Origin of the sequence: Streptomyces blastmyceticus, from assembly GCF_039521185.1 — a bacterium.
GTDB classification, from domain to species: Bacteria; Actinomycetota; Actinomycetes; order Streptomycetales; family Streptomycetaceae; genus Streptomyces; species Streptomyces blastmyceticus.
The window spans coordinates 1-56,343 of record NZ_BAAABW010000008.1 but is presented as its reverse complement, the minus strand read 5'-3'; the positions used below and the strand labels follow the sequence as shown (position 1 = coordinate 56,343).

Annotated in this window: 46 protein-coding genes; 22 read left to right on the top strand and 24 right to left on the bottom strand. The window is 72.0% G+C overall.

Going from position 1 to position 56,343, the window contains the following annotated elements; translation table 11 throughout:
• Nucleotides 1-128: 128 nt before the first annotated feature.
• On the bottom strand, nucleotides 129-1,469 hold the full coding sequence (locus ABD269_RS06520) for a UDP-glucose dehydrogenase family protein (protein WP_344116910.1): 1,341 nt from the start codon (nucleotides 1,467-1,469) through the stop codon (nucleotides 129-131).
• 207 nt (nucleotides 1,470-1,676) lie between these two features.
• Between ABD269_RS06520 and ABD269_RS06515 the strand changes: the two genes are divergently transcribed.
• Nucleotides 1,677-2,837: an acyl-CoA dehydrogenase gene (locus tag ABD269_RS06515; protein ID WP_344116909.1), complete on the top strand. Its 1,161-nt coding sequence runs from the start codon at nucleotides 1,677-1,679 to the stop codon at nucleotides 2,835-2,837.
• Nucleotides 2,838-2,908: 71 nt separating this feature from the next.
• On the opposite strand, the gene asnB is transcribed toward ABD269_RS06515, so the two are convergent.
• Both asnB and ABD269_RS06505 read right to left on the bottom strand, forming a co-directional pair.
• A complete protein-coding gene (asnB, locus tag ABD269_RS06510; protein WP_344116908.1) occupies nucleotides 2,909-4,735 on the bottom strand; it encodes an asparagine synthase (glutamine-hydrolyzing) in 1,827 nt (608 codons plus the stop codon).
• Nucleotides 4,736-4,837: 102 nt separating this feature from the next.
• A complete protein-coding gene (locus tag ABD269_RS06505) occupies nucleotides 4,838-6,040 on the bottom strand; it encodes an MFS transporter (protein ID WP_344116907.1) in 1,203 nt (400 codons plus the stop codon).
• 146 nt (nucleotides 6,041-6,186) lie between these two features.
• Here ABD269_RS06505 and ABD269_RS06500 point away from each other — a divergent pair, with 146 nt between their 5' ends.
• Nucleotides 6,187-6,507 (top strand): ArsR/SmtB family transcription factor, encoded by a 321-nt coding sequence (locus ABD269_RS06500; RefSeq protein WP_301887019.1) that lies wholly within the window; start codon nucleotides 6,187-6,189, stop codon nucleotides 6,505-6,507.
• Between the two features lie 4 nt (nucleotides 6,508-6,511).
• Here the strand turns inward: ABD269_RS06500 and hemL are convergent, their stop codons facing one another.
• The 7 genes from hemL to ABD269_RS06465 all read right to left on the bottom strand — a co-directional run bounded on the left by hemL (nucleotide 6,512) and on the right by ABD269_RS06465 (nucleotide 13,547).
• Nucleotides 6,512-7,819, bottom strand: coding sequence for a glutamate-1-semialdehyde 2,1-aminomutase (hemL, locus tag ABD269_RS06495; RefSeq protein ID WP_344116905.1), 1,308 nt, complete (start codon nucleotides 7,817-7,819; stop codon nucleotides 6,512-6,514).
• A 91-nt stretch (nucleotides 7,820-7,910) separates the two neighbouring features.
• Complete coding sequence (locus ABD269_RS06490) at nucleotides 7,911-9,248, bottom strand: glutamyl-tRNA reductase (RefSeq protein WP_344116904.1); 1,338 nt, start codon at nucleotides 9,246-9,248, stop codon at nucleotides 7,911-7,913.
• Between the two features lie 50 nt (nucleotides 9,249-9,298).
• Complete coding sequence (gene hemB, locus ABD269_RS06485) at nucleotides 9,299-10,315, bottom strand: porphobilinogen synthase (RefSeq protein WP_344116903.1); 1,017 nt, start codon at nucleotides 10,313-10,315, stop codon at nucleotides 9,299-9,301.
• Nucleotides 10,312-11,133, bottom strand: coding sequence for an aspartate/glutamate racemase family protein (locus ABD269_RS06480; RefSeq protein WP_344116902.1), 822 nt, complete (start codon nucleotides 11,131-11,133; stop codon nucleotides 10,312-10,314). Before ABD269_RS06480 ends, hemB begins: the two co-directional genes overlap by 4 nt.
• Before the next feature lie 47 nt (nucleotides 11,134-11,180).
• Nucleotides 11,181-12,404, bottom strand: a complete 1,224-nt coding sequence (locus tag ABD269_RS06475) for an FAD-dependent oxidoreductase (RefSeq protein ID WP_344116901.1) — start codon at nucleotides 12,402-12,404, stop codon at nucleotides 11,181-11,183.
• Nucleotides 12,401-13,183 (bottom strand): maleate cis-trans isomerase family protein, encoded by a 783-nt coding sequence (locus ABD269_RS06470; protein ID WP_344116900.1) that lies wholly within the window; start codon nucleotides 13,181-13,183, stop codon nucleotides 12,401-12,403. The genes ABD269_RS06475 and ABD269_RS06470 overlap by 4 nt, the downstream gene beginning before the upstream one ends.
• Before the next feature lie 166 nt (nucleotides 13,184-13,349).
• Nucleotides 13,350-13,547, bottom strand: coding sequence for a response regulator transcription factor (locus ABD269_RS06465; RefSeq protein WP_344116899.1), 198 nt, complete (start codon nucleotides 13,545-13,547; stop codon nucleotides 13,350-13,352).
• A 269-nt stretch (nucleotides 13,548-13,816) separates the two neighbouring features.
• On the opposite strand from ABD269_RS06465, the gene ABD269_RS06460 reads away from it, so the two are divergent.
• The 4 genes from ABD269_RS06460 to ABD269_RS06445 all read left to right on the top strand — a co-directional run bounded on the left by ABD269_RS06460 (nucleotide 13,817) and on the right by ABD269_RS06445 (nucleotide 18,561).
• On the top strand, nucleotides 13,817-15,145 hold the full coding sequence (locus ABD269_RS06460) for an MFS transporter (protein WP_344116898.1): 1,329 nt from the start codon (nucleotides 13,817-13,819) through the stop codon (nucleotides 15,143-15,145).
• 157 nt (nucleotides 15,146-15,302) lie between these two features.
• On the top strand, nucleotides 15,303-16,598 hold the full coding sequence (locus ABD269_RS06455; RefSeq protein ID WP_344116897.1) for an NsdA family TPR-like regulatory protein: 1,296 nt from the start codon (nucleotides 15,303-15,305) through the stop codon (nucleotides 16,596-16,598).
• 33 nt (nucleotides 16,599-16,631) lie between these two features.
• Complete coding sequence (locus ABD269_RS06450) at nucleotides 16,632-17,663, top strand: UDP-N-acetylmuramate dehydrogenase (RefSeq protein ID WP_344116896.1); 1,032 nt, start codon at nucleotides 16,632-16,634, stop codon at nucleotides 17,661-17,663.
• 109 nt (nucleotides 17,664-17,772) lie between these two features.
• Nucleotides 17,773-18,561, top strand: a complete 789-nt coding sequence (locus tag ABD269_RS06445; protein ID WP_344116894.1) for a VOC family protein — start codon at nucleotides 17,773-17,775, stop codon at nucleotides 18,559-18,561.
• Between the two features lie 18 nt (nucleotides 18,562-18,579).
• Here ABD269_RS06445 and ABD269_RS06440 read toward each other — a convergent pair whose 3' ends face one another.
• Nucleotides 18,580-19,878: an LCP family protein gene (locus tag ABD269_RS06440; RefSeq protein ID WP_344116893.1), complete on the bottom strand. Its 1,299-nt coding sequence runs from the start codon at nucleotides 19,876-19,878 to the stop codon at nucleotides 18,580-18,582.
• A 119-nt stretch (nucleotides 19,879-19,997) separates the two neighbouring features.
• Here ABD269_RS06440 and ABD269_RS06435 point away from each other — a divergent pair, with 119 nt between their 5' ends.
• Nucleotides 19,998-20,546 (top strand): acyl-CoA thioesterase, encoded by a 549-nt coding sequence (locus ABD269_RS06435; protein WP_301887022.1) that lies wholly within the window; start codon nucleotides 19,998-20,000, stop codon nucleotides 20,544-20,546.
• A gap of 213 nt (nucleotides 20,547-20,759) precedes the next feature.
• On the opposite strand, the gene ABD269_RS06430 is transcribed toward ABD269_RS06435, so the two are convergent.
• Nucleotides 20,760-22,226, bottom strand: a complete 1,467-nt coding sequence (locus ABD269_RS06430) for an LCP family protein (protein ID WP_344116892.1) — start codon at nucleotides 22,224-22,226, stop codon at nucleotides 20,760-20,762.
• A 221-nt stretch (nucleotides 22,227-22,447) separates the two neighbouring features.
• Between ABD269_RS06430 and ABD269_RS06425 the strand changes: the two genes are divergently transcribed.
• Nucleotides 22,448-23,464 (top strand): glycosyltransferase family 2 protein, encoded by a 1,017-nt coding sequence (locus ABD269_RS06425; protein ID WP_301887024.1) that lies wholly within the window; start codon nucleotides 22,448-22,450, stop codon nucleotides 23,462-23,464.
• A 54-nt stretch (nucleotides 23,465-23,518) separates the two neighbouring features.
• On the opposite strand, the gene ABD269_RS06420 is transcribed toward ABD269_RS06425, so the two are convergent.
• From ABD269_RS06420 to ABD269_RS06390, 7 genes are all read right to left on the bottom strand, one after another.
• Nucleotides 23,519-23,845, bottom strand: coding sequence for a DUF4288 domain-containing protein (locus ABD269_RS06420; protein ID WP_344116891.1), 327 nt, complete (start codon nucleotides 23,843-23,845; stop codon nucleotides 23,519-23,521).
• A gap of 9 nt (nucleotides 23,846-23,854) precedes the next feature.
• Nucleotides 23,855-24,199: a hypothetical protein gene (locus ABD269_RS06415; protein WP_344116890.1), complete on the bottom strand. Its 345-nt coding sequence runs from the start codon at nucleotides 24,197-24,199 to the stop codon at nucleotides 23,855-23,857.
• Between the two features lie 4 nt (nucleotides 24,200-24,203).
• Nucleotides 24,204-24,665, bottom strand: a complete 462-nt coding sequence (locus ABD269_RS06410; protein WP_344116889.1) for a hypothetical protein — start codon at nucleotides 24,663-24,665, stop codon at nucleotides 24,204-24,206.
• A 105-nt stretch (nucleotides 24,666-24,770) separates the two neighbouring features.
• Complete coding sequence (locus ABD269_RS06405) at nucleotides 24,771-26,498, bottom strand: LCP family protein (RefSeq protein WP_344116888.1); 1,728 nt, start codon at nucleotides 26,496-26,498, stop codon at nucleotides 24,771-24,773.
• Between the two features lie 153 nt (nucleotides 26,499-26,651).
• Nucleotides 26,652-28,472 (bottom strand): LCP family protein, encoded by a 1,821-nt coding sequence (locus ABD269_RS06400; RefSeq protein ID WP_344116887.1) that lies wholly within the window; start codon nucleotides 28,470-28,472, stop codon nucleotides 26,652-26,654.
• A 227-nt stretch (nucleotides 28,473-28,699) separates the two neighbouring features.
• Nucleotides 28,700-29,986 carry an LCP family protein gene (locus tag ABD269_RS06395; RefSeq protein WP_344116886.1) on the bottom strand — a complete coding sequence of 429 codons (1,287 nt, stop codon included), beginning with the start codon at nucleotides 29,984-29,986 and terminating at the stop codon, nucleotides 28,700-28,702.
• 122 nt (nucleotides 29,987-30,108) lie between these two features.
• Nucleotides 30,109-30,861 (bottom strand): TIGR03089 family protein, encoded by a 753-nt coding sequence (locus ABD269_RS06390; protein WP_344116885.1) that lies wholly within the window; start codon nucleotides 30,859-30,861, stop codon nucleotides 30,109-30,111.
• A gap of 138 nt (nucleotides 30,862-30,999) precedes the next feature.
• Here ABD269_RS06390 and ABD269_RS06385 point away from each other — a divergent pair, with 138 nt between their 5' ends.
• The 3 genes from ABD269_RS06385 (at nucleotide 31,000) to ABD269_RS06375 (ending at nucleotide 34,672) form a co-directional block, all read left to right on the top strand.
• Nucleotides 31,000-32,505, top strand: coding sequence for a peptidoglycan recognition protein family protein (locus tag ABD269_RS06385; protein WP_301887033.1), 1,506 nt, complete (start codon nucleotides 31,000-31,002; stop codon nucleotides 32,503-32,505).
• An 83-nt stretch (nucleotides 32,506-32,588) separates the two neighbouring features.
• A complete protein-coding gene (gene manB / locus ABD269_RS06380) occupies nucleotides 32,589-33,671 on the top strand; it encodes a mannose-1-phosphate guanylyltransferase (protein WP_301887034.1) in 1,083 nt (360 codons plus the stop codon).
• A 98-nt stretch (nucleotides 33,672-33,769) separates the two neighbouring features.
• Nucleotides 33,770-34,672 carry a DNA-3-methyladenine glycosylase family protein gene (locus tag ABD269_RS06375; RefSeq protein ID WP_344116884.1) on the top strand — a complete coding sequence of 301 codons (903 nt, stop codon included), beginning with the start codon at nucleotides 33,770-33,772 and terminating at the stop codon, nucleotides 34,670-34,672.
• A 115-nt stretch (nucleotides 34,673-34,787) separates the two neighbouring features.
• Here ABD269_RS06375 and ABD269_RS06370 read toward each other — a convergent pair whose 3' ends face one another.
• The 3 genes from ABD269_RS06370 to ABD269_RS06360 all read right to left on the bottom strand — a co-directional run bounded on the left by ABD269_RS06370 (nucleotide 34,788) and on the right by ABD269_RS06360 (nucleotide 37,778).
• On the bottom strand, nucleotides 34,788-36,146 hold the full coding sequence (locus ABD269_RS06370) for a coenzyme F420-0:L-glutamate ligase (protein WP_425572855.1): 1,359 nt from the start codon (nucleotides 36,144-36,146) through the stop codon (nucleotides 34,788-34,790).
• Nucleotides 36,147-36,151: 5 nt separating this feature from the next.
• Nucleotides 36,152-37,120 carry a 2-phospho-L-lactate transferase gene (cofD, locus tag ABD269_RS06365; RefSeq protein WP_344116882.1) on the bottom strand — a complete coding sequence of 323 codons (969 nt, stop codon included), beginning with the start codon at nucleotides 37,118-37,120 and terminating at the stop codon, nucleotides 36,152-36,154.
• A gap of 130 nt (nucleotides 37,121-37,250) precedes the next feature.
• Nucleotides 37,251-37,778, bottom strand: coding sequence for a cysteine dioxygenase (locus ABD269_RS06360; protein ID WP_344116881.1), 528 nt, complete (start codon nucleotides 37,776-37,778; stop codon nucleotides 37,251-37,253).
• 684 nt (nucleotides 37,779-38,462) lie between these two features.
• Between ABD269_RS06360 and ABD269_RS06355 the strand changes: the two genes are divergently transcribed.
• The 3 genes from ABD269_RS06355 to ABD269_RS06345 all read left to right on the top strand — a co-directional run bounded on the left by ABD269_RS06355 (nucleotide 38,463) and on the right by ABD269_RS06345 (nucleotide 44,400).
• Nucleotides 38,463-38,726, top strand: coding sequence for a WhiB family transcriptional regulator (locus ABD269_RS06355; protein ID WP_004952403.1), 264 nt, complete (start codon nucleotides 38,463-38,465; stop codon nucleotides 38,724-38,726).
• Nucleotides 38,727-39,118: 392 nt separating this feature from the next.
• Entirely contained in the window at nucleotides 39,119-42,835 is a 3,717-nt protein-coding gene (locus ABD269_RS06350; protein WP_344116880.1) for a glycosyltransferase, read from the top strand.
• Nucleotides 42,832-44,400: a DUF5719 family protein gene (locus ABD269_RS06345; RefSeq protein ID WP_344116879.1), complete on the top strand. Its 1,569-nt coding sequence runs from the start codon at nucleotides 42,832-42,834 to the stop codon at nucleotides 44,398-44,400. The genes ABD269_RS06350 and ABD269_RS06345 overlap by 4 nt, the downstream gene beginning before the upstream one ends.
• Before the next feature lie 119 nt (nucleotides 44,401-44,519).
• On the opposite strand, the gene ABD269_RS06340 is transcribed toward ABD269_RS06345, so the two are convergent.
• Nucleotides 44,520-45,029: a metallopeptidase family protein gene (locus tag ABD269_RS06340; protein WP_344116878.1), complete on the bottom strand. Its 510-nt coding sequence runs from the start codon at nucleotides 45,027-45,029 to the stop codon at nucleotides 44,520-44,522.
• Between the two features lie 272 nt (nucleotides 45,030-45,301).
• Between ABD269_RS06340 and ABD269_RS06335 the strand changes: the two genes are divergently transcribed.
• The 6 genes from ABD269_RS06335 to ABD269_RS06310 all read left to right on the top strand — a co-directional run bounded on the left by ABD269_RS06335 (nucleotide 45,302) and on the right by ABD269_RS06310 (nucleotide 51,141).
• Nucleotides 45,302-45,742: a DUF3499 domain-containing protein gene (locus tag ABD269_RS06335; RefSeq protein WP_301887049.1), complete on the top strand. Its 441-nt coding sequence runs from the start codon at nucleotides 45,302-45,304 to the stop codon at nucleotides 45,740-45,742.
• Nucleotides 45,743-45,880: 138 nt separating this feature from the next.
• Nucleotides 45,881-47,239 (top strand): phosphomannomutase/phosphoglucomutase, encoded by a 1,359-nt coding sequence (locus tag ABD269_RS06330; protein ID WP_344116877.1) that lies wholly within the window; start codon nucleotides 45,881-45,883, stop codon nucleotides 47,237-47,239.
• Nucleotides 47,240-47,383: 144 nt separating this feature from the next.
• Complete coding sequence (locus ABD269_RS06325) at nucleotides 47,384-47,560, top strand: Trm112 family protein (protein WP_116212094.1); 177 nt, start codon at nucleotides 47,384-47,386, stop codon at nucleotides 47,558-47,560.
• A 65-nt stretch (nucleotides 47,561-47,625) separates the two neighbouring features.
• Nucleotides 47,626-48,783 (top strand): SIS domain-containing protein, encoded by a 1,158-nt coding sequence (locus tag ABD269_RS06320; RefSeq protein ID WP_344116876.1) that lies wholly within the window; start codon nucleotides 47,626-47,628, stop codon nucleotides 48,781-48,783.
• Between the two features lie 97 nt (nucleotides 48,784-48,880).
• On the top strand, nucleotides 48,881-50,086 hold the full coding sequence (gene manA / locus ABD269_RS06315; protein ID WP_344116875.1) for a mannose-6-phosphate isomerase, class I: 1,206 nt from the start codon (nucleotides 48,881-48,883) through the stop codon (nucleotides 50,084-50,086).
• Between the two features lie 86 nt (nucleotides 50,087-50,172).
• On the top strand, nucleotides 50,173-51,141 hold the full coding sequence (locus ABD269_RS06310; protein WP_301887055.1) for a cation diffusion facilitator family transporter: 969 nt from the start codon (nucleotides 50,173-50,175) through the stop codon (nucleotides 51,139-51,141).
• 43 nt (nucleotides 51,142-51,184) lie between these two features.
• Here the strand turns inward: ABD269_RS06310 and ABD269_RS06305 are convergent, their stop codons facing one another.
• The gene (locus ABD269_RS06305) at nucleotides 51,185-53,182 is read right to left on the bottom strand and encodes a fructose-specific PTS transporter subunit EIIC (protein WP_344116873.1); all 1,998 of its coding nucleotides are present in this window, start codon (nucleotides 53,180-53,182) and stop codon (nucleotides 51,185-51,187) included.
• A gap of 383 nt (nucleotides 53,183-53,565) precedes the next feature.
• Between ABD269_RS06305 and ahcY the strand changes: the two genes are divergently transcribed.
• Both ahcY and ABD269_RS06295 read left to right on the top strand, forming a co-directional pair.
• Entirely contained in the window at nucleotides 53,566-55,023 is a 1,458-nt protein-coding gene (gene ahcY, locus ABD269_RS06300; RefSeq protein ID WP_301887058.1) for an adenosylhomocysteinase, read from the top strand.
• 102 nt (nucleotides 55,024-55,125) lie between these two features.
• Nucleotides 55,126-55,740 carry a hypothetical protein gene (locus ABD269_RS06295; RefSeq protein WP_344116870.1) on the top strand — a complete coding sequence of 205 codons (615 nt, stop codon included), beginning with the start codon at nucleotides 55,126-55,128 and terminating at the stop codon, nucleotides 55,738-55,740.
• Nucleotides 55,741-56,343 lie beyond the last annotated feature (603 nt).

Here is a 56,343-nt window from a genome sequence, read left to right as displayed (position 1 = left end):
GGCGTTTGAGGACAAGCGGCGCAGCCGCTTCGGGGGGTCCGGGGTCTCCCCGGTTTCGGGAAGGGGCGGGGCTGGGGAACAAAGCTCGCCGCAGGTGCCCGGGTGCGGGGCGGAGCCCCGGGAACCCGCTACGCCCGGGGGCGGCCCATCGCGCGGAACGTCCACCCAGCCGAACGCCAAGCGCCGGCGTCAAGCGCATTGCGCCCGTCCAGCACATGCCGAGACGCCGCCACAGCCCCCAGCACCGCCGGATCCAGCTCGCGGAACTCGCGCCACTCCGTCAGGTGGAGCACGACGTGCGCGCCCCGCACCGCGTCCAGCGCCGTCGGCGCGTAGGCCAGGGTCGGGAAGAGGCGGCGCGCGTTGTCCATGCCCTTGGGGTCGTAGACCGTGACCTGCCCGCCCTGAAGGTGGATCTGCCCGGCGACGTTGAGCGCCGGGGAGTCCCGTACGTCGTCGGAGTCCGGCTTGAACGTCGCGCCGAGCACCGCGACGCGCTGCCCGAGGAAGCTGCCGCCGACCGCCTCGCGCGCGAGCTCGACCATGTGGCCGCGGCGGCGCATGTTGATGGAGTCGACCTCGCGGAGGAAGGTCAGCGCCTGGTCGACGCCCAGCTCGCCCGCGCGGGCCATGAAGGCGCGGATGTCCTTCGGCAGGCAGCCGCCGCCGAAGCCGATGCCGGCCCGCAGGAACTTCTTGCCGATGCGCTCGTCGTGGCCGATGGCCTCCGCCAGCTTCACCACGTCGCCGTCGGCGGCCTCGCAGACCTCGGCCATGGCGTTGATGAAGGAGATCTTCGTGGCGAGGAAGGAGTTCGCGGCGGTCTTCACCAGCTCGGCCGTGGGGTAGTCGGCGACGACGAACGGCGTGCCCTCGCCGATCGGGGTCGCGTACACCTCGCGCAGCAGCTTCTCGCCGCGCTCACCGGCGACGCCGACGACGATCCGGTCGGGGTGCAGGGTGTCCTGGACGGCGAAGCCCTCGCGCAGGAACTCCGGGTTCCAGGCGAGCTCCACGTCCGCGCCCGCCGGGGCCAGCCCGGCGAGCAGCTCCGCGAGCCGGGCAGCGCTGCCCACCGGGACGGTGGACTTGCCGACGACCAGCGCGGGCCGGTGCAGCACGGGGGCGAGGGAGGAGACGGCGGCCTCGACGTAGGACATGTCGCAGGCGTACTCGCCGTGCTTCTGCGGGGTGTTCACGCAGATGAAGTGGACGTCGCCGAATGCGCCGACCTCCTCCCAGGAGGTGGTGAAGCGCAGCCGCCCGGTCGAGCCCTCGATCCCGGCGACGTGCTTGCGGAGGAGCTCCTCCAGACCGGGCTCGTACATCGGGACCTTGCCCCGGCCGAGCGTCTCGATCTTCTCCGGCACCACGTCGAGGCCCAGCACCTCGAAGCCGAGCTCCGCCATGGCCGCGGCGTGGGTGGCGCCGAGGTAGCCGGTGCCGATCACGGTGATCTTGAGGGCCATGCGGTGCTCCATGTGCTGACGGGCCGGACTGCGCTGCCCGAGCATAGTCGGGGCGGGGGCCGGGAAGGATCTCGGGAGAGGCCATGAAGGCCGGGCGCAGCGCGGACCGCCGTGCGGTCGCTGTCGGCAAGCTCACGTATACCCGTCCGGAAGCCGCCCCTAGAATCGGGGTTACTAAACGGTAGTTAACTCTCAGGGGAGTACGCCTTGGCGGGATCAAAGGACTTCGACCTGTACCGGCCTTCCGAGGAGCACGACGAGCTCCGCAAGGTCGTGCGCTCGCTCGCCGAGGCGAAGATCGCGCCGTTCGCCGCCGAGGTGGACGAGGAGGGCCGCTTCCCCCAGGAGGCGCTCGACTCCCTGGTGGCCGCCGATCTGCACGCCGTGCACGTCCCCGAGGAGTTCGGCGGCGCCGGTGCCGACGCGCTGGCCACGGTGATCGTCATCGAGGAGGTCGCGCGCGTCTGTGCCTCCTCCTCCCTGATCCCGGCGGTCAACAAGCTCGGCTCGCTGCCCGTCGTGCTCTCCGGCTCGGACGACCTCAAGAAGCGCTACCTGAGCCCGCTCGCCAAGGGCGAGGCGATGTTCTCGTACGCCCTCTCGGAGCCCGACGCGGGCTCGGACGCGGCCGGCATGAAGACCAAGGCCGTGCGCGACGGCGACCACTACGTCCTCAACGGCGTGAAGCGCTGGATCACCAACGCGGGCGTCAGCGAGTACTACACGGTCATGGCCGTCACCGACCCCGAGAAGCGCTCCAAGGGCATCTCCGCCTTCGTGGTGGAGAAGTCCGACGAGGGCGTCTCCTTCGGCGCGCCGGAGAGGAAGCTCGGCATCAAGGGCTCCCCGACCCGCGAGGTCTACCTCGACAACGTCCGGATCCCCGCCGACCGCATGATCGGCGAGGAGGGCACCGGCTTCGCGACCGCGATGAAGACCCTCGACCACACCCGCATCACCATCGCGGCGCAGGCGCTGGGCATCGCGCAGGGCGCGCTGGACTACGCCAAGGGCTATGTCCTGGAGCGCAAGCAGTTCGGCAAGCCGATCGCCGACTTCCAGGGCATCCAGTTCATGCTCGCCGACATGGCGATGAAGCTGGAGGCCGCCCGCCAGCTGACGTACTCGGCCGCGGCCAAGTCCGAGCGCGTCGACGGCGACCTCACCTTCTTCGGCGCCGCGGCCAAGTGCTTCGCCTCCGACGTCGCCATGGAGGTCACCACGGACGCCGTCCAGCTGCTCGGCGGCTACGGCTACACCCGTGACTACCCGGTGGAGCGCATGATGCGCGACGCCAAGATCACCCAGATCTACGAGGGCACGAACCAGGTTCAGCGCATCGTCATGGCGCGCAACCTGCCGAAGTAGCCGGCCCCGCACCGACACCACGGCCCCCGACGCGATCGCGCCGGGGGCCGTGGTGCTGCCGGTGGGGCGGCTCAGAATTCCAGGGTGACGTTGTAGCGCTTCAGCCACGCGTTCCACTGGATGACGGACTCGACCGGGTAGCGGCCCCACTCGCCGGTGGGGCTGTCCGTGCGGGCGGCCGCGGCCGTCGCCGCCTCGCGGTCGAGCAAGGGGGCGACCGGGGCGTCGGGGTCGGCCAGCAGGGCCCTGAGCTCCTCGCGCACGGCCTGCATATAGGTGGGGTCCTGGGTCACGGGGTACGGGCTCTTCTTGCGCTCCACGACCGAGCGCGGCAGGAGGTGGGAGGTCGCCGCCCGCAGCAGGCTCTTCTCCCGGCCGTCGAAGGTCTTCATCGCCCACGGGGTGTTGAAGACGTACTCGACCAGGCGGTGGTCGCAGAACGGGACGCGCACCTCCAGGCCACTGGCCATGCTCATCCGGTCCTTGCGGTCCAGCAGCCACTGCACGAGCCGGGTCAGGTGCAGGTGGTTGATCTCGCGCATCCGCCGTTCGAGGCCCGTCTCGCCCGCCAGCACCGGCACCTCGGCCAGGGCCTCGCTGTAGCGCTGCCGGATGTAGCCGGGAATATCGAGCTTGTCCAGGAACGCCTGGTCCATGATCCCGCCGCCGCCCTGGGCGTTGGGGCCCATCACGACCAGCCAGGGGAAGGTGTCCCCGTGCACCGCCTCCTCGTCGTGGAACCAGCGGTACCCGCCGAAGAGCTCGTCGGCGGCCTCGCCCGACAGCGCGACGGTCGACCGCTCGCGGACCGCCCGGAACAGCAGGTACAGCGAGGTGTCGAGGTCGCTCACGCTCAGCGGCAGGTCGCGGGCCCGCAGCACGGCGGCGCGCACGCCGGGGTCGGCGAGCTGCTCGGTGTGCAGGACGAGACTGGCGTGGTCGGTGCCCAGGTGCCGGACCACGTCGGTGACGTACGGGGCGTCGGACTCCGGCCGCATGGCGTTGGGCCGGAAGTTCTCGGTGTAGCCGACGTAGTCGACGTCGAAGGAGCGGACGGGGCCGCGGGCCGCCGCGAAACCGGTGATCGCGCTCGAGTCGAGGCCGCCCGACAACAGGCTGGACAGCGGGACGTCGGAGACGAGCTGCCGCTCCACGGTGTCGGAGAGGAGGTCGCGCACGGTGGCGATCGTCGTGTCGAGGTCGTCGGTGTGCGGGCGGGCCTCCAGCGCCCAGTACCGCTGCGGGGTGACGCCGCCCCGGTGCACGCGCACCACATGGCCGGGCCGCACCTCGCGCAGGTCGCGGTAGATCGCGTGCGTCGGCGTCTTGACGACGCTCAGCGCCTCGGCCATGCCCTCCGCGGTGACGACCGGAGCGACGAGGCCGCTCTCCAGAATGGCCTTGGGCTCCGACCCGAAAAGGACCCCGGAGCCGGTGGCGGCGTAATACAGCGGTTTGATTCCCATGCGGTCGCGTATGAGGAAGAGTTCTTCCTTGCGCACGTCCCACACGGCGAAGGCGTACATCCCGTTCAGCCGCTCCGCGCAGCCGGCGCCCCATTCGAGATAGGCGCGCAGCACGACCTCCGTGTCGCTGCGGGTGCGGAACCGGTGGCCCCGGCCCTCCAGTTCGCGGCGCAGTTCGAGGAAGTTGTAGACCTCGCCGCTGTAGGTGAGGACGGCCAGGGTCCTGCCGTCCTCCTCGGCCACCATCGGCTGGGTGCCGCCCTCGATGTCGATGACGGCGAGCCTGCGGTGCCCCAGTGCCGCGTGCCGGTCGACCCACGCCCCTTCGGCGTCCGGGCCACGGCATTCCATGGTGTCGACCATTTTCCCGAAAGTGGCGAGCTCGCCCCTCAGATCACGGTCGAAATCCGCCCAACCTGCAATTCCGCACATGCGGTTACCTCCCGCGCTATCGGCTTGATCGCGATGCTATGAAGACGGATCCGGCGGGGCACTGCGGTAATCCGAAGGCATGGATTCCGGGCCGGCCGGTGGTCATTCGGTGACGGCCGTCGCCTCGGCGGGGACGGGCGAGCCGGTGCCGGAGGCTCCGCTCGTACGGGCGGACACGTTCGGCACGACGAGCAGATGGACGAGCAGCCCGAGGACGGCGAACCCGGCCGCCACGTACGGCAGGGCGGACATCGGCAGCCCGGCGGCCAGCACGGCGCCGAACAGCGCCGAGCCGACGGCACTGCCCAGGTAGATCGCCGAGTCGTTGAGCGCGACCACCACATTGCTGTTGTCCGGGCGCGCGGCCAGGAGCTGTTCCTGCTGCGGCGCGGGGGAGGCGAACCCCGCCGCTCCCCAGACCAGCAGCGGCAGGAAGAGCAGCGCGTGCACCCCACCGGCCAGGGGCACCACCACCATGGCCGCGGCGAACGCCAGCATCACCACGGTGAACAGCGAGAACGACCGCCGTGTGCGGTCGATGACGACGCCGATCAGCAGGCTGCCGAGGATGCCGCCGATGCCCCAGGTGGCGAGGTACGGGATCGGGTTGCCGATGTGGCCGACCGACTTCAGCACGGGGGCCAGATAGGTGTAGAGGCCGAGGCTCGCGATGTTCGCGACGAAGGACACGACGACGATCGACGCGACCTTGGGGTCGCCGAGCACGGCCATGCGCCGGCGCAGCCGCATCGGGGGCGAGCCGGGCAGTTCGGGCAGCAGGATGCCGATGCCGATCAGCGCCAGCAGGCCGAGGCCGGTGACCGCCCACAGGGTGAGCCGCCAGCCGAAGAGATGGGCCAGGGCGAGGCCCGCGGGCATGCCCAGGACGGTGCCGATGCTGAGCCCGCCCAGCACCAGTCCCAGCGCGCGGCCGCGCTGCTCCGGCTCCACCAGCGCCGCGGCCGTCGTGGCGGCCATCGGCATGTAGATCCCGGCGCCGATCCCGGCGATCGCGCGGGCGACGAGCAGGAGGGGGTACGAACTCGACAGCGCGCTCAGCCCGTTGCCGAGGGTGAAGACCAGGAGCGCGCCCAGGAGGACCAGCTTGGCCGGCTTGCTGGAGAGCACGGCGGTGCAGACGGGGGCGGCCAGCGCGTAGCAGAGGGTGAAGGCGGTGACCAGCTGCCCGGCTAACGACAGGGAGACGTCGAAGTCTCCCGAGATGTCGGACAGCAGGCCGGTCATGATGAAGCCGTCCATCCCCAGGGCGAAGGTCCCGAAGGCCAGCAGAACCGTACGGCGCATGGACTCTCCTTTGTTCGAAAGATTTAGTCCAATGGATCGTACAGTTCGTCAACTGTGCTCAGCAATGCGCCACTTCACCCGGCGGAAGGTGTCCCGCCATTCGTTCTACGTTTCTAGAAACAGCGAAACCGGACTAGTCTTCGAGGGTGCGCAGTTACCACCACCCGGCCCCCGAGGACATCCGGCTGCACGACGTCCTGTTCGCGCTCAGCGACCCGACGCGCAGCAGGCTCGTCGGCCTGCTCCGCGAGCGCGGCGAGCACACGGTCGGCGGCCTGGCGGAACACGCGGGCGCCATACCGAAGTCGACGATGAGCTATCACAACAAGACCCTCCGCGAGGCGGGCGTCACCCGTATCCGCTCCGAGGGCACGCGGTGCTTCGTCTCGCTGCGCTCGGAGGATCTGGAGGCCCGCTACCCGGGCCTCCTCGACCTCCTGCTGGCCTACGCGGCGAACGAGGCGTAGCCGCTCAGGCGCCCGCCGCCGCGGCGGCCTTCGCCGCGGCCGGCAGCGCGTCGGCCACCCGCCCCAGTGCCGCGTCGTCGTGCGCGGCCGACAGGAACCACACCTCGAACGCCGACGGCGGCAGATACACCCCGCGCGCGAGCATCTCGTGGAAGAACGCCGTGTGCCGCGCGGTGTCCTGCGCCCGCGCGCCGTCGAAGTCGACGACCTCCGCGCCGGTGAAGAAGACCGAGAACATGGTCCCCGCGTACTGCACCCGGTGCGGCACACCCTCCGCGGCCAGCGCCTGCGACACCAGATTGCCCAACTGCCGTGCCGCTGCGTCGAGATGCTCGTAGACCTCCGGGGTGCACGCCCGGAGCGTGGCCAGCCCGGCGGCGGCGGCCACAGGGTTCCCCGACAGGGTCCCGGCCTGGTACACCGGGCCGTCCGGGGCCAGCAGCCGCATCACGTCCGCCCGGCCGCCGAAGGCCGCCGCCGGGAAGCCGCCGCCCATGACCTTGCCGAACGTCATCAGGTCCGGGGCCACGCCGTCGATCCCGTACCAGCCGGTCGCGCTCGCCCGGAAGCCGGTCATCACCTCGTCCGACACATACAGCGCCCCGTGCCGGTGGCACAGTTCGCGCAGCCCGGCGTTGAAGCCCGGACGCGGCGGCACCACACCCATGTTGCCGGGCGACGCCTCGGTGATCACGCACGCGATCGCGTCGGGGTGGGCGGCGAAGGCCTCCTCCACCGCCCGCAGGTCGTTGTACGGCAGGACGATCGTGTCGCCTGCCGCGGCCCCCGTCACGCCCGGGGTGTCCGGGAGCGAAAGAGTGGCCGGGCCCGAGCCCGCGGCGGCGAGCAGCGCGTCCACGTGCCCGTGGTAGCAGCCCGCGAACTTCACCACCTTCGCCCGGCCCGTGAACCCGCGTGCCAGCCGGATGGCCGACATCGTCGCCTCCGTACCGGAGTTGACCAGTCGCACCGACTCCACCGGCGCGATCCGGGCCACGATCTCCTCGGCCAGCGCCACCTCGGCCTCGACCGGCGCGCCGAAGGACGTGCCCAGGTCGGCGGCCCGGCGCACGGCCTCCAGGACACCCGGGTGGGCGTGCCCGAGAATCAGCGGACCCCAGGAGCTCACGAGGTCGACGTACTCGTTGCCGTCCGCGTCCGTGAGGTACGGGCCGCTGCCGGAGGCCATGAAGCGGGGCGTGCCGCCCACCGCGCCGAAAGCGCGCACGGGGGAGTTGACGCCGCCGGGGATCACGGCGCGGGCACGCTCGAAGAGGGCCCGGGAAACGGATGTATTCGTGTCGCTGTTCACGCTTCTCCGAAAGTCATGAGGCGGTGGGAACCGCGTGTGGGGAGCCGGGCAGGCCGTCGTTCGGCCTGCCCGGCCGGAACACCAGTCGCATTTATGCGGCCGCAGAGGCGCCGGCCCGGGACCCGGGCGCCCCCTGCTCGGGGAAGGAGGGGGCGAAGAGCCGGACCATGACTTCGACATAGAGCTCGCCCTGCGCCTCCTCGGCCAGTTGCCGGGCGCGCACGGTCGGGCCGTGCAGGACCTTGTCCACGATGCGGCGGACGGAACGCGCGATCTCCGCGTGCTCCTGGGACCCGAGATCCGGCATCCGCTGCGTGAGCCGGTCGATCTCCGTGCTCACCACGGCGGACGCCGCCGAGCGCATCGCGGCCACCACGGGGGCGGCGCGTGCCACCCGCTGGGCGGCCACGAACTCGCCGACCTCCTCCGCCACGAGCTTCCGGGCGGCCGCGAGGCTCGACATGGCCGAGGCCGCCTCCGGGCCGGTCTCCGCGAGCCGTTCGAGATCCACCACGACGACGCCCGGAACCGCGGCGACCTCCGCGTCGATGTTCCGCGGCATGGCGAGGTCGAGCAGGAACAGCTCCCGCCCGCCCCGGGCCCGCACGGCCCGCTCGGCGTGGGCCGCCCGGATCACGCTGCCCGTCCCGCCGACACAGCACACCGCCAGGTCGACGTCGGCGAGGAGCTCCGGCACCCGCTCCATGGGCACCGCCCGGCCGGCGTACCGCTCGGCGAGCCGCTCCGCGCGCTCCACCGTGCGGTTGGCGATCAACAGCTCACCTGGGCCCGCGCGGCGCAGGTCGGCGGCCACCACGGCCCCCATCGAGCCCGCGCCGACCAGCAGCACGGACTTGCCGGCCAGCGCCCCCAGCGTGCGCTCCAGGCGCTGGAGCCCCAGGGTGGCCAGGGACCGCCCGGCCTCGTTGATGCCGGTCTCGGTGCGCACGCGCTTGCCGAGCCGGAGGGCCTTCTGGCCCAGCTGGTTGAGCAGGCGCCCCGCGGAGCCCCGCTCCTGCGCCCCGGACAGAGCGGACTTCACCTGTCCCAGGATCTGGTCCTCGCCGATGACCAGGGACTCCAGCCCGCTCGCCACCGAGAACAGATGGTGCACCGCTTCCTCGCCCCGGCGGACGTGCAGCTGGGCGCGCACTTCCTCGGCGGCCGCGCCCGCCCGCCGGGCGATCAGCTCGCCCAGTGCGCGGCTCGCGGCGGCGGAGTCGTCGGACTCTACGTAGAGCTCGAGTCGGTTGCAGGTGGCCAGCACCAGGGCGGCGGCACCGCCCGATCCGGAGATCGCCGCATGGACGCCGTCGAGTTCGTCGTCGGCGAGCGCCACTTCTTCCAGCAGGCTCACCGGGGTGGTGGCATGGCTGACGCCGACGACCGCGATCCTGTCGATGCCGACGTCAGGGGTATTCCCTTTCACAATGATCACACCTACCGTCTGGTGTCGTTCCTGAGGAATTCCCGTGGCGGTCAGGCGGGGAGCTTGGTGGCGAACTCCGTGGCCCAATAGGTCAGGATGATCGAGGCACCGGCCCGCCTTATCGAGGTGAGCGTCTCGACGACGGCGGACTCCCGGTCGATCCAGCCCCGGGCCGCGGCCGCCTCCACCATCGCGTACTCCCCGGACACGTGGTACGCGGCCACCGGCACATTGACCAGTTCGGTGATCGCGGACACGACGTCGAGATAGGTCGTGATGGGCTTCACCATCACCATGTCGGCGCCCTCGGCGGCGTCGAGTGCCACCTCGTGGAGCGATTCCCGGGCGTTCCCGGGGTTCTGCTGGTAGGTCTTGCGATTCCCCTTCAGCGAGGAGTTCACAGCCTCGCGAAAAGGTCCGTAGAAGGACGAGGCGTACTTCGCGGAGTAGCCCATGATCGGTATGTGCGGGAATCCGGCCGCATCCAGGGCCGACCGCATGTATCCGATCTGGCCGTCCATCATTCCGCTGGGGGCGACCAGTTGGGACCCGGCCTGCGCCTGGACCACGGCCATCTCCCCGAACTTCACCAGGGAGGCGTCATTGTCCACGTCACCGGAGGCGTCGAGCACTCCGCTGTGGCCGTGGTCGGTGTATTCGTCGAGATTGACGTCCGTCATGACGACGAGGGCGTCACCGACCTCCGACACCACGTCGCGGACGGCCTGCTGAAGGATCCCGTCGGGATCCAGGGCGCCCGTGCCCAGGGCGTCCTTCTCCTCGGGGATGCCGAAGAGCATCAGCCCGCCCACCCCCGCGGCCGCGGCCTCGTGCGCCGCCTTGCGCAGGGAGTCGCGGGTGTGCTGGACCACGCCCGGCATCGAATTGACCTGCTGCGGAGCCGAGATGCCCTCGCGGACGAAGAGGGGCTGGACCAGATTGTGGGCGTGCACCCGGGTCTCGACGACCAGGCGCCGCATCGCCGGGGACCGGCGCAGCCGGCGCGGGCGGTGCACCAGCCCGAGCGGGTTCGCGGGCCGGCCGGTGGAAGGGGTGTGAGGGGTCATGAGGTGATGCCGTCCTTTCCGTTCATCGCGTTGAGGAGCACTTCTTGCAGGTGGTCGACGACCCCGGCATCGGGCCGGCGGAACCGGTGGCCGGTGGTGGGCCGGGAGAGGATGCCCAGCTGCCCGGCGTGCACCGCGGTCTCCGCCATGCGGACGAGCAGCCCCGCGGGGTCCACGACGGGAAGTCCGTGCAGCTCGTGGATTCCCAGGTGCCAGAGGACCTCGTTGGGGAATCCCTCGCCGGGGATGATGATCTGCGCGCCCTTGCGGGCGGCTCGCAGGGCGGCGTCCGCGAAGGATTCCGCGAACGGGCCGCAGTCGCCCGACATCGCCTTGTGGACGAGTTCGCTCCCGGCGCCGACGATTTCGTACGCCGCGAGTCGGCCGGTCAGTCCGTACCGCTGGATGTTCTCCCGAATGGGCTCTTCCAGACCGGAGTTGAAACCCACGACGGCGAACCGGTAACCGAACATCGCCGCCAGGTGGAAGGCGGTCTCCCCGTACCCGAGCACCGGAATGGCGGCCCGTGTGCGTGCCGCGACCAGGCCGGGGTCCTGTCCCGCGGCGATGACCCACGCGTCGTATCCCCGGCGTTCGGCCGCCACGGCGGTGCGCCCGAAATAGTCGTCGAACATCACGGCGAGCGCGCTGTACTGCACGAGGTCGACCGGTGTCCGGTCGCCGTAGGCGTCGTCCGGCAGGGTCTTGATGTCCACGACGGTTCCGGGCGAGGCCACCGCGTCCATGTGCTCGCGGTACCAGGTGTCCAGCAGTGGTAACCGCCCCTGAACCGTGTGCTTCTGAAGCCAAATGCGCATACGAGTCCCTTGCGTGTGTGGGAGAGCGGAGAAGGCCCGGCCGGATTTCACACGCCCGTGGTCAGGCGCGGCGCGCTGTCGAGCATCGACGCCTGCCACAGGTACCGGTGGGTGAGCCGGGGGTCGGCCGCGATCCTCCTGATCTCCCGGACGCCGTCCGCCAGCGCCGTGGGATCGGGAGCGGCCACCCCGGAGACGCGGGCCTCGCTGCGCGGCAGGACCTGTCGCACCAGCACGGCGCGCCGCAGCGCCAGGGCGCGGTCCAAGGCGTCCGGTCCGGCGCGCCCGTCGAGCACGTCCGCCAGTTCCGAGGAGACGGCCACGGCGTCGTGCAGCCCGCAGTTCATGTTCATGCCGCCGGCCGTCGAGGTCACATGGGCGGCGTCGCCCATGAACAGCACCCGGCCGTGGCAGTAGTCGTCGAGGACATGCCGGGAGAGCCGGTAGGTGTGGGCGGTGAAGGCCGCCGGATCCACCGCGGGGAGGCCCTCCCGCACGGTGTCGAGCAGCGGCCCGTAGAACTCCGGCCGGGCCGCCTCCGCCGCGTCCACGGCGGCGGGCACGCGGAAGATCACCCGCCAGTGGTCCCGGAGCCCGAGCAGGCTGCACGACTGTCTGCCGTCCCGGACGTAGGTGAGCGCGGCCGGCCCCGGCGCGTGCCGGTCCAGGGGTACGGGCGTGATGCAGCGCAGCGCGTAGCTCGGATAGTCCTCACCGTGGAAGGGGACGCCCAGGCACTTCCTGACGGTGCTGTGCGCGCCGTCGGCCGCGATGACGTACCGCCCGTCGACGCTGCACCTGCCCTCGTCCGTGTGGCCGTGCACCCGGACCGTCGGCCCGAGGTGCTCCACGCCCGTCACCGTGCAGCCGAACAGCAGCCGCACGTGCGGCAGGGACCGCAGCTCCCGCAGCAGCAGCGCGGTGAGCGCGGACTGCTCCGCGTGCAAGCGGTACGGAAAGCCCGTGGCCCCTCGCAGCACGTCGAAGTCCATCTCCGCGAGCACCGCACCGGACAGGTCGCGCCACTGCACGCGGTCCACCCGGCGCCCCACCGCGTGGAGTCCGTCGACGACGCCTAGCTCCGCCAGGAGGTCGAGGGTGGCCGGGTGGAAGGTGGAGGCCCGGGAGGCCGTGTTCAGCCCCTCGCCGCTCTCCGCCACGGTCACCGGCACGCCTCGCCGGGCGAGCACGAGGGCGGCGGTCAGTCCCACGGGACCGGCACCGACGACGACCACGTCCGGCCCGTCCGCGGTGGACCGGGCGCCGCTCATGCCGACTCCGCCGTGCCGAGGGACGTCTCCTGGAGCAGGACCGGCCGCGCGGGGCGGCCGGTGGCCACGCCCGGCACCGGCCAGTCCTCGAACGCTTCCTCGCTCCACCCGCCGCCCGCGTTGACCGCCCACCAGGCACCGCACAGGTTCGATGTGAGCAGGGTCCGGTGGTCCTCGCGCAGGGTGCGCAGCGCGCCCAGCGTGGGCATGCCGGTCCCGGTGAAGAGCAGCGGCCCGTTCCCGGGGAGCCGTGCGTCACGCACCTGCCGGACCAGGTCGTCCGTGGTGACGTCGTACGGCGAGAAGCCCTTGGCCGACTCCACCGACACCACGCCGTCGACGCGCAGCCCGGCGGCCTCCCAATAGGCGACCGACAGCTCCGTCAGCCAGGGGGCGTACGGAGAGACGAGCGTCATGCCGGTCAGGCCGTACGCGCGGAAGCACTCCACGATCGCCTGGGTGACCGAGACGACGCGCACCCCGAGCCGGTGGCTGAGGCCGAGACAGAACTCCCGGTCGGCCTCCGGTCCCTGGAGGTAGTGGCCGCCGCTGCACGCGATGACGACGGCGTCGAGTTCGAGCCTCCCGAATCCCTCGATGACGCTGCGCGCGGAATCGTTGTAGCCCTCCAGCCGCTGCCGCAGATCGCGATCGGGGAATACGGGGAGACGTGCCGCGTATACCGCGCCCCAGTGCGACAGGAGCTGTTGGAACTCGGGCTCGACCGTAGCGTTCCCCGATGGAACGACGACGCCTGCCCGGCGGGTACGAGTTTCCATTCCCTCCCCTTCCCAAGTGCCGGTGCGACAACGCTAGAAGGGGTGGCCGGGGGCGGCACTACGGTTTACCGCAGAACCTTCCGGAGCGGTCCCGGAACAGCGAAAAGAATCCTGCGGGGCCGCCCGGTGGAGAGGGCGGCCCCGCAGGATTCGGATGTGTTCGAGATCAGGCGTACTGCCGTAATGCGCCGTGGAGCTGGGCCCGGCGCTGAATGCCGAGCCGTCGGTAGATATTCGTCATGTGCAGTTCCACGGCCCTGATCGATACGGACAGCCGCTGGGCGATCTCCCGGTTCGTGCGACCCGCCACGACAAGCTCGGCTATGCGTTCCTGATGGGGCGTCAAGCGTGTCTCGTCAGTCACTGCCTTTACTCCTCGCCGCCTGCTGAGCGCCCGATGCCACGAACGGCATATCCGCTGCCCCCGTCGCTTCTCACCATCAGGCGCAACGACATACTGCACCCCGGCAGTGACTCCTTGTGAAGGCGTGCCGCCGGTCAGCTCGGTCAGGGCGGTCAACTCGGTCAGCAGCGGCTTCGGACCGCATGCGAGGGCAGGGACGTGGGCAGCCGGTACATCCTGCGCCGCCGTGTGCCCACGGCGGCCGAGAAACGAAAGGTCGGCCGAGTTCCATGCCATCCGTTGGCCGCGCCCGCTGGGCGATCGGCGGTGTCGTCGCCGGAGGCGTCGTCGTCAACTTCCTCGACCGCACCGCCCTGTCGGTGGCGAGTGCATCGATCGCCGATGAATTCGCCCTGGATCTGCGGCAACTGGGCATAGTGCTCTCGGCGTTCAGCTGGTCCTACTGCCTGATGCAGTTACCGGCCGGATTCCTCGTCGACGCCTTCGGGGTGAAGAGGCTCACCCGGATCGCCGCCGTCCTGTGGGGTCTCGCCAGCCTGCTGACCTCGGTGGCGGGCGGCCTGGGGCTCGTCATCCTGTCCCGGACGCTGCTCGGGATCGCCGAGGGCCCCTCCATGGTGGGCGCCGCGAAAGCGACCTCCTCCTGGTTCCCGACCGGCGAACGAGGCATGGCCACCGCCCTGTTCGACGGGGCGACCAAGCTCTCCAACATGGTCGCCTTCCCCGTCCTCGCATGGGTGATGAGCAGCTGGGGCTGGCGAGCCGGATTTCTCTTCACCGGGATGCTCAGCCTGCTCTTCGCGGCTGTTTGGTGGTGGGTCTACAAGGAGCCGTGCGAACACACCCGGATGAGCCCCGGGGAAAGGGCGCACATCATCGCCGGAGGCGCCCGCGACGCCGAACGGAACACCGCCCGGCAGTGGCGCCCGGCCCTGCGCTCCCCGCGCGTCTGGGGCCTGACGCTCGGCTTCGCCTGTTACGGCTACACCATCAATGTGGTGCTCACTTGGATGCCCCAGTTCTTCCAGCAGGAATTCGAAGCCGAGCTTCTGGAATCGGGCCTCTACGCCATGGTGCCCTGGGGCGCGGCGACCGTGGCGGAAATCCTGGTCGGCGGATGGCTCGTCGACCGGCTCGTACGCCGGGGCCGCGATCCGGAACGGGTCCGCAGAACCGTACTGACCGGAGGGCTGGCCGTCGGCGCGACCATAGGCTGGGCGGGCACCAGCAATTCACCGGCCGCCGCCGTCCTTTGGATGTCGGTGTCCCTCAGTGGGCTCGCCGTCGCGGCCCCTGTGGCGTGGAGCCTGCCCGGTCTCCTCGCGCCGCCCGGGGCGGTCGGAGCTGTCAGCGGCCTGATGAATTTCGCCAACACGGCGGCCAGCACCGGGGGAGTCCTGCTCACCGGCTGGCTGGCCGAGGCGACCGGATCATTTCAGTCGCCTTTCCTCTTCGCGGTCGGGGTGCTGACTGCCGGAACTCTCGTCTACTGGCGCACCCTTCGCCCTGCCCCGGCCGCCCCGCGGACCGCCGTCGCGGCGTACGCGGGCACCCACTCGCCGAAATCCGCCGCAGGGAACCGGTCGTTCGGCGAATGACCGGAACCGACACCCTGAATGCATAGGTCAACTATGTCGTCGATCACATGTGCCACGACCCTCGATCCGGCGAAAGTAGCGTCGGATGACACCGTCCGTGCAGGCCAGCCGGCTCGCGCTCCGCAACCGAGCGCCGTTGAGGTCGAGGTCCCCCCACATGTACGACACGTCAGCGCTGACGTCCTGTCTCCAGCGGCTGTCCTGGTCGCCCGAGCGACTGGCCCGCGAGATCAACAGGATCTGCGGTACCGGCACCATCAGCAGCAAGGCCCCCTACAACTGGCTGAAGGGCTCCCGCCCCCGGGGCCGTCTGCCACACGTGGTCGCGAAAATCCTTTCCGGCCGACTGGGCGAGACCGTCACCGTGGACGCCCTGTGGTCCGTGAAACCCGCCGCCAGGAGCACCGGAGGACTCCACCTCCCGCCGCAGCGGGGCACACCGGAACGGCAGTCCGGACGCGAAGCGGTCGACGCCGCCGTGGACTGGCTGGTGGACACCGACCGGCCACCGGTGGCACGGACCGGCGGCGAGGAGGTCGGCCCCGCCATGCTCGCCGCCCTCGTCGCCCGCATCTGCCAACTGCGCCGGCTCGACGACACCTGCGGCGGCAAGCTCGTCCTGGACTGGACGCTCCAGGACCTCCGCTGGGCCAGGAAGCTGGCCGCCGAGGCCTCCTACGACGAGCCGACCGGCGTACGCCTGCACACCGCCGTCGCCGAACTCGGCCAGCTCGCCGGGTGGATCGCCGCCGACCTCGGCATGGAAGCGCAGAGCAGGACCCATCTGCTGGGCGCCCTGCACGCCGCGCGCACCGCCGGCGACCGGCTGCTGGGCGCGTACATCATCTCCTGCCTCAGCTACCACGCCGCCTGGGACCGGCGGGGCGAGGAGGCTCTGCGGCTCATCCGGATCGCCCGCAAGGGCGTGGAGAACGAACCCGTGGGACTCGGCCAGGCCCTGCTCGCCACCCGCCAGGCCAGGGCCCACGCCAGCCTCGGCGACAGGAAGAGCTGCGAGCGGGTGCTGGACGAGGCGGCCGGGCTCAGCGACGGACGCGAGGCCGGCGTCGGGGCCCCCTGGGGCTACTGGCTGGTCCCCGCCGTCATGGTGGCCGACGCGGGCCGCGCCTGGCTGGAGACCGGCCGGCCCGACCGCGCCGAGGAGAACCTCGCGCACGGCCTGGAGCTCCTGGGAGAGACCCAGCCGCTCAACCGGCTGCTGCACCACACCTCGCTGGCCGAGGCCCGGCTCGCGCGCCGGGACGTCGACGGCGCGGCCGCGGCCGCCGACGCCGCGCTGGACCTCGCCGAGCACACCACCTCCGTCCGCGCCAACGTCCGCCTCGCGGGCCTCCGCCGCCGCTTCGAGGAGCACAACGCCACAGCCGTACGCCACGTCGTACAGCGGACCGAACACCTGCTGGCCCGGCGCCCCGCGACGACAGCGGGCTGACAGCCACCGGCCGGCCTTCCGGGAGAGAGGCACATGCGCATCACCTACGGCACACCGCTCGCGCCGATGACGACCCTGGGCATCGGCGGACCGGCCACGGCGCTCGCCGAGCTGGACGACCCCGCGGACTTCCCCGAGTTCGTCGCGTTCGCCCAGGGCCGCCCGGGCGGGCCGGTGTGCCTCGGGGCGGGCAGCAACGTACTGATCGGCGACGCGGGCTGCACAGCCCCCGTGCTGCGCATGGCCACCAGGGGCATCCGCGTGCGGGACCGCGACGACGACCGCCGGGTGCTGGTCGAGGTCCAGGCCGGCCACCCGCTCGGCGAGCTGGTCCGGACCCTCATCGCCGAGAACCTGACCGGCATGGAGATGCTGGCGGGCATCCCCGGCACCACCGGCGCGACACCCGTGCAGAACGTCGGCGCGTACGGCCAGGAGATCTCCGACACCCTGGTCCACGCCGTGGCCTGGGACTGGAAGCTGCGCCGCCGTGTCGTCCTGGACGCCGCGGCCTGCGCGCTGGGCCACCGCACCAGCGCCCTCAAACACTCCCGCCGCTGGACCCTGCTCAGCCTCCTCTTCGCCCTGCGCCGCTCCCCGCTGAGCGCCCCCGTCACCTACCGCACCGTCGCCGCGGAGCTCGACGTTCCCGTCGGCGCCAGGGTCCCGCTCGCCGAAGCCGCCCAGGCGGTGCTGGCCGTGCGCCGGGGCAAGGGCATGGTGCTGGACTGCGCCGACGGCGACCGGCGGTCGGCCGGCAGCGTCTTCCTCAGCCCCGAGGTGTCCCGCGCCCGGGCGGCGCGGCTGCGCCGGGACGGTGCGCCGGTCAACGACTTCCCCGACGGGACGACCCGGGTCAGCGCCAGCTGGCTCATCCACCGGGCCGGTTACGAACTCGGCGCCCCCGTGGCGGAGGGCGTCCGGGTCTCCTCCCGCCACCACACGCTGGTCGCCGACGAGGGCGCGAACGCCGCGCGCTTCCACGAGGCCATCTCCGCCGTGCGGCGCCGGGTGCTGTGCCGTACGGGGGTGCGGCTGGTGTCGGAGATCGACTTCATCGGGTGACCGGCGGGGTCGCGCCCGGACGGGTCAATGCCGGTGGCGGGGCACGGGCGGAGCGCTGAACGTTGAGCCCGTGGGTGCCCGGCCCACCACCGTCTTGGAGGCTCTCGACATGCCCGATGTAACCGGCCCGTACGCACCCGGCACCCCCTGCTGGGTCGACCTCATGGTGCCCGACCAGCAGGCGGCCCTGGACTTCTACCGCGACCTCTTCGGCTGGCAGGGCGAGGTCGGACCGCCGGAGACCGGCGGCTACGCAGTCTGCACGCTGAGGGGCAAGCCGGTGGCCGGCATCATGACCGCGACGTCGCCCGACGGCGGGCCGACCCCGCCGACCGTGTGGACCACCTATCTCGCGACCGCCGACGTGGACGCCACCGAGAAGAAGGTCGCCAAGGCGGGCGGCACGGTGATGATGCCGGCGACGGACGTGATGACGCTCGGCCGGATGTCCCTCATCTCCGACCCGACCGACGCCGTGGTCGGGCTGTGGCAGGCCAAGGACTTCCCCGGCGCGGGCGTCGTCAACGAGCACGGCGCGCTGATCTGGAACGAGCTCGACACCAGCGACACCGGCGCCGCCACCGCCTTCCTCTCCGCAGCCCTGGGCATCCAGGCGGCGCCCATGGAGGGCGCGGACGGCTACTTCGCGCTCAACGTCGACGGGCGGACCGTCGGCGGGATGCAGGGGCTCGACAAGCTCCCGGAGGGCGTGCCCTCGCACTGGCTGGCGTACTTCTCGGTCGACGACACCGACAGCACGGTCGACGCCCTGATCCGCGCGGGCGGCAACGTCCTCGTGCCGCCGTTCGACATGATGGCGGGCCGGATGTCCGTGGTGCAGGACCCGCAGGGCGGCACGTTCGCCGTCATCAACGCGACCGGGCCCCAGCCCGCCTGACCCGGGGCGCGCCGGACGTCACTTGTCGGCGGCGGTGACTTTCTCGTCGTTCCTGAGCTGGTCGAAGAGCTGCTTGGCCTTGGCCGTGTCCCACTTGACCGCCACGCCGTCGCTCCGCGTGGGGAGGTTGGGGTTGGAGATCGGCACGGTCAGCTGCTTGCCGTCGCCGCCGGTGACGCCCTTCATCGACCAGAACATCGACATCAGGTCCGTCAGCCCCATGTCCTTGTCGACGACGAGCGTGTCCAGCCCGGAGCCGATGACGGGGTAGAGGCGGAAGGGGTTGAGGACCGTCGACGGCGAGGCCGCCTGCTTGGCGAGGGTGTTCAGGAACTTCTGCTGATTGCGCATCCGCCCCAGGTCCTGGTCGGCCTCCTGGTGGCGCTGGCGCACGAACGCGAGCGACTGCGTGCCGTTGAGCGTCTGGCAGCCCGCCTTGAAGTCCGCGCCCGAGTCGCGGTCCTTCACCGGCTTGTCCAGACACATGTCGACACCACCGAGTGCGTCGACCAGATTGCGGAAACCGCCGAAGCCGATTTCCGCGTAGTGGTCGATATGCAGTCCGGTGTTGTACTCGATGGTCTGCGCCAGCAGCTCCGCCCCACCGTCCGAATACGCCTCGTTGAGCTTGTGCGTGGACGCGGGGAACTGCTTGCCGGACTGCGGCCCGGTGAAGGCGGGGATCGTGACGTACGAGTCACGGGGCAGGCTCAGCATCGTGGTGCCGTTGTCACCGGTGTGCAGGATCATCATCGAGTCGGTGCGCTTGCCGTCCGCGGACCCGGTGTGGAGGTCCTTCTTGTCCTGCTCGGACAGGCCCTCGCGGCTGTCGGAACCGACGATCAGGTAGTTCGTGCCCTTCCCGCCCGAGGGGCGGTCCTTCACCTTGCTCAGGTCGACCTCGCGGCGCATCTTCGAGTCGGCCCAGAAGTACGTGCTGACGGAGACGGCCAGCAGCAGCACGACGAACGCGATCAGCCCGACCGTGATCCGCTTGCGCCAGTTCGGCGGGCTGGTCCGGCCGCCGCGGCCGCCCGGCCCCTGGCTGCCACCGCCGCCGGTGCCGCGGTCCGGGCCCACCGGGCCGCCGTGTCCGTAGACCTGGCCCGTGTTGTAGCCGTCGCCGGGACGGGCCGCCGGGGTCGGGGGAGTGCCCGCGCCGCCGGAGTTCTGGCCGGGTACGGGCCGGTACTGGCGCGGCGGGGCGTCACGGCGGACATGCGGCATGGCGCGGACGCCCTCCGGCTCGGCGCTCGCGCTGCCGCGTCCGTACCGGTCCTGCCGCTCGTCGGTCCGCCCTTCGGGCCAATCACTCATGAGACCGAGTGTGCCCGCCCGTCCCGCCGACAGGCGGGGCGCTACATGATCGGGGCAGGGCTGTTGCAGAGCTGATGCAAATCCGGTCCTCGGATGCGCCCGGGCATACAGTGGTGGACATGACCATTCAGGACCCGGATCTGGAATCGGACATACCGGGTAAGCCGACGTCCGCTTCACGCACGACCCTCTCCCACATCATGACCGCGGGTGACACCAACCTCCTCGGCACCGTCCACGGTGGCGTGATCATGAAACTGGTGGACGACGTCGCCGGCGCGGTCGCGGGCCGCCACTCCGGTGGCCCCGCCGTCACCGCCTCGATGGACGAGATGGCCTTCCTCGAACCGGTCAAGGTCGGCGACCTCGTTCATGTGCAAGCACAGGTCAACTGGACGGGCCGCAGCTCCATGGAGGTCGGCGTGCGGGTGATGGCGGAGCGCTGGAACGAGTCCACGCCCGCGGTCCAGGTCGGCAGCGCGTATCTGGTCTTCGCCGCGGTCGACGAGGGCGGCAAGCCGCGGCGGGTGCCGCCGGTCGAGCCGGAGACGGAGCGGGACCGGCGGCGGTATCAGGAGGCGCAGATCCGCCGCACGCACCGGTTGGCCCGCCGCCGGGCGATCATGGACCTCCGGGAGTCCCGCAACGCGGAAGGTCTGGCCGACTAGGCCTCTGTGGTCGGTGGGTGCGGGGCTCCGCCCCGGACCCCGAACGCGGCTGCGCCGCGTGTCCTCAAACTCCCCCAGCTACCGCTGGGAGGTGCCCCCAACGGGCTTGGTTTTGGCTGATGCGGGCCGGAAACGGTCCGCACTTGCCCGCGCCGAGGCCGAAAATCAAGCCCGGCCGGCGTTTGAGGCCGCTCGCCGCAGGCGCAACGGCGCTCAGGGGCAGGCGGCCCGGTCGCCCGTCATCACCTCCGGTCCTCCCTGGGGCACGCGCAAGCGGACCGCGTGGACCGATGTGAAGTCCGTGCCCAGGGTGACCCGCATCACCGGGCCCTGGCCAGGCGCGGGGCGGAGTTCGGCCATGGGGAGCGCCGCCGCGAGGGAGCGGACCGAGCGGTCCCAGTGCGGGTCGTAGGAGATCACCGTGCGCGCCTGGGCCGGGCCCGTGCCCGCGTCCGCCGGCAGTCCCGTCGTGCTGAAGCCTGTCGCGCGCAGCGCCAGGTCCGTGGCGCGCGCCAGCCCCTGGCGCCCGCTGCCGTTGAAGACCTGCACCCGGACCTCCGGGGGCGCCACCTCCACCGGCGTCGGAGCGTCCTGCTGCCGGGCCTGGCCCTTCGCGTCGTGGACCCGGGACGGCGCGCGCGGGGTGAGCGGCCGGTCGTCGCGCAGGGCCTGGAAGAGCCTGGCTGAGGCGGCCTCGTCCCACTTCACGGTCGAGCCGACGCGCGGCACCGGGAAATTCGCGGAGGCGATCGGCACCGAGAGGAATTCGGTGGCGGCGGGCTTCAGGTTCCGCATGGCCTGTCCCAGCCCGATCAGCTCGTCGCTGTCGAGGCTGCGGTCGGCCCGCACCGAGTCGAGCAGTGTGCCGACGACCTGCTGGAACATCACGGGGTGCACCAGCATCCCGCTCTCGGAGACCCGGTGCAGCAGCGAGGCGAGGAAGCGCTGCTGCCGCTGCATCCGGCCCAGGTCGGCGGCGCCGTCGAGGTGGCGGGAGCGCACGTACTCCAGGGCCTGGCCGCCGTTGAGGGTGCTGGTGCCCACCGGCAGGTTCAGCCCGCTGAAGGGGTCCTGGAGCGGCCGGTCCGTGCACAGCCGTACGCCGCCCACCTCGTCGACGGTCTTCATGAAGCTGGTGAAGTCGACCTCCAGATAGTGATCGATGTGGACGCCGGTGAGGTGCTCCACGGTCCGCACGGTCAGCCCGGGCCCGCCCTCCGCGTAGGCCGCGTTCAGCTTCTGCACATGCGCGGGGTGCGGGCGTCCGGCGTCGTCCAGGTGGTCGGGGATCTCGCTGTAGGTGTCGCGCGGCAGGCTGACCACGGTGGCCCGGTCGTGGTCCGCGGCGAGGTGCACCAGCATCACCGTGTCGGTGCAGTGACAGGGCGAGCCGCCCAGGTGGTAGAGCCTGCGCTCCTCCTGCGTGATCCGGTCCCGGGAGTCCGTGCCGACGACCAGCAGATTGGTCCCCTGGCCGGTCACCGGCCGGTCCGACAGCCCGCGGAAGACGTCGACCCGGCCGATGCCGCGGTCGATCCCGCTGACGACGGCGTGCCCGACGCCCGCGGTGCCGAGGATCACCGCCGCCGCGCCCGCGGCGACGCGCAGCCCCCAGCGTGGTCGGCGCGGGGCGCCGTGGCGCGGTCCGTTCGGGCGGGGCGTGCGGGCCGGTGCGGTCATTCCGAGACCTCCGCGACGGAACGGGATCAGGGGCAGGCCTGGGGCGGGCCAGGACGGGCAACGGTAGGTCAATACGATCAAAGGGCCGTGCCCCCACGCCGTTCGGGTCACCCGGCCACCCGGCCGGAGAACGCCGGTGTCCGCCATTGGCGGTAACGTGACCGACGATTCCGCCGACCCCGGCCCAGCCGGGTGGGTGACCCCCGTACCCCCGAGGAACCATGCCCGAACAGCAGCCGCCCGCCGTTTCCGTGATCATGCCGGTGCTCAACGAGGAGCGGCACCTGCGCACCTCCGTGCGGCACATCCTGGAGCAGGAGTACGCCGGGGAGCTGGAGGTCGTGATCGCCCTCGGCCCCTCCACGGACCGTACGGACGAGATCGCCGCCGAGCTCGTACGGGAAGACCCCCGCGTCCACACCGTGCCGAACCCCACCGGCCGGACGCCCGCCGCCCTCAACGCCGCGATCAAGGCGTCGCGCCACCCGGTCGTGGTGCGCGTCGACGGGCACGGCATGCTCTCGCCGGACTACATCGCCACGGCCGTGCGCCTGCTGGACGAGACCGGCGCGCAGAACGTCGGCGGCATCATGCACGCCGAGGGCGAGAACGCCTGGGAGACGGCCGTCGCCGCCGCCATGACGTCGAAGATCGGCGTGGGCAACGCGGCCTTCCACACCGGCGGCGCGGCCGCGCCCGCCGAGACCGTCTACCTGGGGGTGTTCCGGCGCGAGGCGCTGGAGCAGCAGGGCGGCTACAACGAGGAGTTCATCCGTGCCCAGGACTGGGAGCTGAACTTCCGCATCCGTGAGGCCGGGGGCCTGATCTGGTTCTCCCCGGAGCTCAAGGTCTCCTACCGGCCGCGCCCGTCGGTGAAGGCGCTGGCCAAGCAGTACAAGGACTACGGCCGCTGGCGGCACGTCGTCGCCCGCTACCACCAGGGCTCGATCAACCTGCGCTACCTCGCGGCGCCGACCGCCGTCGTGGCCATCGCCGCGGGCGTCGTCGCGGGCGCGACGGTCAGCCCGTGGGCCCTGGTCGTGCCCGGCGGCTATCTGGCCGCCATCGTGGCGGGCTCGGTCCCGGCGGGCAAGGGGCTGCCGCTCAAGGCGCGGGCGCAGATCCCGGTGGCGCTGGCGACCATGCACATGTCGTGGGGCTACGGCTTCCTGACCAGCCCGCGCTCCCTGGCGAAGAAGGTCATCGCCAGCCGCCGCCCGGCGGTCCGCAACGGCTGACCGGCCGCGCGGCCGCGGGGACCGGCATCCGCTCGCCGGCCCCCGCGGCCACGGTCAGATCTGCTCCCCCGAGAGCAGCGGCTCGAAGGAGCGGTAGGCGGCGTAGTTCCTGAAGTGCCGGGCATAGAGCTCGGAGCCGTCGGTGAGGCGCTCGTCGAGGACCTCACCGACGTCGACCACGTGCCGCAGCCGCCAGGTGATCAGCTCGCCGCGCTCGTTCTCGTAGCTCGTCTCCAGGGCCTTGCCGTGCGCGGCGGCCTTCTCGCGCGCCTGCGCCTCGCTCTGTGCCGTCACCAGGACGAAGCTCTCCTGGTAGAGCGGTACGTGGTCCTCGGCGTCGGACGAGGACTGGCACAGCAGGACTGCGATGTAAGTGCTCATGTTCCCGCGCTATTTCTTGAAGCGGTTGTCGTTCAGGAGCTTCCAGGCGGTGTTGCACGAGCGCTCCCGGCAGCCCTTGAGGTAGCCGAGGGTGTCGCCGTAGTGCTGTCCCGGGAACACCGACCGGATGGAGCCCTTGCGGCAGCGGGAGATGAAGTTGTTGGCGATCTCCCCCAGGTTCTCGTTCGCCACGCAGACGTCGCCGAAATAGCGCTCCGGGGCCACGTGCCCGGTGGTCGCCCCCGCCGTAGCGGGGAGGCCGGCCACCGCGCCGCCCGCGAGGACGACGGCCAGCACGCCACGGGTCAGGAGCGCGCGTACGGAGGCACGGCCTCCCTTGGGGTGGGTGCGCATCGGATCAGCAGCCCGCCATCTTCTCGTAGGCGATCCAGACCTCGCCCTTGTTGTTGAGGCTGACGTTCCCGGTCTTGTGCAGCCCGGTGTACTTCCCGCGGTACTTCCTGAGCTCCCCGACGGGTGACTCCAGCGTCATATAGGGGGAGTCGGGCTTCCAGTCCCCGGAGAACTTCGCGTAGACCCCGTCGGTCCCGTCGGTGCCGCTCGCCCAGCAGGCGCGCGAGCCGGAGTACAGCACGAGGTTGCCGTCGTACTGCATCTCCAGCCGGTGGCCGCTGTTCTGCAGGCAGTGGCCGGGGATGAGCCTGTCGGTGAAGGACGTGCCGTCGTTACGGCACCCCTCCTGCACCCGGACGCTGTGAACGGCCTCCGAAGGGGCGGCCGTTGCCTGTCCTGTCACCGTCGCGAGGGCTGCCAGCAGGTTCACCGCGGTGAGTACGCAGACCCGGGAGACGTTCCTCATGCATGCTGCCTTTCGTGAGCGCTTGTGAGCCACAGGCGCAGACGGTATCGGCAGTGCTACGTGAAGTCACCGGAATCGCGGATCTCTCACCCGTCACACGTACGCTCAGAAACGGTTCAGCGAGTTGACCTTCATGCAGGCCGAGGTGTCGTTGCCGTTGAGCGGGTCCGCGCTCTCGGGGGCCTTGTTGTCGCCGTCCTTCTTCTTGCCCTTGTCGCCGGACTTGTCGCCGGACTTGTCGCCGGACGGGCCGCCGTCGCTCTTGTCGCTGCCGCTCTTGTCGGAGGCGCCGTCCTTCTTGTCGTCCGCGCCGGCGTCGGCCCGGTCCTTCGGGTAGGCCGTGCCCGAGCGCCAGTCGGAGCCGATGACCAGGGTCAGCTCCTCGACCGCCGTGGACATGCGCAGCGCGCTGTCCGGCAGCCCGAGGGCCTTGGCCACGGCCTCGGCGTCACCGCGCTGGGACGCCTTGGAGTAGCTCAGCGTCGTGTCGAGCTGCGACCGGGGCGTGGAGTCGGCGCTCGCCTTGGCGAAGCCCTGCCCGACGAGGAACGCGGCGATGTCGCTGCCCCGGCCGGTGGCCACGGGCTGGGCCGCGGTGCCCGTGCCGTTGAAGACGGTCACCGGGATGTTGCCCTTGGGCGCGGCGGGCGTCGACGGGGAGGACTTGGGGTCCTTCTTCTTGTCCTTGCCGTCGAGCGCGATGTCGTTGCGCACGAGCGAGAACAGCTTGTCCGCGTCGCCGGCCTTGGGGACGACGTGGGCGTCCGGGTCCTGCGGGTCGGAGGCCCACGGCATGGTCGTCATGGTGATCCGGCCGGACGGCACCTGCTTGAGCTCCTCGGCCAGGTCGTAGAGCTTCTTGACCGAGCCGAGGTCCTTGTCGACCGTCAGCGCCTTGGTGGCGGACTCGGCGAGCCCGGTGAGCTGGCCCGGGTCGCTGAGCTTGGTGCCGGACTTCAGCTGGCGGACCATCGCGTTCATGTACATGTGCTGGGCGTGCGTACGGCCTATGTCGCTGCCGTCCTCGAAGCCGTGGCGGGTGCGCAGCCACTGGAGGGCCTGCTCGCCCTTGACCTTGTGCTCGCCCTTGGTCAGCCGCAGCCCGGACTTGTCGTCGTAGACGTTGTTGTCGACGCACACGGGGACGCCGCCGACGGCGTCGGCCATGCTCACCACGCCCGAGAAGTCGATCATCATGAAGTGGTCGATGGGGATGCCGGTGAGCTCTTCCCAGGTGGCGACCGTGCAGCCCGGACCGCCGTTCATCAGGCTGGTGTTGATGATCTGGCTGCTGGTCTCGCGGTAGACCTTCCCGTCCTCCGGGTCGGTGCACTTGGGGATCGTCGTGCGGGTGTCGCGCGGGACGCTGATGACCGACATGTTGCTGCGGTCCGCCGAGACGTGCACCAGCATCTGGACGTCGGCGAGCGGCTTGCGGTCCGCGTCCTCGCGGGCGCCGCCGAGCGCGACGTTCTCGGGGGTGTTGCGGCTGTCCGAGCCCAGCACGAGGATGTTCAGCGGGCGCTGGCCCTCGGCGTTGGCGGCGCTCCGGTCGAGCCGCTTGTCACCGAGGTTGAGCGCGTCCTTCTTGAGGTTGCCGTTGAGGTGCTGGTAGTAGAAGTAGCCCGCGGCGGAGACGCCGAGGACCAGGACCGCGAGGCAGAGCGCGGTCCAGCGGGCTATTCGGGCGGCGCGGGCGCGGCGGGACGGGGTCTCCTCGGCGGCACCCTTTTTGCCGGGCTTCCCGGCGGGCGCGCCCTTCTTGCCCCCGCCGTCACGGGCTCCCGGGACGCGGCCGCGCGAGCGCGGCCCCCGCACACTGCTCTGCCGCATCGGGCCTCCCCTGAATGGTGCTTCCGGCCCGATGGGCAGGCATGCCGTCTCTCGTAGCGCTGTGCGCGCGGAACGCTCCGCGCGCACGGCCGGGCCACGCGTCCCACAGGAGGGTGGCCCTACCTGTGAGATGCGTGTGTGCCACGCCTAGGTTCACTTGGCGCAGATGTTCTTGTCGTCCGCTTCGACCTTTTGGATGCCCTCCGGCGCCTTTTCGGGCGCTGCGGGCGCGGTGACCGGGGTGCCCGCGGCCTTGAAGTCGGCGCCGAGCGTGAGCGTCATCTCCGCCATCGGGCCCGCGTCGGCCTTGGTCTCCTTGAGGGCGTCGGCGGAAAGACCCATGGCGTCGGCGAGCCTGCGCGCCTGGTCGGCCTGGTTGGGCGCGAACTCCAGCACGGTCGTGTCGATCTTCTTGCCGCCGGGCGCGTTGCCGCCGTTGCTGGTGCGCGTCATGCCCTTGGAGTTCTGCATCCAGGCGACGGCCTCCTGGGCGGCGCCGATCCGGCCGCTGCCGTTGAGCACCTTGGCGCGGACGTTGACCGGCTCGGCCTTGGGGCCCTTGAGCAGCGCCTGCTGCTTGGCGTCCTGGGCGTCCTGGGCCTTCTTCTCCTTCTCCTTGACCTCGGTCAGGGAGACGTCCTGCTTGACCATGGCCAGCAGCGGGTCGGCCTTGGCCTTGTCCAGGATGACGGTCTTGCGGGTCTTGCCGTCGGCCGGGTTGTCGAGGACCGGCAGGGTCGCGAAGGTGATGTTCTTGATGTTGACGCGGCTGAGGTCCTTCGCCAGCTTGGTCAGGTCGCTGACCGAGCCTATGCCGGTGTCGACGGTGAGCGACTTGGTCGCCGCGTCACCGAGGTCGTAGAGCTTCTTGGGGTTGGAGAAGGTGTCCCCGGACTTCATCTTCCGGATCATCGAACTCAGGAACTGCTGCTGGAGCTTGATGCGGTCCAGGTCGCTCTCGAAGCCGACGCTGTGCCGGGTGCGTACGAACGCGAGCGCGTCCTCGCCCTGGATGTCGTGCCGGCCCTTGCTGAGCTTCAGGTGCGACTTGGGGTCGTCGATGTCCTTGCCCAGGCACACCTCGACGCCGCCGACGGCGCTGGAGAGCTGCTTGACGGCGTTGAAGTCGGCCATCATGAAGTGACTGACCTTCAGGCCGGTGAGCTGCTCGACGGTCCGCCAGGTGCAGCCGGGGTCGCGGTCCTCCTGGCCCAGGCTCTCGTTGAAGCGGACGCCCTTGGAGCCGGGGATGGCCTTGGTCTTGCCGTCCTGCTTGGTCGTGCACTCCGGGATGTCGGTGATCATGTCGCGCGGGATGGAGATCGCGGTGGCGTTGGAGCGGTCCTCGGAGACGTGGAACAGCAGCGTGGTGTCGGCGTGGCCGACGCTGCCGTCGTCGCCGTAGCCCTCGTTGCCCTTGCCCGAGCGCTTGTCCGTGCCGATGACGAGGATGTTCACCGGGCCCTTGATGACGGCGGCGTTGTCCACGCCGACGTCGACCTTGCTGAGGTTGCCGTTGAAGTGCTCGTAGAGCAGATACGCGCCCAGCGAGCCGCCGACCAGGACGAAGGCGAGCGTGCCGCCCGTCCAGAGCAGGACCTTCTTCTTCGCGGTCTTCTTCGGCTTGGGCCGGCGCCGGCCGGTGGCCGGTTTGGATCCGCCCTTGCGGCCGCCGCCGTCGCCGCGCTGACCGGGCAGCGGACGCCGGCCGGGCTCCGCCTTGGGCGCCTTGGGCCCCGGTCGTGCGACGGAGGGAGTGCCGGAGGGCGCGGGGGAGGGGCCCGCGGAGGGGACGAAGGAACTCGTGGCGGATGGTGGGGTGGTGAGTGCGGAGGGGGGCGAACCCTGCCCGGAGGCCTGATCAGACCCCTCGGCGTGTTCGAGACGCAGCTCGTAGCTGCCGGTTTTGGGGTCGAAGACCCACTGGTCGGCGGGGTCGATGCCGCCCGCCCGCCCACGGCCTTGCGCGTCCACGGTCGCTTGAATCCTCCGTCGGTGCCACGCGGCGCCTGCCCCCCGAGGCGCTCGGTCACGTCGTCTTGCAGTGCGCGATCAGCCCGGCCGTGCGCACCGGATCGCTCACACTATCCGCCCAGTTCAGCGTCGAGCGACGCCGGTGACAAATTCCACTCCCCTACAACTGGGCAATCTGCCCAATCCTTTCGCCGACGCGAAAAATCCGATCATGCGTTTCGGGGTATTCATCCGCAGATGCCGCGTGCGGCGGTGGTTCCCTCGTACGTGGGCGGCGCGGTGGGCGAGGGGGAGGGCGAGGAGGACGTGCCGGGAGAGCCCGTCGGGACGCCCGGATCGGTGGGCGCCTGGGACCCGCCGGGCACCTCCGGCGCCCCGGGGACGTCCGGTCCCGCGGTCCCCTCCGGCCCCCCGGGCTCCTCGGCGCGGGCGCGCCGGGCGGGCCCGCCGCCGGGCTTGCTGTCCGCCGGGCGGACGTTTGCGCTGACCGACACCGGCTTGTCCGCCCGCAGTTGCTCGAAGAGCTGGTCCGCGTCCGGCTGTACGAGCTCGTCGCGGTCCGTGTTGTACGGATACGGGCGGCGCGGGACCGTCAGGAACTGCACCCGGTCGCTGGGGATGCCCCGCACCGTGCGCACCAGGTCGTACAGCTTCCGCAGCGAGCCGAGCCCGGCGTCCGTGGTGAGCGAGGAGGTCGCCGCGTCGAGCACCGGATAGAGCCGCGTCGGGTTCAGCAGCACGCCGTCGCTCTGCATCTCGTTGAACAGCGCGCCCAGGAACGCCTGCTGTCGGCCCATCCGCTCCGTGTCGCTGCCGTTGCCGAGGCTGTAGCGGGCGCGGACGAAGCCCAGCGCCTGCTCCCCGTGCAGGACCTGACGGCCCGAAGGCAGCTTCAGATGCGCCTCCCGGTCGTCGATGGGCTGCTTGAGGCATACCTCGACCCCGTCGACGGCGTCCACCAGCCGCTTGAAGCCGTTGAAGTCCACGACCACATGGTGGGTGATCCGGATGTGGCTGATGTTCTCGACGGTACGGATCGTGCAGGCCGGGCCCGCGAGCTCGAAGGCCCAGTTGAACTGGGCGAACCGCTCGTTCGTCTGGCTGCCGTCCGGCCTGCGGCAGCTGGGGATCCTCGCCATCAGGTCGCGCGGCAGGCTGACCGCGGTCGCGCTGTGCCGGTCGGCGGAGACGTGCAGCAGGATCGTGGTGTCCGAGCGCTGGGTGCCGCTGTCCTCGCCGTACTGGCCGTTGCCGGGGCCGCCCCGGGTGTCGGAGCCGATGATCAGGATGTTCTGCGCCCCGGCCACCAGGGCCGTCGGGCGCTCCCGCTCGTACTGCGCGAGCTCGTTCGCCGTGTCCGTGTCGGTGCGGATGTTGCTGTTGAGCCGCTCGTAGAGCACCCAGCCCAGCGCGACCACGGCGAGCGTCAGCACGGCCAGGGCCAGCGCCAGCCAGCGCAGCCAGCGGCGCTTGCGCCGGGGCGCGGGGGAGGGAGCGTCGGTGCCGTGGTCCACAGCTGCGTCCCTCCCTCACGGGGTGGTACGTGCCTCCGTCGGGGCCTTTCCGTGCGGTGCCGGCGGTACCCGCTGCCGGCGCGTACCCCCGATCATCGCGCGGTCGCGGCGATGCGGCAGCGTCAGAGGGCCGTCACGGTGACGCGCTCGCTCTCCCGGCGCTTCTCCAGGCCGCCGCCGGAGAGCCGGTCGAGGTTGCGGCACAGCACCACGGACCCACCGGCCGCGAGCGGTGCGAACAGCCCGGCCGAGAGGCCGTCCCAGGTGGCGTACGGCAGGCCGGACAGCATCCGCGAGCCCGCGCCCAGCCCGTGCTGGAAGGCGTCCGTGCGCGCCCGCTCGACCAGCTGGGCCCCCGTCAGCTCCAGGCCGTCCACGGCGAGCGCGGGGGCGTCCGGGTCCACGGGGGCGTACGGGGCGAACCGGTCGCCCTGGCTGGGCACCTCGACGGCGTAGTCGGCGAAGCCCGCCGGCGGCTGGGGGAACCGGCCGCCCAACGGGCGCAGGGCCAGCGCCACGCGCTCCCCTGAGCAGGCGCGCGCCTCCTCCAGGGTGTCCGGGCCGCTCACGACGAGGTCCGCGGCCGCCGGGTCGCCGCCCACGTCGGCCACCACGCCGACCGAGGAGCAGGCGAGCAGCCAGACGGCCGTCTGCCAGTGGGCGGGCAGCAGCAGCGCGAGCCGGTCGCCGGGCTCGGCGGAGAGCTCGCCCTGGAGCAGATTGGCGGTCTTCGCCACCCAATTGGCGAAGGTGGCCACGGACAGTTCCACGCGCTCGCCGGTGGCGTCGTCGTAGAAGGTCACGAGCGGGCGGGCCGGGTCCGCGGCGAGCGCGGAACGCAGCAGGTCGGCGGGGGTGCGATCGGTGGCGTTCATCGCCGCCAGGGTACGCGGCACGGCCGCTGACGGGCAGTCGGGAGAGCGCCGCGCGCACCGCCGCGGGGGCCGACTGGCCGTCACTTCCCGGCCCTCTTGAATGGACAGACTTATCGGCATATGTCCAGGATTTCTGTCATGCGTGGAATCCTTGTCTCCTCGACGGTCACCTGCGCCGCCGCCCTCACCCTGCCCTTCCTGGCCACCTCGTCGGGGGCCACCCCTTCGGGCGCCTCCTCCGGTGCGACCTCGTCCACCGGTGCCCCGAACTCCGTCCCCGGCTCGACACAGTCCGTGCCGCTGATCCGCCTCGGCGGCAGCGACCGGGCGCGCACCAACGGCCCCGCCGAACAAGGCGTGCCCCAGCGCGAGGTCAAGCCCTTCTCCCTGATCGGCATCGTGTGGGACGACGCCGCCGCCGAGCTCCGCGGCCGCGCCCAGGTGCGCACCCGCGCCGTGGGCAGCCGGGACTGGTCCGGCTGGCAGGACGTCCAGACCCACGACGACGACCGCCCCGACCTCGACTCCCACGAGGCGCGGAACGGACGGCTGCGCGGCTCCACCGCGCCGCTGTGGGTCGGCGCCTCCGACGCCATCCAGCTCCGCGTCCGCCCCGACGTCGCGACCGAACGCACGCCCGAGGGCCGCGCCCTGCCCGCGGGCATGCGCCTCGAACTCGTCGACCCCGGCGCCGCCCCGGCCCACCACTCCCGCCGGGTCCCCGTCGTGCCACCGGGCACCGACGAGGAACGCGCCAGCTCCGCCGCCAACGCCCCGCTCGCCCCGCTCGGCGCCACCGAGATCCCCGCCGCCGGCCGGAACGCCGCGCGGTCCGACATCGCCGCCACCGGCACCGGCCGCGTCAAAATGCCCTCGGACGAGCCCGAGGGCGACAGCGACAACGACGACTCCAGTGACTGGGGCGACAGCGACGACGAGGGCGACCTCTCCGGCCCCCGGGTCAGCGTGGACCCCGACGACGGCTACGACCAGGGCGACACCTCGGACTCCGACCAGGGATCCGCCCCCGACGGCCGCTTCACCGCCTCCCGCCCGCGCATCGTCACCCGGGCAGGCTGGGGCGCCGACGAAGGCCTGCGCGAGCGCGCCTTCGCGTACACCAAGACCGTGAAGGCCGCCTTCGTCCACCACACGGCCTCCGGCAACAACTACAGCTGCTCCGAGTCCGCATCCGTCATTCGTGGTATCTACCGCTACCACGTGGTGAGCAGCGGCTGGCGCGACATCGGCTACAACTTCCTCGTCGACAAGTGCGGCACGATCTACGAAGGCCGCGCCGGTGGCGTGGCGAAGCCGGTCATGGGTGCTCACACCCTCGGTTTCAACACCAACAGCATGGGCATCGCCGTTCTCGGAACCTTCGCCAGCTCCAGCCCGCCCAACGCGGCGGTGAACGCCCTGTCCTCCCTCGCCGCATGGAAACTCGGTCTGTTCGGCGTCAACCCGCGCGGCACCGCGACCCTGGTGTCCGGCGGCGGAAACCTGTTCAAGAAGGGAACGTCCGTCAAGCTCAAGGCCATCTCCGGACACCGTGACGGCTACGCCACGGAGTGCCCCGGCGACCGGCTCTACAGCAGGCTCGGGACGACCCGCTCGGCCGCCGCCCGCCTGCAGGGCCGCTGACCGGGGGCGGGAGCCGCCCGCCGGTCTGCATAAACTGGCCGCCGTTCCAAGGCCCGGCCCCAGCAGGAAGCAGAGACGACAAGGTGACTGAAGCGATCCTCCTGGTGGGCGGCAAGGGGACCCGGCTGCGCCCCCTGACGATGAACACGCCGAAACCCATGGTCCCGGCGGCGGGCGTCCCGTTCCTGACCCACCAGCTGGCGCGCGCCCGCGCCGCCGGGGTCGAGCACGTCGTGCTCGCCACGTCCTATCTGGCCGAGGTCTTCGAGCCGTACTTCGGCGACGGCTCCGCCCTCGGCCTCCACCTGGAGTACGTCACCGAGGTGGAGCCGCTCGGCACCGGCGGAGCCATCCGCAACGTCGCCTCCCGGCTCCGCTCGGCGCCGGACGAGCCCGTGCTGATCTTCAACGGCGACATCCTCACCGGCCTCGACATCGAGGCACTGGTCGACACCCACCGCACCACCGGCGCGGACGTCTCGCTGCACCTGACGCGGGTCGAGGACCCCCGCGCCTTCGGCCTGGTGCCCACCGACGCCACCGGCCGGGTGACGGCCTTCCTTGAGAAGCCGCAGACGCCCGAGGAGATCGTCACCGACCAGATCAACGCGGGCGCGTACGTCTTCAACCGCTCGGTGATCGACTCCATCCCCGCGGACCGGCCCGTCTCGGTCGAGCGCGAGACCTTCCCCGGGCTGCTCGCGGCGGGCGCGCACCTCCAGGGCATGGTCGACTCCACGTACTGGCTCGACCTGGGCACGCCCCAGGCCTTCGTACGGGGCTCCGCGGACCTGGTCCTCGGCAGGGCACCCTCCCCGGCCGTGCCGGGCCGCTGCGGCGACCGGCTCGTCCTGGACACCGCCGAGGTCGCCCCGGACGCCAAGCTCACGGGCGGCACCGTGATCGGCGCCGGGGCCGTCGTGGAACCGGGCGCGCGGGTCGACGGCAGCACCGTCCTCGACGGCGCGGTCATCGAGGCGGGCGCGCAGGTGCGCGACTCGCTGGTGGGCGCGGGGGCGCGGATCGGGGCGCGTACGGTCCTGGAGGGCGCCGTCATCGGTGACGGTGCCCACGTCGGCGCGGACAACGAGCTGCGGGCGGGCGCGCGGATCTGGTGTGAGGCGCAGATCCCGCCGGCGTCGATCAGGTTCTCCTCGGACCAGTAGCGCCGCACCGTCCGGGTGAATTCCGGTCGGCGGGATCTGCCGCCCGCCAACCGGATGCAAGCCCTCCGGTTGTCGGTCCGCCGACGTACGCTGGCCGGATGGCGACGCGCACCTGGGTCCCGCCGGGCCCGTACGACCTGGGACGCACCCTCGGCGTCCTCGCGCGCGGCCCCGGCGACCCGTCCTACCGGGTCGCGCCGGACGGCTCCGTGTGGCGGGCGAGCCGCACCCCGGACGGTCCCGGCACGCTCCATGTGACCGCGCGCGCCGACGGCGTCCACGGTGAGGCATGGGGCCCCGGCGCGGACTGGCTGCTGGACCACCTCCCGGCCCTCCTCGGCGGCACGGACGACCCCGGCGCCTTCGTCCCCCGCCACCGCCTCCTCCACGAGGCACACCGCCGCCACCCCGGCCTCCGGCTGGCCCGCACGGGGCTGGTCCTGGAGTCACTGATCCCCTCGGTCCTGGAACAGAAGGTCACCAGCGACGAGGCGTACCGCGCCTGGCGCCTCCTCCTCCAGCGCCACGGCGAACCCGCCCCCGGAGCTCCGTCCGGCATGCGCGTCATGCCCGACCCCAGGGGCTGGGCCCTGCTCCCCTCCTGGGAGTGGCACCGCGCGGGCGTGGACGGCAAGCGCGCCGCGACGATCGTCCGGGCCGCGCGCGCGGCCTCCCGCCTGGAGGAGGCCGCGACCATGGACGAACCGACGGCCACCGCCCGCCTCCGGGCGATCCCCGGCATCGGCCCCTGGACAGCGGCGGAAACGCTCCAGCGCAGCAACGGCGCGAGCGACACGGTGACGACCGGCGACCTGCACCTGCCGAAGATCGTCGGCTACGCGCTGACGGGCGCGCGCGACGCGGACGACGCGACGATGCTCGACCTCCTGACCCCGTACGAGGGCCAACGCCACCGCGCGTGCCGCCTCATCCTGCTCACAGGCATCACCCCGCCTCGCAGGGCACCTCGCTTCGCGGTGGGGGACATCAGGGGGTGGTGAGGAGCCCCCCAGACCCCCGGGTGCGCAATTTCAGCCCGTCCGGCGTTTGAGGACGCGGCCGCAGGCCGCTCCCGCCGCAGGCGGCAACGGCGCGCCACCCCAGCCCGCCCAAACCTCACCGCACCTCGATGAACTCCGCCGCCGACCGCCCAGGTCGCTCGCGCGGCGGAGCCGCCGCCCGCCCCACAGCCACCGCCCCCATCGGATCCCACCCCGCCGGCAAGGACAGCACCGACCGCACGACATCCGCGCAGAACATCGTCGACGAGACCCACGCGGACCCCAGCCGCTCCCCGGCGAGCGCCACCAGGAAGTTCTGGACGGCGGCCCCGGCGGCCACCACGAACATCTCCCGCTCGGCCGCGTTGCGCCGCGCGTCCGGATACGTGTGGGAGCCGTCCATGACGAGGCACGGCACCACCAGATAGGGCGCCTTGCGCAGCACGTCGCCGCGCCGCACCCGCTTGGCGATGCTCTCCTCGCCGAAGCCGTCGCCGCGCAGGTCGGAGATCCAGGCGTCGCGCATGGCGTCGAGCAGCCGCACGCGCGAGGCCTCGGACTCCAGCAGGACGAACCGCCAGGGGGTCGTGTGGTGCGGGGCGGGCGCGGTGACGGCGGCGGCGACGGCGCGCCGCACGGCGCCCGGGTCGACGGGGTCGTCGGTGAACTCGCGGATGGTGCGCCGCAGTGTCACCGCTTCCCGTACGGCCTCGGAGGTCCCCAGCCGGAACATGTCGTCGGCGGGGGCACGGACGAGCGCCCGGGCCCCCTCCTCGACACCGGAATCAACACCGGAATCGGCATCGGAATCGGCACCGGCCACCACATGCGCCAGCCCCCGCACCACGGCCACCGGAAGCCCCGCGGTCTTGCCCTTGACGAGGTCACCGGCCGCGGCCAGCTCGTCTCCGGTGGCCACCGTCGTCACGTTCAGGGGGTTGCCGTGGGCGTCCAGGCCGCCGCGCAGGTCGTCGAGGACGCGCACGCCGGCCGCGCCGATGGCGACATCGGTCAGCCCGGTGCGCCAGGGTCGGCCGAAGGTGTCGGTGATGACGACGCCGACCTCCACGCCCAGCGCGTCCCTGAGCCCGTCCCGCAGCGCGCGGGCGGAGGCGTCGGGGTCCTCGGGCAGCAGCAGTATCGTGCCGGCCTCGGTGTTCGACGCGTCGACGCCGGCGGCGGCCATGACCAGCCCGAGCCGCGTCTCGACGATGCGGAGGGCGCCGCGCCGGGCCACGACCCGTACGGCCTCGGCGTCGATCGCGGCCTCGCGGTCCGTGGCCCGGAGCATCCGCCCCTCGGCCTTGCTGACGATCTTCGAGGTGACGAGCAGGACATCGCCGTCGGCGAGGCCGGGCAGCCCCTCCGCACCGGCCGCGGCCGCGATGATCTTGGTGAGGTCGTCCCCGGCCCGCACCTCGGGGATGCCGGGCAGCGCCCACACCCGGTACGCCGGGACGCCGTCCCCCGGCAGGCCGGTCACGCGCGCACCTCCTCGGCGAGGGCCAGTGCCTGTGCGGCCATCCGGGCGGTGGCCTCGACGTCGGTCATCATCAGCGGGACGGACCGGCAGCGGATCCCGGCGGACTCGACCTCGGCCACGGCATCGGCGTCGACCGTGTCGACCAGCCAGCCGTCGATCAGGCCGGAACCGTAGTGCCGGGCGACGGCGGCGGCCGTGGACTCGACGCCGACGGCCTCCAGGACCTTGTCGGCCATGCCGCGCACGGGCGCGTTCCCGACGATGGGGGAGAGTCCCACGACGGGCGCCGCGGCGGACGCGACGGCCTCGCGGACGCCGGGCACGGCGAGGATCGTGCCGACGCTGACGACGGGGTTGGACGGCGGGAAGAGGATGACGTCGGCCGCGGCGATCGCCTCCAGTACGCCGGGCGCGGGCTTGGCCTCCTCCGCGCCGACGGGGACGATCGCGTGCGCGGGCGTGGCCGCGTGCAGCCGCACCCAGTACTCCTGGAAGTGGACGGCCTTGCGGCCCTCGCCGTCCGGGTCGTCGATCAGGACGTGGGTCTCGACGCGGTCGTCGCTCATCGGCAGCAGTCGCACACCGGGCTGCCAACGGCGGCACAGCGCCTCGGTGACGGCGCTGAGCGGATAGCCGGCGCCGAGCATCTGCGTACGGACGATGTGGGTGGCGAAGTCGCGGTCGCCGAGCCCGAACCACTCGGGCCCCACGCCGTAGGCCGCCAACTCCTCCTTCACCGCGAAGGATTCCCCGGCCCGGCCCCACCCCTGCTCCTCGTGGATGCCCCCGCCGAGGGTGTACATCACGGTGTCGAGGTCGGGACAGACCTTGAGCCCGAAGAGGTGGATGTCGTCTCCGGTGTTCCCGATGACGGTGATGTCCGCGTCGGGGACTGCTGACTTGAGGCCACGGAGGAAGCGGGCGCCCCCGATCCCGCCGGCCAGAACCACAATGCGCTGCTGCATGCGAGACAGTCTGTCAGCCCGTAGGGCTGCCCTTGAGGGGTGGTGGTCGGGTGACGGGTGGGCCTGTCAGCCGGGTCCGACATCCCGGATGGAGGGCGTCAGCGCGTACGACGTCCCAGGTAGGAGGGCGTCAGCCCCGTACGGCGTCCCGGTCCGTGGCGGGCAACACGGCCGATACGGGCCGCTGATGGCGCATCGGCATCTCCGTGAGGCCGGGGGAGTAGACGTGCAGGCTGACGGCCGGCCCGAGGGAGTCGTTGACGACCTCGTGCGCGTAGCCGGGCGCGAAGACGCGCTGCGCACCGGCGCGCAGCCGTCGCCGCGCGCCACCGTGGGCGCCGCTGCCCCAGCTGACCTCGGTGAGCTCCCCCTGAAGGACGGTCAGCACGCCGGAGGACGGCCCGTGGTCGTGCTGCCCGCTGCCCTGGCCGGGCACCCAGCTGAGCAGCCACACCTCATAGCCGGGACCGGTGCGCAGCCGGTGGTACCAGCGGCTCGTGGCGTCGTACTCCACGAGGTGCGCCCAGGAGGCGGTGTCGGCGGCGATGGAGCGGGCCAGCCCCGCGAACTCGGCGATGGTGGCGGGGTGGGCGGGGGCGGGCGGCATCAGGTGCGGGACGGCGAGCGGGTCGCCGGCGATCTGGACGTCGCTGTTCATGTGCGGGATTCCTCGGCGGGTGTGCTGGGGCTGCGCGGTGACATGCGGTGCGGGGACACGTGTGGACGTGTACGGGCGTGACGGCGCGGGCCCTGCGGACGGGTCGGGAAGGGCGAGCGGGGTGGAGCGGAGAGGAAAGCTCAGCCGGAGCTCAGGGCATCAACAGCTGGAACAGCGACAGCGTGCCTGCACGGCGCAGCGGGACCCGTAGTCACGGGTCAGGCTGAGTGCGGCGATCGCTGGCATGCCACCAAAGGTGACGGGCGCGACCGCGCTCTGTCAACCGGGTGTCCGTTTTGGGGCTAATCTTTCACCTCATCCGGTAACTGAGGGTGCTGAAAGGTTTGCGGCCCGAGGGTCGCGGACAGGTGGCGCACCAGTCGCGGCGGTAAACATGATTCGGCCGGACGGTGCAACGGGATTGCCGTGCGTGACGTCCTCTCCTTCAGGAGAGCGGCGGGGCTGTCGAGGCGGGCAGTTGGTTCTGTCCGGACTTGTAATGTTTTGGACACTTTCTGCTTGGCTTTGGTTCCGCAGAGTGAATAAGGGGCCCAATAGCAGATCTCGGCTTGACTGGCCCGGATCGGCACACTTGTAATTTCACCCGTGTTGTTCTGCCGCACTTGATGAAGGCAGCCTTGATGAAGGCAGCACGGGGACGCAAATGACAGACGAGGGGCGCACATGACCGAGCTGTTTCAGCAACTGCTGGTCGAGGAGGCGGACGAGGAGCTCGGCTGGCAGGAGCGCGCGCTGTGCGCTCAGACCGACCCCGAGTCCTTCTTCCCCGAGAAGGGCGGTTCCACGCGCGAGGCCAAGAAGGTCTGCCTCGCCTGCGAGGTCCGCTCGGAGTGCCTTGAATATGCCCTTGCCAATGACGAGCGCTTCGGCATCTGGGGAGGTTTGTCCGAGCGCGAGCGCCGCCGCCTCAAGAAAGCAGCGGTCTGATAGATCGGACAAACAGTTCTGCCGACGGTCTTATTGAAGACCGCCGGAGAGAAATAGCGCCGCCGTACTCCGACCATGACGAACGGTCCGCCCGTCGCGTTCCACCGCGAGCGGCGGACCGCCGCGTTCGCGGCCACCGCGCCGTGCCCGGCATATCGGCCCGGCCGGGGACACCCCCGGTATCGGCCGGGAGGAGCCCTGGGGCGCCGGTCCCGGCCGCGTCAAGAGGCCCGGGGGCCCGCCGCCGGTGACGGGACGGGCGGGGACACACACCGCCGGAGAGGCCCTAGTGTGGTGGCCCGTCGAGCGCACCGCTCGACCGCAGCCAGCAACCGCACAGCAGTCCTCCGGGGGGCGACCCCCGGATCCCCGGCCGGAGGGCCCGTACCTCGATGTCCGTGCACAGCAATACGGCGGCCCACTACCCGGCCACCTCTGCCACGTTCGACCCCGCCGTCCCCCCGGCGTTCCCGCGCCACGTCGTCACCGCCGTGCTCGTCGCCCACGACGGCGCCCGCTGGCTGCCCGACGCGCTGGCCGGACTGCTCGGCCAGGAACGGCCCGTCCAGAGCGCCGTCGCCGCCGACACCAGCAGCACCGACGACTCCGCGCGGCTGCTCGCCGAGGCCCTCGGCCCCGACCGGGTCCTGCACCTCGCCCGCCGCGCCGGATTCGGCGCCGCCGTCGACGAGGCCGTCCGCTCGGTCCCCGCACCGGACCCCGAGGAACTGCCGTACCTCAAGCGCTCCAGCGGCTGGGACCCCGTCAGCCGCACCTGGCGCGAGGACTCCTACGACCACGGCGGCCACACCGACCACCGCCACGACGACCTCGAACCCGTCCAGTGGCTGTGGCTGCTCCACGACGACTGCGCCCCCGACCCCGGCGCCCTGCACGAACTGCTGCGCGTCGCCGACGCCGAACCCGACGCCGCCGTCATCGGACCGAAGCTCCGCAGCTGGTACGACCGCAGACAGCTGCTGGAGGTCGGCGTCTCCATCGCCCGCAGCGGCCGCCGCTGGACCGGCCTGGAGCGCCGCGAACAGGACCAGGGCCAGCACGACCAGGTGCGGCCCGTACTGGCCGTCTCCACCGCGGGCATGCTCGTCCGCCGCGACGTCTACGAACAGCTCGGCGGTTTCGACCCCCGGCTGCCCCTGATGCGCGACGACGTCGACCTGTGCTGGCGCGCGCACGCCGCCGGGCACCGCGTGATCGTTGCGCCCGACGCCGTCATGCGGCACGCCGAAGCTGCTGCCCGCGAACGCCGCCCCGTCGACTGCGCAGGCCGCTCGGCCGTGAACCCGCACCGCGTCGACAAGGCGGGCGCCGTCTACGCCCTCCTCGCCAACACCCGCGGCCCGCTCCTGCCGTACGTCATGCTCCGGCTCGTCCTCGGCACCCTGTTGCGGACCGTCGGCTACCTCCTCGGCAAGGCCCCCGGACAGGCACTCGACGAACTCACCGGACTCTTCGGCACCCTGCTGCGCCCCGGCAGGCTCCGCGCCGCCCGCAAGCGGCGGGGCGCGCCCGCCGTCGCCACGAGCGAGCTCCGACCGCTGTTCCCGCCGCCCGGCGCCACCGTCCGGGCCACCGTCGAACAGCTCGCGAGCAACCTCGGCGGCCGCTCCGAGGCCGACCTCTCCTCCGCCGGACGCCACGGAGCCGTCGAGTCCGGACCCGGCGGCGACGACGCGGACTTCCTGGAGATCGAACAGTTCACCCGGCTCAAGCGGATCGCCCGCAAGCCGGCCCCCGTCCTCTTCGCGCTCCTGCTGCTCGTCTCGCTGATCGCCTGCCGCGGGCTGTTCGGCGGCGGCTCGCTGTCCGGCGGCGCACTGCTGCCCGTGCCCGACGGCGTCTCCGGCCTCTGGGCGCGCTACGCCGACGGCTGGCACCCGGTCGGCGTCGGCAACACCGGCAGCGCACCGCCCTACCTGGCCGTACTCGCCGCCCTGAGCACGCTCTTCCTCGGCTCCACCGGCTTCACCCTCACCCTCCTGCTGGTTTGCTCCGTGCCGCTGGCCGGACTCACCGCCTACTTCGCCTCCCGCCCGCTCGTCTCCTCCCGCCTCCTGCGCGCCTGGGCGAGCGTCGCGTACGCCTTCCTGCCCGCCGCCACCGGCGCCCTCGCCACCGGCAGGCTCGGCACCGCCGTCCTCGCCATACTGCTGCCGCTCATGGCCCGCGCGGCCGTGGCCGCCACCGGGCTCCGCGTCCCCGGCGCCCGCCCGACCTGGCGCGCCTCCTGGACGTACGCGCTCCTGCTCACCGTCACCACCGCCTTCACCCCGGTCGTGTGGCCGCTCGCCGTCGTCCTGGGCCTCGGCGCCCTCGCCGTGCACGCCGTACGGGGCGGCGGCGCGCAGCTGGCCGTCCACGGGCCGCGCTTCCTCGCGGTCGCCCTCACCCCGGTCCTCGCGCTCGCCCCCTGGTCGCTGGGGCTGTTCACCCACCCCGGCCGCTTCTTCGCCGAGGCGGGCATCGACTACGGGCACGGCACGACGGCGCCCTGGCAGCTGCTCGTCGGCGACCCCGGCGGCCCGAAGACCTTCGGCGGTCTCCTCTTCGCCGGCGTCGTCCTGGCCGCCCTCGCCGCCCTGCTGCGCGCCGACCGGGCCCGCGCGGTCCGTACGGCCTGGGCGGTGGCGCTCGCCGCCCTCCTCTGCGCGGCCCTGGCCAACGGCAGCGGCTGGGCAGGACCCGCCACCCTCGTCCACTGCCTCGCCCTTGTCGCGGCGGCCGTCGTGGGTGCCGAGGGCGCCCGCGAGCGCGTCGCCGCGCTCAGCTTCGGCTGGCGGCAGCCCGTCGCCGCCCTCATCGCCCTCACCGCGGCCGCGGGCCCGCTGGTGGCCGCCGCCGTCTGGATGGTGGCCGGGGCGGACGGACCGCTGGAGCGGCGCTCCCCGGAGCAGGTCCCGGCGTTCGTCGCGGAGGAGGCGGGCACCCGCGACCAGGCCCGCACCCTGGTGCTCGACGGCACCGAAGGACATGTGAACTACACCCTCGTCCGGGGCTCCGGCGCCCGCACCGGCGACGCCGAACTCGCCGTGGCCGCCGGGCGCGACAAGAAGCTCGACGCCGTCGTCGCCGGTCTCGTCGCGGGCTCCGGGGCCGACCAGGCGGGCCTCCTCGGCGACTACGCCGTCGGCTACGTCCTCGTGCGCGACAGCGCGCCCGGTGCCATGGGCCGGGTCCTGGACACCACCCCCGGCCTCACCCGGCTCAGCCAGCAGGACCGCAGCTCGCTGTGGCGGGTCGACCGGGACGTCGCCCGCGTCACCATCACGCCCGGCGACCGCCAGGGCGCCGCACAGCAGTCCGCCCCCGTGACGGTCGCCTCCGGGCCCGTCGAGGCGCACACCACCGTCCCGGACGGTCCCCAGGGCCGCGTCCTGCGCGTCGCCGACAAGGCCGCGCCCGGCTGGCAGGCCACCCTGAAGGGCCGCGCGCTCAAGAGCACCACCGTCGACGGCTGGGCACAGGGCTTCGAACTGCCCTCCGGCGGCGGCAAGCTCGCCCTGACCTACCAGGCGCCCCTGACCCACACGGTGTGGCTGTGGACGCAAGGGATCCTCGCGGCCGTCCTCGTGGTGCTCGCCCTGCCGGGCCGCCGCCGCGAGATCGACGACGACCTGCCCGAGACGGGCGCCCCGGCCGCCGCCGCCCCCGCGCCCGCGGCACCGTCCGTACCGGCACAGCCCGCCGCGGGCGAGGGCCGCCGCGCCCGCCGCCTGCGCGCCGCCGCGGAGGCCGAGCGCACGGCCGACCCCGCACCGCCGGAGCCGCCCGCGGCCGAGCCGACAGCCGACCCGTACGCACAGCAGACGGCCGACCCGTACGCAGCCGTCCCGCAACAGCAGCAGTACGGGCAGTGGGGCGACGCCCAGGGCTACGGGACGTACGACCAGCAGCCCTACCAGGAAGGCGCCTACGACGGCTCCTACCAGCAGCAGGGCGGCGGGTACGGGCAGCAGGCGCACTACCCGGCCGATCCGTACGCGGCGGGGCCGTACGACCCGTACAGCTACGGTCAGCAGCCCTACGACACGACGTACGGCGACGGTGGCCACCACCAGCAGCACCGCGACGGGAGCGAGCAGCAGTGAAGCGCACCACCCTGTCCCTGTTCGGCGCGGTGGCGGCGCTCGCCGCCGTCACCGGCATCGCCGTGTTCGAGGCTCCGGCGGGCACCGCCGGCACGGCCGCGAAGGCGCCCGCCCGGCTGCCCGTGGAGCGCTCGATGCGACTCTGCCCGGCGCCCACGTCCTCGGACGTGGGGGAGACGGCCTACACCGCGTTCACCCCGGCCGGCGCGACCGGCCGCGCGGGCGCGCGCAAGGCCGCCGCGGATCTGCTGGCGGCGGGCGGGACGACGGGTCCCGCCAAGAAGGACGACGGCAAGCCGGACTCCAAGGCCGATTCCAAGTCCGACGCCAAGGACAAGAAGAAGGACGACAAGGGCGCGGTCGCGGCCGGTGCGACGGTGCTCTCCCTGAAGGAGCCCGGCAAGCCCGTCACCGCCACCACGGACCGCTCCGACGCGCCAGCCCTCATCGGCACCGCCGACGGCACGCTCGCGCCCGGCTGGACCGTGCAGCAGAGCACCGTGGTGAGCGCGGGCAGTGGACGCGGGCTGCACGGGCTGACCTGCACGGCCCCCGACACGTCCTTCTGGTTCCCGGGCGCGAGCACCGCCAAGAGCCGCCAGGACTACGTCCACCTGACGAACCCGGACAGCACCGCGGCCGTCGTCGACCTGGAGATGTACGGCAAGGACGGCCGGATCAAGGCCGCCGCCGGAGAGGGCATCAACGTCCCGCCGCGCTCCACCGTGCCGGTGCTCCTGTCGACCCTCACGGACGCCCCCACGGAGAGCGCGACGCTCCATGTGGCCGCCCGCTCCGGACGGGTCGGGGCGGCGCTCCAGGCGTCCGATGAGAAGCTGGGCGGCGACTGGCTGCCGCCCTCCGCCGAGGCGTCCCCCGACGCCGTGCTCCCGGGCATCCCGGCCGACGCCACGTCCGTGCGCCTCTACGTCCTCGCGCCCGGCGGGGACGACGCCGACCTGAAGCTGCGCTTCGCCGGCGCCAACAGCGCGATCACCCCGGCCGGTCACGAGACGCTGCACGTCAAGAGCGGCATGACGACGGCCGTCGACCTCGGGGACATCACCCGGGGCGAGGCGGGCTCGCTGCTGCTCACCGGGGACGGCAGCAGGACGCCGGTCGTCGCCGCGCTGCGGGTCACCCGGGGCAAGGACGACAAGCAGGAGACGGCCTTCATCGCCGCCACCCCGCCGATCGACAAGCGCGGCACCGTCGCCGACAACCGCGTGAAGAGCAGCACGCTCGCCCTGGTCGCACCCGGCAAGGAGGCGGCGCAGGTGAAGGTCTCGTCCTCGGCGGGCAGCGACGGGGGCACCGCCGTCAGCAAGACGTACACCGTCAAGCCGGGTACCACGCTGTCCGTGGAACCGCCGGAGCCCTCCGGCGCGAAGGGGACCTACGCGGTGACCGTGGAGAAGGTCTCCGGAGGACCGGTGTACGCCTCGCGGATGCTCGCACTGCCCAAGGACGGCGTGCCGATGTTCACGATCCAGCCCATTCCGGACGACCGCTCCACGGTGGCCGTCCCGGAGGCCGAGCAGGACCTGTCGATGCTGAACCGGTGACGCGCGGAGCCGGTCTTCTCCGCCTCCGGCTATTGGCGCGTCATCGGCTCCCAAACCTCCGGTGCGGCACGGATCGCCGCCGCGCGCCGCCGCGTTGGGGCCACCGGCCCGCGCGGCGGTCAGTCCTGGCCGTACCGCGGGTCCACCGACTCCGGCGCGAGCCCGAGGAGTTCGGCGACCTGCTCGACCACGACCTCGTGCACGAGCAGCGCGCGCTCGTCCCGGGTCTTGGTGCGGATCTCCACCGGCCGCCGGTAGACGACGATCCGGTCGGGGGCGTCGCCGTGGGCGGCGACGTACCGCCCGAGCGGCACCGTCTCGCCGTCGAACTCGAAGGCGTCGAGCCCCTCGGAGTCGCTCATGGTGCCGCGGCCGTCACGGGTGGTGACCGGCACCTCGCGCACGACGAAGTCGACCGCGGACAGCTGCGGCCAGAGCCGCTCCAGCCGCTCCGCCGAGTCGTGCACCAGGTCGACGAACGCCTCGCCCCGGCTGACCGACAGCGGCACTTGGGGCGGGGCGATCGGTCCGCGCATGCCGCGTCCATGGCGGTCGCGGTGGCGCGGTCGCGGGCCGGCGGGGCTGGGGGTGCCTCCGGCGGTGGCCGGAGGGGGTGCGGGGCTGTCCATCACTCCCGAGGGTAGCCGTCGTCCGGCTGTGTGCACGTAGTGATCGCATATCAGCCGAATGTCGCTGGATGAACATTTCGGTCACCTCTGCGATCAATTACGGCCATGTGCAGGACGGGGTCGTGCTCGATGAAGGACACTGTGCAGACAGCTTGATGACAGATTTTCTTGCCGCTCCGCCCTGCCCTCAGGGCCTCCGCGCAGGTCAACCAGGCGGTGGGGAAGCGGCGTCCACGAGGCGAACAGAGCCGACACGGAGGAGTGAGCCGGGGGTGAGTCGTCGCGGACCGCTCAAGAGTGCGGTACCGTCCAACCTCGTGAGCCCTGTACGTCGCTGTTCGCGCACTGCGTGCGGCCGCCCGGCCGTCGCGACGCTGACGTACGTCTACGCCGATTCGACCGCCGTTCTCGGACCGCTCGCCACCTACGCCGAGCCCCATTGCTACGACCTGTGCGCCGAGCACTCCGAGCGCCTGACCGCACCGCGCGGCTGGGACGTGGTCAGGCTCGCCCTCGACACCGGTCCCGCCCGCCCCAGCGGCGACGACCTCGAAGCACTGGCCAACGCCGTGCGGGAAGCGGCCCGCCCGCAGGAGCGCCTGACCGGACCGGCCGGCACCCCCGGCGCCGTCGGGCCCAACGGCCGCGAGGCCGACCCGATGGAGGTCGCCCGCCGAGGCCACCTCAGGGTGCTGCGCTCGCCCGACTCCTGACGCCCCGGCGGCCCGCACACCAGGCCCGATGGCCGTCAACACCCGCCCACCCCCGGCCTTCCGCTCGATCGATGCCCGGATCGTCAGTGCCTCCAGGTAGGTTTGTGTCCCCGTAAAGGACTCCAGGAGGGGTTGGCTGTGGCTGATCTGTCGCAGATCGTGAAGGCGTACGACGTCCGCGGTGTCGTCCCCGACCAGTGGGACGAGGCGCTGGCCGAGCTGTTCGGCGCCGCCTTCGCCCGGATCACCGGCGCGGACGCGATCGTGACCGGGCACGACATGCGCCCCTCCTCGCCCGGCCTGTCCCGGGCCTTCGCGCGGGGCGCCGCGGCCCTCGGCGTCGACGTCACCGAGATCGGGCTCTGCTCGACCGACGAACTGTATTTCGCCAGCGGCGCGCTCAACCTGCCCGGCGCGATGTTCACCGCCTCGCACAACCCCGCGCAGTACAACGGCATCAAGATGTGCCGGGCCGGCGCGGCCCCCGTCGGCCAGGACACCGGCCTCGCCGACATCCGCGCACTCGTGGAGCGGTGGACGGAGACCGGGGCACCCGAATCGGCCGCCACCCCCGGCACGATCGCCGCGCGGGACGTCCTCGGCGACTACGCGAAGCACCTGCGCGGCCTCGTCGACCTGTCGGGCATCCGGCCGCTGAAGGTCGTGGTGGACGCGGGCAACGGCATGGGCGGCCACACCGTCCCGACCGTCCTCGACGGCCTTCCGACCGAACTCGACGCGATGTACTTCGAGTTGGACGGCACCTTCCCCAACCACGAGGCCAACCCCCTCGACCCGAAGAACCTCGTCGACCTCCAGGCGCGGGTGCGCGAGGTCGGCGCCGACATCGGGCTGGCCTTCGACGGCGACGCCGACCGCTGCTTCGTCATCGACGAGAACGGCGACCCGGTCCCCCCGTCCGCCATCACCGCCCTGGTCGCCGCCCGCGAGCTCGCCAAGCACCCCGGCGGCACGGTCATCCACAACCTCATCACCTCGTGGTCGGTGCCCGAGGTCGTCAAGGAGCACGGCGGCAAGGCCGTGCGCACCCGCGTGGGGCACTCCTTCATCAAGGAGGAGATGGCCCGCACCGGCGCGATCTTCGGTGGCGAGCACTCCGCGCACTACTACTTCCGCGACTTCTGGAACGCGGACACCGGCATGCTCGCCGCGATGCACGTGCTCGCCGCGCTCGGCGGGCAGGACGAACCGCTCTCCCGGCTCGTCGCCCAGTACGACCGCTACGCCGCGTCCGGCGAGATCAACAGCACCGTGGCCGACCAGGCCGGCCGGGCCGCCGCGGTCAAGGCGGCGTACGCCGACCGCGACGACGTGCAGCTGGACGAGCTCGACGGCCTGACCGTGACGGCCGCCGACTGGTGGTTCAACCTCCGGGCCTCCAACACCGAACCGCTCCTCCGCCTGAACGTCGAGGCACGCGACGAGCAGACGGTGGCCCGTATCCGCGACGAGGTCCTCTCCGTCGTCCGCGCCTAGCGACGGCCCGGGGGCGGGGGCCGCCCGCCCCCGCCCCGCCACGGAAGCGGAACCACCGGCCCGCAGCGCCCCGGATATCCGCCACCCCCAGCGGGAGCGACTACGCTGGCCGGGCAAGGGACGTACACGCCGAAGGGAACCCCCATGCCGCTCGAAGCCGGTCTCCTGGAGATCCTCGCCTGCCCGGAGTGCCACGCACCCCTCCACGAGGAGGAGCAGGCCGCCGAGCTGGTGTGCGAGAGCAAGAGCTGCGGTCTGGCCTACCCCGTGCGCGACGGCATCCCCGTCCTGCTCGTGGACGAGGCCCGGCGCCCCGCCTGACCCGTCCGCCCGGCCCGGCACACACCCGTACGGCGTACGCCACGGCGATCGGAGGCTGATCAACGGTGTTCGACGAGTCACTCCTCGATGACCCGGAAGCCCTGTCCCGAGCCGATCTCCACGGCCTCCTGCGCGGCGCCGCGGAATCCGGCGCCCGGGTCCGCACGGCCGCCCGCAACGCCGCAGAAGCGGGCGTCGCGGCACTCCGGCCGGACGGCCGCCCGCGCGCCGTCCTTGTCGCCGGGCCCACCCCCGCCGCCGGCTGCGCCGCGGACCTCCTGACGGCACTCGCCGGCGGCAGCGCCCCGGTCACCCTGATCCGCCCGACCGGCGTCGCCCCGGCCCCCGGCGCCCTGCGCTGGACCCTCCCCGGCTGGACGGGCCCGCTGGACCTGCTGCTGGTCGCCAGCCCCGACGGCACGGAACCCGGCCTCGCGATCCTGCTGGAGCAGGCGTACCGCCGAGGCTGCTCCGTCGTCTGTGTCACCCCGGCGGGCACCCCCCTCGCCGACGCCACCGAACAGGCCCGCGGCCTGGCCATCCCGCTGACCGCCGCCCCCGGCGGCCCGCGCACCGGCGACGCGGGGACCACCGGCGCCAGGGCCGCGCTCCCCATCGGCCCCGGCACCCTCTGGTCCCTGCTCACCCCGCTGCTCGCCCTCACCGACCGCATCGGCCTGCTCGCCGCCGACCAGGGCGCAATCGAGTCCCTCGCCGACCGGCTCGACCAGGTCGCGGAGGTATGCGGCCCCGCCCACGCCACCTACAGCAACCCCGCCAAGACCCTCGCGGCCGAGCTCGCCGGCACCCTCCCGCTGATCTGGTCCGAGGGCGACCTCGCCGCCGCGGTGGGCCGCCACTTCGCCACCGTCCTCGCCGCGCTCGCCGGCCGCCCCGCGCTCGCCGCCGAACTGCCCGAGGCGCTGACCGCCCACGGCACGCTGCTCGCCGGGGACTTCGCCGCGGGCGCCGACCCGGAGGACTTCTTCCGCGACCGCGTGGAGGACCCCGAGGCCCTGCACGCCCGCGTGGTCCTGCTCCGCGAGCGCGAACCGGACATCACCTCCCCGGGCCCCGCCGCCCGCGAACTGGCCCTCCAGCGCGAGACCCCCATCAGCGAGCTGGAGGCGACCGAGGGCGGCACACCCCTGGAGACCGCGGCGGAGCTCCTCGCCATCACGGATTTCGCCGCCGTCTATCTGGCGCTCGCCTCCACCCCGTAGAACGAGGAGACGGCGCGGGCCCGTGACCGACGACCGGGCCCGAACAGCCGCAAGCAGGCCGGAACCCAGCCGCACGAACAGTCAGGAACCCGCCCCCATGGACCGCCTCGCCAACACCGTGCGCCCCTACGCCTGGGGCTCCACCACCGCGATCCCCGAGCTGCTCGGCACCACCCCCACCGGCGAACCGCAGGCCGAACTCTGGATGGGCGCCCACCCCGGCGCCCCCTCCCGCGTCGACCGCGGCGACGGCCCCCGGCCCCTGGGCGACACCATCGCCGACGCCCCCGAGGCCGAACTCGGCCCGGAGACCGTACGCCGCTTCGGCCCCCGCCTGCCGTTCCTGCTCAAACTCCTCGCCGCCGCCTCCCCGCTGTCCCTCCAGGTCCACCCCGACCTCGACCGGGCCAGGGCCGGATTCGCCGACGAGGAGGCACGCGGCATCCCCGTCGACGCCCCGCACCGCACCTACCGGGACGCCAACCACAAACCCGAACTGCTCTGCGCCCTCACCCCGTTCGAGGGGCTCTGCGGCTTTCGTGACCCCGCCGGGACGGCCGAGCTGCTCGCCGCCCTCGACGTCGACTCCCTCAAGCCGTACGTCGACCTCCTGCACGCCCAGCCCGAGGCCGACGCCCTGCGCGAGGTCCTCACCGCCGTCCTCGTCGCCGACCACACCGCCATCGCGGAAACCGTCCACGCGGCCTCCGCCGCCGCCGAACGGCTCGCCGCCGAGGACGGCCCGCACCGGGACGCGTACGCCGCCTACGCCTCGATCGCCCGCCACTACCCCGGCGACCCCGGCGTCATCGCCGCCATGCTCCTCAACCACGTGCGCCTCAACCCCGGCGAGGCCCTCTACCTCGGCGCGGGCGTCCCCCACGCCTACCTCGACGGCCTCGGCGTCGAAGTCATGGCCAACTCCGACAACGTGCTGCGCTGCGGCCTGACGCCGAAACACATCGACGTCCCCGAACTGCTGCGCGTCGTCCGCTTCGAGAGCACCGAACCCGCCGTCCTGCGCCCCGAGGCCGACGCGGGCGGCGAAGAGGTCTACGCGACACCCGTCGACGAATTCCGCCTCTCCCGCTACGTCTTCGCACCCTCCTCCGAAACCCCCGCCACCCTGCCCCCGGGCGCCCCCCAGATCCTCCTGTGCACCTCCGGCACCGCGGTCGTACGCGCCGCCGACGGCACCGAGCTGCGCCTTCGCGGGGGCGAGTCCGCGTTCGTACGGGCCGACGAGCGCGCCGAACTCACCGGCGACGACGCCACCGTCTTCCGGGCCACGGTCGCCGTCTGACCCGCCTCCAGCCCGGCGGCTGCGACAATGACCCGCCGTAAAGGAAAAGCAAAGCAACAGCCGGGCGGAAGGAACAAGCCGCATCCATGAGTGCATCAGGCGGAACCAAGGCCATCGTCGCCGCGCTGGGGGCCAACATGGCCATCGCCGTGGCGAAATTCGTCGCGTTCGCGTTCAGCGGCTCGTCGTCGATGCTCGCCGAAGGAGTGCACTCGGTCGCCGACTCCGGCAACCAGGTGCTGCTCCTGCTGGGCGGCCGCAAGGCGCAGAAGAAGGCGAGCGAGGAGCACCCCTTCGGCTACGGCCGTGAGCGCTACATCTACGGATTCCTCGTCTCCATCGTCCTGTTCACCATCGGTGGCGTCTTCGCGCTGTACGAGGGCTACGAGAAGATCAAGGAACCGCACGAGCTCGACAACTGGTACTGGCCGGTCGCCGTGCTCGTCTTCGCGGTCGTCGCCGAGGGCTTCTCCTTCCGCACGGCCATCAAGGAGTCCAACGCACTGCGCGGAAAGCAGTCGTGGGGCTCCTTCATCCGCACGGCCAAGGCCCCCGAGCTCCCCGTCGTCCTGCTGGAGGACTTCGGCGCCCTCATCGGCCTCGTCCTCGCACTGTTCGGCGTGGGCCTGACGCTCGCCACCGGCGACGGCGTGTGGGACGGCATCGGCACGCTGTGCATCGGCATCCTGCTCGTCCTGATCGCGCTGGTCCTGGCCGCCGAGACCAAGTCCCTGCTGCTCGGCGAGGCGGCCGGCCCGGAGCAGGTCGCGAAGATCCGCGCGGCCGCCGTGGACGGCGACACGGTCACCCGCGTCATCCACATGCGCACGCTCCACCTCGGCCCCGAGGAACTGCTCGTCGCCGCCAAGATCGCCGTACGGCACGACGAGACCGCCGTCGGGATCGCCCGCGCGATCGACGCCTCCGAGGCCCGCATCCGCGAGGCGGTCCCGATCGCCCGGGCCATCTACCTCGAACCGGACATCTACAGCGAGGAAGCGGCAGCGGCGGGCGAGGACCCGGCGGCGACCCCGGGCGGCCCGGCCCGCCACTGAGGGCCCCGGTCGCGGAGGCGGGGCCGGGCAGGGCGAGGCGCCCCTACCCGACCTCCCGGAGCACCTCCACGACCGCCCCCGGCTCCTCCGCCGAGAGCAACCGCTCCCGGAACCCCGGATCCATCAACTTCCGCGACAGCATCGCCAGCAGCCGCAGGTGCTCGTCCCCCGCCCCCACCTCCGGCACCGAGATCATGAAGATCAGCCGGGCCTTCGTACCGTCCAGCGCCCCCCACTCGACTCCCTCCGTGGAACGGGCGAAGCCGACGACGGGCCCCGAGACCGCCGCCGTCTTCGCGTGCGGAACGGCGATCTCCTCACCGAGCCCGGTCGTACCGAGCTCCTCACGGGCGAGAGCGGCACGGACCAGCCCGTCGACATCCGTCACCTTGCCGGAGGCCGCGAGCAGTTCGGCCATCTCCCGGATCGCCGCCTCCTTGCCGGTCGCGGCGAGCCGCGTGCGTACGGTCCGCTCGGTGAGGTAACCCGAGAGAGCCGAACCCTCCTCGACCGCCGGAGCCGCCGGAGTCACCGGAGCCGCCGGGGAAACGGGGGCCGGGGGAGCGGTGGGAGCGACTGCCGCGGTCCGGCCGCCGCTGCCCAGCGACATCAGGGTGACTGTCGTCAGCGCCGTCACCGCCATGCCGATGGCGATGGCGACGAAGAACATCGGCACCCCGCCGACCGCCCCCAGCAGCGCCACGATCGGACCGCCGTGCGGCACGCTGTCCTTGACCGCGGCCAGACCCGCGACCGCACCCGCGACCGCGCCGCCGAGCATGTTCGCGGGAATCACCCGCGCGGGCCGGGCCGCGGCGAACGGGATCGCACCCTCGGTGATGCCGAAGAAGCCCATGAACAGCGCCGCCAGACCGGTCTCCCGCTCCTGGTCGGTGAACATCCGGCGCCGCAGCAGCGTCGCCAGCCCCTGCCCGAGCGGCGGCACCGGAATGGCCGCCGCACACATCCCCATGATCTCCGGGTTCCTGGAGACCAGACCCGCGCCGAAGAGGAACGCCGTCTTGTTCACCGGCCCGCCCATGTCGAAGGCGATCATGAGCCCGAGGAGCACACCGAGCAGCGCCGCGCTCGCACCGGTCAGCCCGCCCAGCCAGCTCGTCAGGTGCTCGAACACCCAGGAGATCGGCCGCCCGATGACATAGATGAAGAACAGGCCCAGCGCGGACGTCGCCACGATCGGGATCACGATCACCGGCATGATCGGCCGGACGAACTTCGGGACCTCGACCTTCTTGATCCAGCGGACCAGATAGCCGGCCAGGAAGCCGGTCGCGATCGCCCCGATGAAGCCCGCGCCCGCCTTGCTGTCGTAGAGCTCCCCGTGCCCCGCGATCCAGCCCCCGACCATGCCCGGCACCAGCGCGGGCCGGTCGCCGATCGCATAGGCGATATAGCCGGAGAGGACCGGGATCATCAGGGTGAAACCGACGGTGCCGATGTCGTTGACGGACCGCCAGAAGGAGTTGTCGAAGACGATCCCCTGGGACGTGGTGTGGCCGCCCAGCGCGAGCGACACCGCGATCAGCAGCCCGCCGACGACCACGAACGGGATCATGTACGAGACGCCGTTCATCAGCGCCTTGTAGACGTCGCCGCGCTCCTTGCCGCCACCCCCGACGGCCGTCGGCAGGATGCCGCCCCCGCTCCCGCCCCCGGCACCCGCGTACACCGGGGCGCTCCGCACCCGCTCGATCAGCCGCTCCGGGTGGTGGATGCCCTCGGCCACCCCCACGGACAGCACCCGCTTGCCGACGAAGCGGCCGAGGTCGACGTCCTTGTCGGCGGCGACGATGATGCCGTCCGCCTGACTGACATCGTTGTCAGTCAGAACGTTCTCCGCCCCGATCGACCCCTGCGTCTCCACCTTCATCTCATGACCGAGCGCCTGGGCGGCCTGCGCCAGCTTCTCCGCGGCCATATAGGTGTGGGCGATGCCGGTCGGGCAGGCGGTCACCGCCAGCAGCCTGAGCCCCGGCCCCCTGACCCCCGCGCCCTCGGAGGGGTCGGCTGGACTGGTCACATGGATCTCCTCACAGATCGGCACGCGCGCCGGCGCCGACGGTTCCCCGCAGTCCGCGCGCTGATCGCATCCTGCAACACGGGGCCTGCGGAGGAAAGCGATCACGGCGCCCGTCCGCGGAACAGGGCCGGGCAGGGCTGGGGTTCACCGCCACCATCGGTGTAGATTCGTGACAGAGCCAGACGTCGCTGCTGATGGCGGTCGGGCGGCCCGCGCGACGGACCGGCCGAGGGAGAGAGGGCCTCCGACGGACTGCGCTGCGGCCAGGGGACAGGTGTATCCGGACAGGTGCCAGCCACCTGCCGGTCGGCGTCGTCCCGGCAGACTGACCGCGTGCACAGCCGTACCCATCCTCGCTCGCCCCTTCAGGAGGAGCAGCCCGTATGACCACCACCTCCACCGGTCAGGACTTCAAGGTCGCGGACCTGTCGCTGGCCGTCTTCGGTCGTAAGGAAATCACCCTCGCCGAGCACGAGATGCCCGGTCTGATGGCGATCCGCAAGGAGTACGCGGAGGCGCAGCCGCTGGCCGGCGCCCGCATCACCGGCTCGCTGCACATGACGGTGCAGACGGCCGTGCTCATCGAGACGCTGGTCGCACTGGGCGCTCAGGTGCGCTGGGCGTCCTGCAACATCTTCTCCACCCAGGACCACGCCGCCGCGGCCATCGCCGTCGGCCCCGAGGGCACCCCGGAGAACCCGCAGGGCATCCCCGTCTTCGCCTGGAAGGGCGAGACGCTGGAGGAGTACTGGTGGTGCACGGAGCAGGCGCTGACCTGGCCCGGCACCGCCACCGGCGGCCCGAACATGATCCTGGACGACGGCGGCGACGCCACCCTCCTGGTGCACAAGGGCGTCGAGTTCGAGAAGGCCGGCGCGGCCCCGGACCCGTCGACGGCGGACAGCGAGGAGTACGCCCAGATCCTCACGCTCCTCAACCGCACGCTGGGTGAGAGCCCGCAGAAGTGGACCCAGCTGGCGTCCGAGATCCGCGGTGTCACCGAGGAGACCACCACCGGCGTGCACCGCCTGTACGAGATGCAGCAGGCCGGCTCGCTGCTCTTCCCGGCGATCAACGTGAACGACGCCGTCACCAAGTCGAAGTTCGACAACAAGTACGGCTGCCGCCACTCGCTGATCGACGGCATCAACCGCGCCACCGACGTCCTCATCGGCGGCAAGGTCGCGGTCGTCTGCGGCTACGGCGACGTGGGCAAGGGCTGCGCCGAGTCCCTGCGCGGCCAGGGCGCCCGTGTCATCGTCACCGAGATCGACCCGATCAACGCCCTCCAGGCGGCGATGGACGGCTTCCAGGTCACCACCCTGGACGAGGTCGTCGAGATCGCCGACATCTTCGTCACCACCACGGGCAACAAGGACATCATCATGGCCGCCGACATGGCCAAGATGAAGCACCAGGCCATCGTGGGCAACATCGGCCACTTCGACAACGAGATCGACATGGCCGGCCTGGCGAAGATCCCCGGCATCGTCAAGGACGAGGTCAAGCCGCAGGTCCACACCTGGACGTTCGCCGACGGCAAGGTCCTGATCGTCCTCTCCGAGGGCCGTCTGCTGAACCTGGGCAACGCCACCGGCCACCCGTCCTTCGTGATGTCGAACTCCTTCGCGGACCAGACGCTGGCCCAGATCGAGCTCTTCACCAAGCCGGAGTCGTACCCGACCGATGTCTACGTACTGCCGAAGCTCCTCGACGAGAAGGTGGCCCGCCTCCACCTCGACGCGCTGGGCGTCAAGCTGACGACGCTCCGCCCGGAGCAGGCCGCGTACATCGGCGTCAAGGTCGAGGGCCCGTACAAGCCGGACCACTACCGCTACTGATACCGCTGCCGTGGCCGCTGATCGCAGCCACCGCAGAAGCCGGCGCGCAGGCCCCCGCCCTCCTCGGTGGGGGCCTGTCCCGTTCCCGTCAAGGACCCCACCATGCCCCGCGGCCGCTACTCCCTTTACGACCCGCACGACCACACCCCCCTCGGTGAAGAGCACTTCCACTGCGCCACCGGCCCCTCCGGCTGGCGCTACGTCTCCCAGCTCACCGCCCCCTCCGGCGATCACGCCGGCTCCGTCGACCTCACCCTCGACGACCTCGGCCGCCCGATCCGCCTGCAGCTGCACGCGGCGAGCTGGCAGGTGCGGGGCGCGGCCCTCGACGGCGTGACCTGGGTGCGCACCGATCCGACCGGCGAGCACGCCACCGAGGGCAATGTGCCCGCCCACGCCTTCACCGGCGCCTCCCCGGCCTTCCACGTGGCCCTGGCCCGGTTGCTGCGGTTGGCGCCCGGCGAGGGCGCGAAACGGATCCGGCTCGTCGGCTTCACCTCCCCCGTGCTGGCTCCCCGCACCTTCGACCAGGCGTGGGCCCTGGTCGACAGAACAGCACACGCCACTGACAACGGGGTGCTGACGGTGGACGAGTACCAGGTCAGCGACCTGGAGACGGGGGAGCAGCACAGCGTGCACCTGGCCGGGGACGTGGTCCTGGCCGCGCCGGGCATCGAACTGGAGGAGCTGGAGAGCCCGCCGTCGTCCTTCGCCTGATCTTCACCTGCCCGACGGACGATGTGCGCCGGGCCGTACCGGCCTGGTAGTCTCCTACTCGCTTCGCAAAACCTGTTGACACGGGCAGCGCGAGGAGGTAGATTCGAACGGTTGCCGGGAGCTGGACAGCTCCGGGCGCAACGGTTAGGATCTGAATCGCTTCGGTGCCGGATTCAATTCGCACGGAGCACACCTCATCTCCTTATGAGAAGCAAAAGGCCGATTAGCTCGGCCGAAAAGCTTCTGATAAAGTCGGTGAAGCCGGAAAGCGAATAGCTGGAAGGCAAACCCCGCTCCAACAGGGGGCCGGAAACGGAATTCGGACCGGAAACGGACTGGAAAACGGATCTGGTAAGGTTGGAAACACGAAATACCGAAGGGAAGCGCCCGGAGGAAAGCCCGAAAGGGTGAGTACAAAGGAAGCGTCCGTTCCTTGAGAACTCAACAGCGTGCCAAAAGTCAACGCCAGACTATAAAATACCCCGTCCCTGGCCTTCTGGCCGGGACGCGGTTCCTTTGAAAGTCCTGCCGATCCCCTCGGGGGTGGGTAGGCACACACAGCGAGGACGCTGTGCATGGCCGGGCTTATTCCGCCTGGCTGTG

Bases quoted from the DNA above. Each gene is read 5' to 3' on its own strand.
- ABD269_RS06475 (WP_344116901.1), bottom strand. From the start codon at position 12,404: ATGAGCGGCGCCCGGTCCACCGCGGACGGGCCGGACGTGGTCGTCGTC.
- ABD269_RS06445 (WP_344116894.1), top strand. From the start codon at position 17,773: ATGCCCGATGTAACCGGCCCGTACGCACCCGGCACCCCCTGCTGGGTC.
- ABD269_RS06375 (WP_344116884.1), top strand. From the start codon at position 33,770: ATGGCGACGCGCACCTGGGTCCCGCCGGGCCCGTACGACCTGGGACGC.
- ABD269_RS06385 (WP_301887033.1), top strand. From the start codon at position 31,000: ATGCGTGGAATCCTTGTCTCCTCGACGGTCACCTGCGCCGCCGCCCTC.
- ABD269_RS06425 (WP_301887024.1), top strand. From the start codon at position 22,448: ATGCCCGAACAGCAGCCGCCCGCCGTTTCCGTGATCATGCCGGTGCTC.
- ABD269_RS06295 (WP_344116870.1), top strand. From the start codon at position 55,126: ATGCCCCGCGGCCGCTACTCCCTTTACGACCCGCACGACCACACCCCC.
- ABD269_RS06325 (WP_116212094.1), top strand. From the start codon at position 47,384: ATGCCGCTCGAAGCCGGTCTCCTGGAGATCCTCGCCTGCCCGGAGTGC.
- ABD269_RS06405 (WP_344116888.1), bottom strand. From the start codon at position 26,498: ATGCGGCAGAGCAGTGTGCGGGGGCCGCGCTCGCGCGGCCGCGTCCCG.
- ABD269_RS06450 (WP_344116896.1), top strand. From the start codon at position 16,632: ATGCGCATCACCTACGGCACACCGCTCGCGCCGATGACGACCCTGGGC.
- ABD269_RS06390 (WP_344116885.1), bottom strand. From the start codon at position 30,861: ATGAACGCCACCGATCGCACCCCCGCCGACCTGCTGCGTTCCGCGCTC.
- ABD269_RS06350 (WP_344116880.1), top strand. From the start codon at position 39,119: ATGTCCGTGCACAGCAATACGGCGGCCCACTACCCGGCCACCTCTGCC.
- cofD (WP_344116882.1), bottom strand. From the start codon at position 37,120: ATGCAGCAGCGCATTGTGGTTCTGGCCGGCGGGATCGGGGGCGCCCGC.
- ABD269_RS06505 (WP_344116907.1), bottom strand. From the start codon at position 6,040: ATGCGCCGTACGGTTCTGCTGGCCTTCGGGACCTTCGCCCTGGGGATG.
- ahcY (WP_301887058.1), top strand. From the start codon at position 53,566: ATGACCACCACCTCCACCGGTCAGGACTTCAAGGTCGCGGACCTGTCG.
- ABD269_RS06440 (WP_344116893.1), bottom strand. From the start codon at position 19,878: ATGAGTGATTGGCCCGAAGGGCGGACCGACGAGCGGCAGGACCGGTAC.
- ABD269_RS06420 (WP_344116891.1), bottom strand. From the start codon at position 23,845: ATGAGCACTTACATCGCAGTCCTGCTGTGCCAGTCCTCGTCCGACGCC.
- ABD269_RS06435 (WP_301887022.1), top strand. From the start codon at position 19,998: ATGACCATTCAGGACCCGGATCTGGAATCGGACATACCGGGTAAGCCG.
- manA (WP_344116875.1), top strand. From the start codon at position 48,881: ATGGACCGCCTCGCCAACACCGTGCGCCCCTACGCCTGGGGCTCCACC.
- ABD269_RS06355 (WP_004952403.1), top strand. From the start codon at position 38,463: ATGACCGAGCTGTTTCAGCAACTGCTGGTCGAGGAGGCGGACGAGGAG.
- ABD269_RS06360 (WP_344116881.1), bottom strand. From the start codon at position 37,778: ATGAACAGCGACGTCCAGATCGCCGGCGACCCGCTCGCCGTCCCGCAC.
- asnB (WP_344116908.1), bottom strand. From the start codon at position 4,735: ATGTGCGGAATTGCAGGTTGGGCGGATTTCGACCGTGATCTGAGGGGC.
- ABD269_RS06480 (WP_344116902.1), bottom strand. From the start codon at position 11,133: ATGCGCATTTGGCTTCAGAAGCACACGGTTCAGGGGCGGTTACCACTG.
- hemB (WP_344116903.1), bottom strand. From the start codon at position 10,315: ATGACCCCTCACACCCCTTCCACCGGCCGGCCCGCGAACCCGCTCGGG.
- ABD269_RS06470 (WP_344116900.1), bottom strand. From the start codon at position 13,183: ATGGAAACTCGTACCCGCCGGGCAGGCGTCGTCGTTCCATCGGGGAAC.
- ABD269_RS06460 (WP_344116898.1), top strand. From the start codon at position 13,817: ATGCCATCCGTTGGCCGCGCCCGCTGGGCGATCGGCGGTGTCGTCGCC.
- ABD269_RS06410 (WP_344116889.1), bottom strand. From the start codon at position 24,665: ATGAGGAACGTCTCCCGGGTCTGCGTACTCACCGCGGTGAACCTGCTG.
- ABD269_RS06415 (WP_344116890.1), bottom strand. From the start codon at position 24,199: ATGCGCACCCACCCCAAGGGAGGCCGTGCCTCCGTACGCGCGCTCCTG.
- ABD269_RS06430 (WP_344116892.1), bottom strand. From the start codon at position 22,226: ATGACCGCACCGGCCCGCACGCCCCGCCCGAACGGACCGCGCCACGGC.
- ABD269_RS06455 (WP_344116897.1), top strand. From the start codon at position 15,303: ATGTACGACACGTCAGCGCTGACGTCCTGTCTCCAGCGGCTGTCCTGG.
- ABD269_RS06520 (WP_344116910.1), bottom strand. From the start codon at position 1,469: ATGGCCCTCAAGATCACCGTGATCGGCACCGGCTACCTCGGCGCCACC.
- ABD269_RS06310 (WP_301887055.1), top strand. From the start codon at position 50,173: ATGAGTGCATCAGGCGGAACCAAGGCCATCGTCGCCGCGCTGGGGGCC.
- ABD269_RS06340 (WP_344116878.1), bottom strand. From the start codon at position 45,029: ATGGACAGCCCCGCACCCCCTCCGGCCACCGCCGGAGGCACCCCCAGC.